Source organism: Coprococcus sp. AM97-35 (assembly GCF_027697525.1).
In the GTDB taxonomy this organism is placed as follows: Bacteria; Bacillota; Clostridia; order Lachnospirales; family Lachnospiraceae; genus Allocoprococcus; species Allocoprococcus comes.
The window spans coordinates 1-57,671 of sequence record NZ_JAQESL010000001.1 but is presented as its reverse complement, the minus strand read 5'-3'; the positions used below and the strand labels follow the sequence as shown (position 1 = coordinate 57,671).

Below are 57,671 nucleotides of genomic sequence, written 5' to 3'. Positions count from 1 at the left end.
GATTTCCGAAATGGAAGACTTGGAAGGATCACACTTGAATTTGTAAAGGAGTATACAAATGAGTAAGGAAGACAACAAGGAAGAAGCTCCGGAGCAGGAGCAGAGTATATGGAGATCACTGGGAGGAACTCTTCTGTATCTTCTGGTCATTGTTCTGCTGACATGGGTGATCGTCACCTTTGTCGGACAGCGCACAAAAGTAGACGGTCATTCAATGGAGCCGACACTTTCAGACGGAGATAACCTGATCGTGGATAAGCTCAGCTACCGCTTCCGCGATCCGGAAAGATATGATATTATTGTATTCCCTTACCAGCATGCAGAGAATACCTATTATATCAAACGTATCATTGGACTGCCCGGTGAGACTGTGCAGGTGATCGATGGATATATGTATATTAATGGCAAAAAGCTGGATGAACATTATGGTGCAGAGGTGATGGAAGATCCGGGAATTGCAGCAGAGCCGATTAAACTGGGAGATGATGAATATTTTGTCCTGGGAGATAACCGGAATCACAGCTCGGACAGTCGTGTGGCAAGTGTGGGTGTACTTACCCGTGATATGCTGATCGGGCGTGCCTGGGTAAGAATTTATCCGTTCAACAAAATCGGAGTGATAAAGCATGAGTAAAGAAAGTATCAAAGAGATCGACAGCCGTTTAAAAATGGCAGAGGATGCCGAAAGGGAGCAGCTGATGAAGGTCTATGCACCGGATGACAGAGCCGGTGTGCAAAAACTTCTGGAAAAGTACAGAAAGCAGAAGGAAAAGCTGCTTGCCGAAAAAGAGCGCCTTGCGAAAATGCGTCAGTACGAAGAAAAATATGCTGACCATGCGTTTATCTGTGGAATTGACGAGGTGGGAAGGGGACCACTTGCGGGTCCGGTGGTTGCAGGAGCCGTGATCCTGCCCAAAGAGTGCGAGATCCTTTATATAAATGATTCCAAGAAGCTTTCCGCAGCAAAAAGAGATGAGCTTTATGATGAAATCATGGACAAAGCAGTTGCGGTAGGTCTCGGGATGGCTTCCCCTGTAAGGATTGACGAGATCAATATTCTGCAGGCAACTTACGAAGCCATGCGTCAGGCGATTGGCAATTTGAAAGTCAAGCCGGATCTGCTTTTAAATGATGCAGTTACCATTCCGGAGGTTGTGATTCCACAGGTTCCAATCATCAAGGGAGATGCGAAAAGCGTATCCATCGCTGCAGCAAGTATTGTGGCAAAGGTAACAAGAGATCGTCTGATGGAAGAGTATGATAAGGTACTTCCGGGATATGGATTCGCGTCCAACAAAGGTTATGGATCAGCAGAACATATCAAAGCGCTTCAGACACTTGGACCGACACCGATCCACAGAAGAAGTTTTATCGGACACTTCGTATAAAAATCCGTCAGAACAGGTAGAAGATCAGATCCAAAAGGCGATTGGAGAATGAAAAAAACCGGCGAAGGACCGGTACAAAATATGAAAAAATAGCAGGTGAATTTCTGGAAAAGCAAGGATATCGGATACTGGAGTATAATTTCCGCTGCCGTTATGCGGAGATTGACATTGTTGCAAAAGACGGAGAATATCTGGTCTTTTGTGAGGTGAAATTTCGCAAAACAGGAGGGCTTTCGGCTGCTCTGGAGGCGGTATCTGTGCCCAAACAGATGCGCCTGTCCGGAGCGGCCGTTTATTATCTGATGAAGAACGGCTGCACAGAGATACCATGCCGCTTCGATGTAATAGGAATCGCGGGGAATAAGATTTCTTTGCGGAAAAATGCATTTGAGTACTGCGGAGATTTTGGAATTGTATGAGTTATGATACCGGGGAAAGGCAAATGGCTGCCTGCAGATATCACAATACGGGAGAGTACAGATGAAAATAGGATTAAAATATAAAAACGAGGAACATATCTTTGACGAATGCATAAGTGCTGGTGTACCATTTCTCAAATATCCGATCCTTGAAAAGGAAGGGCTTGTAGAACATGGAATTTCGACCAGACTTGGAGGAGTGAGTGAAGGTTTCCTGGGAAGCATGAACCTGAGCTATACCAGAGGGGATGATCCCGCGCATGTGGACGAGAATTACAGAAGAATAGCAGCTGCAATCGGCGTGAAGCCGGAGCATATGGTCTGCACGCATCAGACCCATACGACGAACGTACGGATCGTGACAAGAGAAGATGCCGGCAAAGGTGTTACAAGAGAAAAAGATTACACAGATGTAGATGGACTGATCACAAATGTACCGGGGATCTGTCTGGTGACATTTTACGCGGACTGTGTACCGCTTCTGTTTCTGGATCCGGTGAAAAAGGTGGTAGCATCCAGCCATTCCGGCTGGAGAGGCACTGTGAACCGGATGGGACAGGTGACGGTTGAAAAGATGCAGAAAGAATTCGGTTGTGATCCAAAGAATATCCTTGCCTGTGTGGGACCGTCCATCTGTCAGGAATGCTATGAAGTCAGTGAAGATGTGATCGATATGTTCCGCGCAAATTTCAGAGAGTCTGAATATGACCGTCTGTTCTATGCCAAGGAGAATGGAAAGTTCCAGCTGGATCTCTGGAAGGCAAATGAACTGGTTCTCACAGATGCAGGGATCAGACCGGAACATCTGGCGGTTACTAATGTGTGTACCTGTTGCAATCCGGAGCTTTTATTTTCCCATCGCGCATCCAAAGGAAAGAGGGGGAATCTTGCAGCATTTATTGCACTGAAGGAGGAATAAAACATGCTTTTGACACAGACAGCCGCAGGAAGTGAGGTAGAGGAGACCGTGCAGGATACGGTGGATACAATCACCGGATTTAACAAATTCATTCAGGAGAAAGGTCCGGACCTGATTGCGTTTGGAATCCGGATTCTGATGGCGCTGCTCATATTCATCATCTGCCATAAGGTGATCAACTGGATCCGCAAGATTACGCGGGCATCCATGGAACGCGCCAATTCGGATACCGGTGCAAGACAGTTTGTGGATTCTCTGTTGAAATACGGACTTCATATTCTGCTGTTTCTGGCAATTATCAATTCGCTCGGTGTAGAATCTGCATCGATTGCAGCAACGGTTGCATCGGCAGGCGTGGCAGTTGGTCTTGCCCTGCAGGGAAGCCTTTCCAACCTTGCCGGTGGGATGCTGATTTTATTTTTGAAGCCTTTTGTTGTCGGGGATTATATTATAGAAGACAGCCATGGCAATGAAGGAACGGTCAAAGAGATCCAGATCTTCTACACTAAGCTTGCCACCATTGACAACAAGACGATCATTGTGCCGAATGGAACACTTGCCAACACAAGCCTTACCAATGTGACGGACAAAGATTACCGTCAGCTGGATCTGAAGGTGGATATTGCATATGAAGCAGATCTGCGCCTTGCCAAGAAACTGCTGCAGGGACTTGTAAAAAATGATCCGTCCGTCATCCAGAGTATGGAACATAATGTCTTTGTAAATGAGCTTGGGAGCAGTTCGGTGGTGCTTGGTGTCCGTGCCTGGGTAAAAAGTGAAGAGTATTGGTCGACAAGATGGCGGATGCTGGAAAATATCAAGTTGACACTGGATGAAAATCATATTGATATTCCATATCAGCAGATCACTGTCCATCAGGCACATATGGAGTCGGAAAAGTAGAGCTTTGTATCTGAAAAAAGACAAATATAAAAAATGTATCTGGTAAAATACAAGCGGAGAAATTGACAAAATAATCACAAAAAAGTATAATATGTTGTCAGGGTTAAAAGACAAAACACCCTATGTTTTGGAATGATGGAGTAGTTTCTGACATCATAAATCAGGAGAACGATAAGATGAGAGTCATAGCAGGGAAAGCCAGAAGAATACCACTTGTGACGGTAAAAGGAATGGAGACACGTCCGACAACCGACAGAACCAAAGAAACCTTATTCAATATGATCGCACACGGACTCTGCGACTGTATATTTCTGGATCTTTTTTCTGGAAGCGGGGCAATCGGGATTGAGGCGATCAGCCGAGGTGTAAAAAAGGCGGTTTTTGTGGAAAACAATCCGAATGCAATCCAGTGCATTATGGAGAATCTGAAAAAGACACAGCTTGCAGACCAGGCGGAAGTAATCCGGGAGGATGTATTTTCGGCACTTCGCAGGCTGGATGGAAGAGAAAAATTCGATTATGTGTTTATGGATCCACCGTACAACCATATGCTGGAAAAAGAGGTGCTTACTTATCTTGCAAAATCAGACTTGCTGGAAAAGGATGCACTGATCATCGTGGAAGCATCTTTGGCGACTGATTTTTCTTATTTGGAGGAACTTGGTTTTTTAATGATCAAACAAAAGAAATACAAGACTAATATGCATGTATTTATATCTGTGGAGGAGTAGACTCATGATAAGAGCGATTTATCCGGGAAGCTTTGACCCGGTAACTTTCGGACATCTGGATATTATTACCCGGAGCAGTAAAATTGTAGACGAACTTATAATCGGAGTATTGATGAATAAAGCAAAAACCCCGTTGTTTTCTGTAGAAGAACGTGTTAAAATGTTAAAGGAAGTGACAAAAGATCTCGGTAATGTGAAAGTAGTGCCTTTCGACGGGCTGCTTGTAGAATTTGCAAGACAGCAAAAGGCACGTCTTGTGATTCGCGGATTGCGTGCGATCACAGATTTTGAATATGAGATCCAGATGTCACAGACGAATCATAAGCTTGAACCGGAAGTAGAAACCATGTTCCTTACAACCAATCTCAAGTATTCTTACCTTAGCTCTACAATCGTAAGAGAAGTCGCAGCTTTCGGAGGGGATATTTCCCAGTTCGTGCCGGAGACTGTCGCCAAAAGTATAAAAGAAAAGATGTCACAGTAGGTCTGTGACAAGAAGGAGAGTGCAAAATTATGAGCAGCCGTATTGAGCAGATTATTGAAGAAATTGAAGAGTACATTGACAGCTGTAAGTTTCAGCCATTATCAACTACAAAGATTATCGTGAATAAAGACCAGATCGATGAACTTCTCCGTGAACTTCGTATGAAGACACCTGATGAGATCAAGCGTTATCAGAAGATCATTGCGAACAAGGATGCGATCCTTGCGGATGCACAACAGAAAGCAGAAAGCATGATTGAAGAAGCACATGCACAGACAAGTGAACTGGTAAGTGAGCATGAGATCATGCAGCAGGCATACGCACAGGCAAACGAGATCGTTATGGCAGCAACAGACCAGGCACAGCAGATTCTGGATAATGCGACTAATGATGCCAACGATATCCGTATCGGGGCAGTGCAGTATACAGATGATCTTCTTGCCAATGCTGAAAGCATCATCGGTCATACACTGAACAGTTACACAAGCAAGTATGACAGTCTGGTAACATCCCTTCAGGAATGTTATGATGTTGTCCGTAACAACCGTGCAGAACTGGAAGTTCCGGATAAGTCCTCACGCGGACTGGAAGCAGAATTCGGCGGAGAAGCCGGACAGACGGACCAGGGACAGAGAGAATAAGTTCTTTATCCGAACAATTTCATATAGCAAAAAGCGAACAGGCTGGTTACCATTGCGGTAATCAGCTTTTCTGCTATATAGCGAGGAAAAGACCAGTTCTGGGATCGGATCATGCATTTTGTCTGGAAAAGCGCGCAGACTCCTCCAAAAGAACAGTGCGCCATAACGAGAAGAAACCGCTGTTCAGAAGTAAGGTCCAGCTGACAGAGCATGCGGATTCCCCCGGTCAGTTCCACTCCGGGAAGAAGCAACAATTTCCAGAAGAAATTCTGAAAGGAAAGTTTTGCCATAAAAGAAATGAGCACTGAAAAAACGATCATATATCCGCCGATTTTCGTGATGGAATCACATGCTGACAGAATACTTTCGTCAAGAGCCTCGGAAAAAGGAAGAAATTGTCTGGGATCAGCCTGTTCTCCTACGACCGCAAAAGGATTCCGCGGCAGATACCATCTGCGGAACAAAAAGGAGCAGCACAGTGCGGCAAGGATAGGACAAAGCAGACAGATCTGCGCCATTTCAGGCTGCTTGAGGCTCTGTACTGCCACATACCCGGTTAGAAATGCAGGACTGACATTGTTACAGAAGGAAAGCAGGTATTCTCCTTCAGCAGAAGAAATTTCCCCTTTATCAGTCAGGTCAGAGCAGGATTTCGCCCCTACTGGAAAGCCACAGAGAAATCCACAGACCACCGAAAAAGAAGCATTTTCAGAAATGCCAAGAAAAGGTTTCAGAATTGGAGAAAGGGTATGGTTGATCAGGGAAATGCTCTCTGTGCGGATCATAAGACCGGTTATAAGAAGAAAAGGAAAGAGCACCGGAAGCACCTGCCTATACCAGAGCAGCAGTCCGTTTGCGGCACCTGTGGCAACGGTTTCCGGGGAAAAAAGCATCAGAAGGAAAAGTCCGATCAGAAAAAACACAGACAGTTTTTTTGTTTTCATCGTGTATACCTGCCGTATTCTTTTGCAATAGTTTATGAAAAAACGCAGACAGATATACCGGGGCACATGTGCATAGAAGAGATTCAGTGTGAATAGAATAAAAGAAAAATGGAGAAATCTTGAAAAAAAGACTGGAACGCAGATCGCTTCTGCTCCTTTTTTTATTGCTGATTTTTTGCGTGGCAGCAAGCATACAGATCAACGAGAAAGCTAAAAAAAACCGATTGAACCTAAAAACAGGAAGCACAGAAGAATTCAGAAAGCTTGGGATGGAGGAGGCGTTTTTCCAGGTTCTTGCGAAGACAGATCATGAAAAAAGAGGAAGACTTTATGCCATTTATTTTCTGGAAAACAGCCTGTTTCCACAGGATAACGAAAAAGAGCTGTTTGAAAAATGGTCGGAAAAAGAAGAGTGGAAATCTTTTGAAAAGATCTGTACAGCTCTTTGGAATGATATCCGCTATTTTCCTGTTCCGGAATCACCGAAACATCCACAGTATCAGGTATCTTTTGTGGACAGCTGGATGGGAGAGCGCACCTACGGAGGAAAAAGGGGACATGAAGGCTGTGATCTGATGGCATCGAAAGATATCCCCGGTCTCTATCCGGTTGTGAGTATGACAGATGGGGTAGTATCGGCAAGAGGCTGGCTGGAAAAGGGAGGATACAGGATCGGGATTACCGCACCGTCCGGTGCATATTTCTATTATGCACATCTGGACTCTTATGGAAGTTATCAGGAGGGGAACGAGGTGAAGGCAGGGGATATCATTGGATTTATGGGAAATACCGGATATGGTCCGGAGGGGACGAAAGGGATGTTTGCCACGCATCTGCATCTGGGGATTTATCTCTATCCGGACGGCGAAGAAACCAGTTACAATCCCTATTGGATTTTAAGACTTGCCGGGGAGAAAAAACTTTCCTGTTCTTTCTAACTATGCTATACTTAAATGATATGGAGGACGAAAGAATGATAAATTTACCAAATGAATTTGAAGAGAAGATGAAGGCACTCCTCGGAGATGAATTTGAGGATTATATAAAATGTTATGACGAGCCGAGATATTACGGACTTCGTGTGAATACGGAGAAGATTTCTGTGGAGGATTTTGTGAAGATCTGTCCGTTTGAAATCACACCGATCCCGTGGATCGACAACGGTTTTTACTATGACGGAGAGAAGATATCTCCTGCGAAGCATCCGTACTATTTTGCAGGACTTTATTACCTGCAGGAGCCGAGTGCAATGACACCGGCGAACCGTCTTCCGGTAGAACCGGGGGACCGGGTATTGGATGTCTGTGCCGCACCTGGTGGAAAGGCAACCGAGCTTGGGGCGAAGCTTCAGAACGAAGGTGTTCTGGTCGCAAATGATATCAGCAGCTCCAGAGCAAGAGGACTCTTAAAGAATCTGGAAGTTTTCGGAATCGGCAATATGCTGGTCATGAGTGAAGAACCTGGGCGACTGGAACGCTATTTCAGCGGTTATTTTGACAAGATCCTGATCGATGCGCCGTGTTCCGGGGAAGGGATGTTCCGTAAGGATAAGAAGATGGTACGCGCCTGGGAAGAACATGGACCGGAATTTTTCTCGAAGCTGCAGAGAAGCATTATCACCCAGGCGGCAAGAATGTTAAAGCCGGGTGGCATGATGCTGTATTCAACCTGTACGTTTGATCCACTGGAGAATGAGGGGACGATCGAATATCTGCTCGGTGAATATCCGGAATTCGAGATTCAGGAAATCGCAGGATATGAAGGATTTGCACCGGGCAGGCCGGAAGTAACCAAGTCAAAGGATCCGGATTTTGCTAAGACTGTCCGTATTTTTCCACATCATATGAAAGGGGAGGGACATTACCTCGCACTGCTGAAAAAGAGTGAGGATGCAATCTGCCCGTCTTCCCCGGTCGCAGAACAGAAAGTGAAGAAGATCCCGGCAGAGCTGGAGGAATTCTTCCGTGATGTAAAGTGGGATCTGAAGCCGTGGAGACTGGATATCCATGGAGAGCGCGTGTACTATATGCCGGAGAATCTTCCGGAACTGAAAGGCGCAAGATTTTTAAGAAGCGGACTGCTCCTTGGCGAACTGAAAAAAAAGCGTTTTGAACCGAGCCAGGCACTGGCGATGAACCTGAAAATGGAAGAGTACGCGCATACTTTGAACCTGTCTTCTGATGATAACCGACTGATGCGTTATCTGAAAGGTGAGACAATCGATGTGGAGGATCTGATTCCGGCTAAGGCAAAAGGCTGGCATCTGGTCTGTACAGACGGTTTCCCACTTGGATGGGGAAAAGTCACGAACGGAACTTTGAAGAACAAATATCTGCCTGGATGGAGGAATCAGTCTGCATGATGCGCATAGACAAATATCTTGCCGAGATGGGGCAGGGAACCAGAAGTGAAATCAAAAAACTGATCCGCAGCGGACGTGTTATGGTTGATGGAGAGACGGTGAAAAAACCGGAACTTAAAATCGATGAGACCACACAGAAAGTAAGTCTTGAAGGAAAACAGATTGGATACACTAAAAAAGAGTATTATATGCTCTATAAACCGGCAGGTGTTATTTCCGCAACAAAAGATGACCGGGACAAGACAGTTCTGGATCTGATCACAGATAAAAAAAGAAATGATCTGTTCCCGGTAGGACGTCTGGATAAGGACACGGAAGGACTTCTTCTGATCACCAATGACGGAGAACTGGCACACCTCCTGCTTTCCCCCAAAAAGCATGTGGATAAGGTGTATTATGCGAAAGTACAGGGAAAGGTAGATGAATCTGATGTGAAAGCATTTGCAGATGGAGTGGATATCGGAGACGATACGCCGGCTAAAAGCGCAGATCTTCGAATCCTGAAAAGTGGGGAGGAGTCGGAAATCGAGCTTACGATCACTGAAGGACGTTTCCATCAGGTGAAGCGGATGTTTCATGCAGTCGGCAAAGAAGTAATCTATCTGAAGCGGCTTTCTATGGGAAGCCTTGCTCTGGATAAGACACTTACAAAGGGAGAATACCGGTCACTGACCGAAGAGGAGATAAAAAAATTATGTTAGAGCATACTAAAGCTGTCATTTTTGATCTGGATGGGACTCTGGTAGATTCCATGTGGGTGTGGACAGCGATAGATGAAGATTATATCAGAAAATATCATCTGAATCCGCCGGAAGATTTTCATGAGGCAATGGAAGGGATGAGCTATACCGAGACAGCGCAGTACTTTTTGAAGATTTTTCCGGAGCTTCCGCATACTGTGGAGGAGATCAAAAAAGAATGGTATGATATGTCTGTGGATAAATATACAAAAGAGGTCACACTAAAGCCAGGGGTAAAGGAATTTCTGGAGATGCTGAAAGAGAAAGGGATCCGGACAGGAATCGCAACCAGCAATGACCGGAAACTGGTGGAAGAATTTTTAAAGGCAAGGCAGATCACCCATCTTTTCGATACGATCTGTACAAGCTGCGAAGTGAATAAAGGGAAACCGGCACCGGATGTTTATCTGAAGGTGGCTGGGCAGCTGGGTGCAGAGCCTTCTGCCTGCCTGGTATTTGAAGATGTTCCGATGGGAATCCTCGCCGGGAAAAATGCAGGAATGCGTGTGTGCGCGGTGGACGACTGGTTTTCACGCCCACAGGATGCGAAAAAGCGGGAACTTGCCGACTATTTTATTCACAGCTATGAAGACATTACCAATCAGACATACGAGGTATTATAATGAATCATGGATTTTTACCAATCAGCAGGAAAGAGATGGAAGAACGGGGGTGGAATCAGGTAGACTTTGTCTATGTAAGCGGAGATGCCTATGTAGACCACCCGTCTTTTGGACATGCGATCATCACCCGCCTTTTAGAGGCACATGGCTTCCGCGTGGGGATCATTGCACAGCCTGACTGGAAGGATAAAGAAAGTATTACAGAATTTGGAGAGCCGCGGCTTGGATTTATGGTGTCAGCGGGAAATATGGATTCCATGGTCAACCATTATTCTGTATCAAAGAAAAGACGGCAGCAGGATTCTTATACACCGGGCGGAGTGATGGGAAAGAGACCGGATTATGCAGCGGTTGTGTACGGCAATCTGATCCGTCAGACATATAAGAAGACACCAATCATTCTGGGTGGTATCGAGGCGAGTCTTAGGAGACTTGCACATTATGATTACTGGTCCAACCAGCTTAAGCGTTCCATTCTTCTGGATTCGGGTGCAGACCTGGTTTCTTATGGAATGGGCGAACGCTCGATCATTGAGATTGCAGAGGCACTGGATGCCGGACTGGATATCAAGGACATTACTTATATCGATGGAACAGTCTGCAAGGTCAAGAATCTGGACAGTGTGTATGATGCAGAGATTCTGGAACCGTATGAAGAGATGAAAAAAGATAAGCTTCTGTACGCCAAAAGCTTTTACAAACAGTACTGCAACACAGATCCATTTTCCGGAAAGCGGCTGGTTGAGCCCTATTCGGATCATCTGTATGTGGTACAGAACCCTCCGGCAAAACCGCTGACCCAGCAGGAGATGGATGATGTCTACGCACTTCCTTACATGCGGACCTACCATCCATCTTATGAGACGGCAGGTGGAGTTCCGGCAATCCGGGAGATCAAATTCAGTCTGATCAGCAACAGGGGATGTTTTGGAGGCTGCAGTTTTTGTGCACTGACATTCCATCAGGGAAGGATCATTCAGACACGAAGTAAGGAATCACTGATCGCTGAAGCAAAGACATTTCCGGAGGATCCGGAATTCAAAGGATATATTCATGATGTAGGCGGACCGACCGCGAACTTCCGTGCGCCGGCATGTAAGAAACAGTTAAAATACGGGGCATGTACGAACAAACAGTGTCTTTTTCCAAAGCCGTGTAAAAATCTGATCGCAGATCATAAAGAATACTTAAGCATTCTCAGGGATCTCAGAAAGATACCTGGAGTCAAAAAAGTATTTATCCGTTCCGGTATCCGGTTTGACTATCTGCTGGCAGATCCGGATGACACGTTTTTCAAAGAACTGTGTCAGTATCATGTCAGCGGTCAGCTGAAAGTTGCACCGGAGCATGTAGCAGACCCGGTTCTTCAGATGATGGGCAAGCCGGAAAATGCGGTTTATGAACGTTTTACCCACAAATACGAAGAGATCAATAAAAGGCTAGGACTTAAACAGTATCTGGTTCCGTATCTGATGTCGTCCCATCCGGGTTCTACTATGAAAGAAGCGGTAAAGCTTGCCGAATACCTGCGGGATCTCGGTTATATGCCGGAGCAGGTACAGGATTTCTACCCGACACCGTCTACGATTTCCACTTGTATGTATTATACCGGTGTAGATCCGCGGACGATGAATCCGGTGTATGTGCCGAAGAATCCGCATGAAAAAGCGATGCAGAGAGCACTGATCCAGTACCGGAACCCGAAGAATTATGATCTGGTCATGGAGGCACTGCGAATTGCGGATCGTATGGATCTGGTAGGATTCGATGAGAAATGTCTGATCCGTCCGAGAAAGCTTCATTCGGAAAAAATGCAGGAGAAGAATGGATACAGCGGAAGAAACCATGGCGGAACTCATGGCGGTACGGACCGAAAGAGCAAAAACCCGAATGGAAATAACAAAAATCCAGGAAAGACAAACGGAAATTATAAAAATTCAAATGCAGGGCATAAGAATACAAAGCCTGCATCTACAGGAAACGGCAGAGGTGATTCCTCGTCAAGACCGCAAAAAAAGAAATCCATCCGTAATGTACACAAACGGAAGTAGTCACAGGAGAAAGGAGAACCGCTTATGAAGATTGCGATTGTTACCGGGGCATCCTCCGGCATGGGAAAAGAATTTGTCAGACAGATTGAACGTTTTTACAGGGAACTGGACGAAATCTGGGTGATTGCCCGCAGTGAAAAGAAGCTGGAAGAGATCAAGAAAAGCCACAAGACCTATATCCGGATCTTTGCAGGGGACATGGAAGAGGATCTGGTATACAAGCAGGTGAAAAACCGGCTGGAGAATCAGAATCCTGATATCCGTATGCTGGTCAATGCAGCAGGATTCGGAAAGACCGGGACGGTAGAGGAGATTGCAAAGGAAGACAAGAAACTTCAGCTCCGCATGATCGACCTGAATTGCCGGGGACTGACCGAGATGACCTGTACCTGTCTGCCCTGGATGCGTAAAGGAACCAGGATCATCAACCTGGCAAGCGCAGCAGCTTTTTGCCCGCAGGCAAAATTCGCAGTTTATGCAGCGACAAAGTCGTATGTACTGAGCTTTTCAAGGAGCCTTGCAGCTGAACTTAAGGAAAAAGGAATCTTCGTCACAGCGGTCTGCCCGGGACCTGTGGACACCCCGTTTTTTGAAGTGTCAGGGAAGTTGCCCGGTGGCATGAAAGAGGCTGTGATGGCAGATCCGGTACAGGTTGTAAAGCAGGCGCTCATTGATGCCAAATACAAAAAAGAGGTTTCTGTATATGGCACGGCAATGAAAGGGGCAGAAGCTGCAACCAAAGTGCTTCCGCATGGAATGATCTTAAAAGCCATGTCAATGATGGAGAAAATAACGAAGGAGTAAGCGAAAGACAAGATGAAGATACAAAAAGGAGATGCAGGTTATCTGCGCAGAAGAAAACGATTATTGATACTGGAAGCTGTTGTTTCTTTTGGACTGGTTGCCGCACTGATGATCGCCGGTTATGTAACAACAAAGACAAAGCTCAATCTGCTCACTGTAGTAGCGGTACTCGGATGTCTTCCGGCAAGCCGGATCCTGGTCAATCTGATCATGGTCATGCCGCATGATTCCATCGATGAGGCAACTGAGCTTGAAATCTCGGCTGTCACCGAAGAACTTACCGTTGCATACGATCTTGTGATCACCAGTGAGAAAAAGGCAATGCCGGTAGCAGCTGTTGCAATTTACAACAATACGATCTGTGGCTATGTACCGGTGAAAAAAGTGGATGTGGACTATGCCGCAAAGCATATCAAATCCATTATGAAGCAGAACCAGTTCGACAAGGTGGTGGTCAAGCTTTTCCATGATTACAAAGCATTTCTGACCCGCGCCGAGGGAATGAACAACATTGCTTCTGTAGAACAGCAGGATACAAGAAAACACGAAGAGATGATCAAAGGACTCCTTCTGGACATTTCACTGTAAAAGGCAGGAGGAATTAAAAGCATGCAGAAAATAACCGTTTCGTCAAATGAAGCAGGACAGCGTCTGGACAAGCTTCTTGGAAAATATTTAAGTAATGCGCCTATGAGCTTTGTTTACAAGATGCTGCGGAAAAAGAACATCAAGTTAAACGGGAAAAAAGCGCAGGGAAATGAAAAACTGACAAAAGGAGACCAGGTTGAAGTATTTCTCTCAGATGATACCTGGCAGAAATTCGCAGGGGCACCGGGAGCAGAAAAGCAGCTTCCGGCAGATCTTGCACGGGCAATGGAAAGCAGCATCCGGCTGTCGGTAATCTATGAGGATCCGGATATTCTGATCCTGAACAAACCATCAGGCATGCTTTCCCAGAAAGCAGCACCGTCTGACCTTTCCCTGAATGAATATATGATCGCGTATCTGCTGAAAAAAGGCGATCTGAAACTAGCTGAGCTTGCTACTTTCCGCCCATCTGTCTGTAACCGCCTGGATCGGAATACCAGTGGTCTTGTAACCGCAGGGAAAAGCCTTGCGGGATTGCAGCAGCTCAGCGAGATTTTAAGAGACAGGACCGTGAAAAAATATTATCTCACGATCGTGGATGGGGTGATAAAAGACCGTCAGAAGATCGAAGGATATCTTCTGAAAAATGAGATGACCAATCAGGTGAAAATTCTGAAAGAAGCAAAAGGCGAGGCAAAGCCGATAGCCACAGAGTATATTCCGCTTGCGGATAATGGTCAGCAGACGATTCTGAAGGTGCATCTGATCACGGGACGGACCCATCAGATCCGTGCACATCTGTCTTCGACCGGTCATCCGATCATCGGGGATAGCAAGTATGGTAATCCAAAGGTCAATTCTATTTTCAGGAAAAAATATGCGTTAAAATATCAACTTTTACATGCATGGAAAATGCAGTTCCCGAAAAGAGAGGATGCGCTTGCAAAGGTATCGGAAAAGGAGCTTACCGCGCCTCTTCCGGAAGGATTTACAACCATCATAAAAGGAGAAGGATTAGAATGGGAACCTGGAATTCAAGAGGGCTAAGAGGTTCAACCCTGGAGGATTTTATTAACCGGACGAATGAACGCTATCAGCAGCAGGGACTGGCGCTCATTCAGAAAATCCCGACACCGATCACTCCGGTACGAATGGACAAAGATCACCGCCAGATCACGCTGGCCTATTTTGACCAGCGCAGTACGGTCGATTATATTGGAGCAGTACAGGGAATTCCCGTATGTTTTGACGCAAAAGAGTGCAGTATGGATACCTTTCCACTACACAATATCCATGAACACCAGATGAATTTTATGCGGGATTTTGAAAAACAGGATGGAATTTCCTTTTTTCTTATCTATTACAGTACAAAAAACCTGCTTTATTACATGCGTTTTGAAGAAATAGAAGTGTTTTGGGAGCGGATGAAGCAGGGCGGACGGAAAAGTGTACGCTTTGAAGAACTGGATGAGGAATATTTTATGCAGCTAAGGCAGGGCGTATTCGTTCCGTATCTGGAGATGCTCCAGAAGGATCTGGATCACCGGGAAGAAAGATAAGAAGCATGGAAAAGAGATTAGCAGGATAGAACTTCTGAGTAAGCAGGCTTGACAAGCCGCGTCAAAGTTCGTATAATACAACAAGGTCACGTTTTAATATGGTAACATACTAAAGTGACAAATAAACAAAAAAGAGGAGTTACAATCTATGGAGCAGTTATTACATACACCCGAAGGGGTCCGAGACATTTATCACGAAGAATGCGCCAAAAAGCTGGCACTTCAGAACCGACTTCATAAGACTCTGCATTTGTACGGATATCATGATATCCAGACTCCTATGTATGAATATTTTGATGTATTCAGAAAAGAGATCGGAACCATTCCTTCAAGGGAATTATATAAATTTTTTGACAGAGACGGCAACACACTGGTGTTAAGACCGGATATCACTCCGCAGATCGCACGTGCGACGGCAACTTTATTTAAGGATGATGAGCTCCCGGCAAGGCTTTGCTATGTGGGGAATACATTTATCAATCATTCCAGTTATCAGGGACGATTAAAGGAAAGTACCCAGATGGGCGCGGAGATGATCGGACTGGATGCGGCGGATGCTGATGCGGAGATGCTGGCACTTGTCATTGACTGTCTGAAGAATGCCGGACTGGAAGAATTTCAGATCAGTATAGGAAATGTAGACTTTTTCCAGAGTCTGATCGAGGAATCCGAGATTGATGATGAGACAGAAGAACGTCTGCGTGAGCTGATTAACAACCGGAACTTTTTCGGTGCAGACGAACTTTTAGAAGAGGCTGATGCAAAACCGGTGTCAAGAAAAGCATTTTCTGCACTTTCAGAGATGGTCGGTGGTGTGGAGATCCTGGAGGAGGCGAAAAAGGTAGCGCCAAGCAAAAAAGCGATAAAAGCAATCCGGCGGCTCGAAAAAATCTACGCGATCTTATCTGTCTACAAAATGGAACAGTACATTACGTTTGATCTGAGCATGAGCGGAATTTACGGATATTATACCGGTATTATCTTCCGGGGATATACTTTTGGGACCGGGGATGCCATTGTAAAAGGCGGACGTTATGACCACCTGGTTGAAAAGTTTGGAAAAGAAGAGCCGGCGATCGGTTTTGCGATCGTAGTAGATGAACTGATGAGCGCACTTTCCCGCCAGAAGATCCAGATCTCAAGTGGCGAGAAGAGTTCCCTGATCTTATATGATAAAGAACGGTTGAAGGATGCAATCCAGCTTGCCATGGAATTTAGAGGAAAGAACAAGAATACCCAGATCCTTCAGAAAGCATCGGATAAGTCGCTGGAATTCTATGTGGATTATGGAAAACGCAGTCTTGCAGGAAGCATGCTGTATCTTCGCAGCAAAGGAGATGTGCAGATGGTGAACCTGATGACCGGCGAAGAGAAAATTGTAGGGTAGGGGTGAGACGATGAAAGACACAAGATATTTGACATTTGCGCTCTGTAAGGGGCGGCTCGCAAAACAGACACTGGAGCTTCTGGAAGAACTGGGGATCACCTGTGAGGAAATGAAAGATAAAGATTCCAGAAAGCTGATTTTTGTGAATGAAGAATTAAAACTCAAATTTTTCTTATCGAAGGGACCGGATGTACCGACCTATGTAGAATATGGTGCGGCGGACATCGGCGTGGTCGGAAAAGACACGATCCTGGAAGCGGGAAAGAAGGTCCATGAGGTACTGGATCTTGGTTTTGGTAAATGCAGGATGTGCGTATGCGGACCGGCAGATGCGAAAAAATATCTGGAGAATCACGAACTGATCCGCGTGGCAACAAAATATCCGAATATTGCAAAGGATTATTTTTATAATACCAGACACCAGACGGTAGAGATTATCAAATTGAACGGTTCGATTGAACTTGCACCGATCGTTGGCCTTTCAGAGGTGATCGTGGATATCGTGGAAACCGGATCCACCCTGAAGGAGAACGGACTTGTAGTTCTCGATGAGGTTTGCCCGTTATCAGCGCGTATGATCGTAAACCCGGTCAGCATGCGTCTGGAAAATGACAGGATCAAGGAACTTCTTTATAAACTCAGAAGTATATTAAAAAGGGAGGCTTAATGCACATGAGAATACAAAAGCTGAACAGCGATACAAAAAAAAATCTGCTGGAAGATCTGCTGAAAAGAAGTCCGAACAATTATGGACAGTATGAGGCAAGCGTAAAAGAAATTTTAGATAAAGTAAAAGAAGAAAAAGATGCGGCAGTTTTTGCATACACTGCCAAATTTGATGGGGCGGAGCTTACTGCAGATACGATTGAAGTCACAGATGCAGAAATTGAAGAAGCATATGCGCAGGTTGATGATACACTTCTTACAGTCATCCGCAAAGCAAAAGACAATATCGAAAGTTATCATGCAAAACAGCGTCAGAACAGCTGGTTTGACAGTAAACCGGACGGAACCATTCTTGGGCAGAAGATCACTCCGCTTCACAGAGTCGGCGTGTATGTACCGGGAGGAAAGGCAGTTTATCCGTCTTCGGTACTGATGAATGTGATGCCGGCAAAGGTTGCCGGTGTGGATGAGATCATCATGGTAACGCCTCCTGGAAAAAATGGAAAAGTAAGTCCGAATACACTGGTTGCAGCCAAAGAAGCCGGTGTGGATAAGATCTACAAGGTCGGCGGTGCACAGGCAATTGCAGCCCTTGCATACGGAACAGAGAGTATCCCGAAGGTTGACAAGATCGTAGGACCTGGAAATATCTATGTAGCACTTGCAAAGAAAGCAGTTTACGGTCATGTCAGCATTGATTCCATTGCAGGACCAAGTGAAATCCTGGTTGTGGCAGATGAGACAGCTAATCCGAGATATGTTGCGGCAGATCTGCTTTCCCAGGCAGAGCATGATGAGCTCGCTTCCGCAATTCTTGTTACGACAAGTGAAAAGCTGGCACATGAGGTATCCGATCAGGTAGATGGTTTCTTAAAAGAACTTTCAAGAGCAGAGATCATTTCCAAATCTCTGGATAATTACGGATATATTCTGCTTGCCGATACGATGGAAGATGTGATCGACGTGGCAAATGAGATCGCATCCGAGCATTTGGAAATCCAGACAAAAAATCCATTTGAAGTGATGACCAAGATCCGCAATGCAGGAGCTATCTTTATCGGAGAATATGCAAGCGAGCCACTGGGCGATTATTTCGCCGGACCAAACCATATCCTTCCGACCAACGGAACCGCTAAATTCTTTTCCCCGCTTTCTGTAGACGATTTCATTAAGAAATCCAGTATCATCTCTTATTCAAGAGAAGCACTGCAGAAGGTACATAAGGATATCGAAAGCTTTGCAAAAGCGGAACAGCTGACTGCGCATGCCAATTCGATCCATGTACGTTTTGAAGAGGAGGACTAAAAGATGGAGAGCAGAGTTGCATCCTGCAGTCGTGTGACAAAAGAGACACAGATCGAGATGACACTGAATCTGGACGGAACAGGAAAGACTGACATTTCTACTGGCATCGGTTTCTTTGACCATATGCTTTCCGGCTTTGCAAGACATGGACTTTTTGATCTGACTGTCAAAGTTACCGGAGATCTGGAGGTAGACAGCCACCACACGATCGAGGATACCGGAATCGTGCTGGGGCAGACCATTGCAAAAGCACTGGGAGATAAAAAAGGAATCAAGCGGTATGGACATTTTATGCTTCCGATGGATGAGGTGCTGGTGCTTTCGGCAATCGACCTTTCCGGAAGACCATATCTGAATTTTGACGCCACATTTACCTGTGACAAATTAGGAGAACTGGACACGGAGATGGTAAAAGAATTTTTCTATGCTGTTTCCTACAGCGGGGCAATGAACCTGCACCTGAAAGTCCTGGATGGCGGCAACAACCATCATATGGCAGAGGCGTTATTTAAAGCATTTGGAAAAGCGCTTGATATGGCTGTATCCGAAGAACCACGGATGAAAGAAGTGTGGTCTACAAAAGGCAGTCTGTAAAAAGATAAAAGGAGTTTCTCGTATGAGTTATAAAAGATTGATTCCCTGCATTTTTATCCTTGGAGGGAAGGCGGTAAAATGGTTTGATGACCCGACAGTTGTATCTGAAGATGTGATCGCGCTGGCAAAAGAGTACAGCGATAACGGGGCGGATGAACTTCTGGTATTTGACCTGTCAAATACGGACCAGGATCATGATGAGTCCATTGAACTGATGAAAAAGATCAACCGCGTGATCCGGATCCCGATGGTTGCCGGAGGAAATGTAAAGCGGCAGGAGGATGTGAAGAAAATCCTCTACACCGGTGCAAAGCGTGCCATGCTGAATTTTTCAAAGCCGGATTCACAGAAACTGATCGAATCGGTGGCAAAGCGGTTTGGGAAAGAGAAGATCGCGGTGTCTTTGAATGACTTTGATGCATTATTTAAGCAGCAGCATCTGATCCAGACTTACAGCAGTCAGATCGTATTTATGCACCGTCTGGATCTGAATTCCGTTGTTAATATTACGGATATTCCGTGTGTGGTTGTGACCGATACACTGGAAAAGGAAGAGCTTTTTAAGATCCTGGAATGTCCGGGCGTGAAAGGACTTTCCGGAATGTATGTGAGTCAGAGAGAAATCAATTGTGCTGATTTTAAAGAAGAGTGCAGCCAGAATGGAATCCGTATGACTTCCTTTGAGAGTCTGATGGATTTTTCCGAATTTAAATTAAATTCCGATGGATTACTTCCGGTTGTCACACAGCATTATAAGACGTCCGAAGTGCTGATGGTGGCATACATGAATCAGGAGGCATTTGAAAAAACAGTGAAAACCGGACGGATGACCTATTTCAGCCGGAGCAGACAGAGTCTCTGGACAAAAGGCGAGACATCCGGACATTTTCAGTATGTCAAATCCCTGACCATCGACTGTGACAAAGATACCCTGCTTGCAAAAGTCGATCAGGTAGGAGCGGCATGTCATACCGGCAATCCGACTTGCTTCTTCCAGCCAATCGTAGGGGATCAGTATGAAGAAATCAATACGCAGCAGGTATTCGAGAGCGTGTATCATACGATCATGGATCGCAAAGAGCATCCAAAGGAAGGATCTTACACGAACTATCTGTTTGAAAAAGGTATTGATAAAATTCTGAAGAAGGTTGGAGAAGAGGCTGCCGAGATCATCATTGCAGCGAAGAATCCGAACCCGGAAGAACTCAAATATGAGATGTGCGATTTCCTGTATCATATGATGGTGTTGATGGCAGAACGCGGGATCACCTGGGATGACATCATGGAAGAGATGGCAAAACGGTAAAAATAGCATATTTGAAAAAAAGAGGGACATATACTGAGGTAGAGGTATATGTCCTTTTTGTTTGTCTGAAATTGGGAAAGAACTTTCTGGTAAATGAAAAGAACTACCTGCCAAAGATGCGCACTCGCGCAAAGAAGAATGTTGCAAGTAACTGCGTTCGGTGTAGAATGCACCGAGGCACATTCATTTTAATTGGATGCTTTAGCAGAAGGGAGAGATTGGAATGAACGAATCACAGGAACGCCGCGAGGAGTTGCTTAGGATGTCACGTCAAAAATGGAGAAAAGGCAGTATCCCGGCGGTGCATCCAAGGTATCAGCATGTATACAGGGGATTATATGGAGAACATTCTTCAGAAGAAAATGGCGGAAGCAGTTTTTTTGCGCGGATGTTTATCAGTTTCCTTATCTTTGGGATGTTTGTGGCGGCAGATTATACAGGAGAGAAAATCTGGAAATATACGCCCTCACAGATCGTGTCACAGATTGAGTACCAACCGGATATTATGACTGGGGTCTGGTAAGAGAAGATAGGAAAGCAGTTCTATGGCGGAGACGGACTTGTAGAAAAAGGTGTAGAATTGTGTATTTTTACTAAAAAAACACCACATATGGTTGAATTTATGCTATAATTAAAAATAATCAAATAAAAGATGAATGGAACCCCTAAATTTAATGTTTCATACATTTTATTAATGCAATTGTTAATGCGAAGAAGAATTTTTCGAAAACTTCAAAAATTAACATACAACTTATAGTCTATTTACGATAGGAGGATCAATTATTGAAGTTTAGGAACAAATTTGTATCAAAAAGGATCGGGACAAAGACACTGGCAAGTCTTCTGGCATTTGGAATGGCTCTTGGTTCGCCAATGGCGGTATTTGCCGATGATGGAGAAACGGTCGTTGTGGCAGAGAATACAGTGCAGGCAAAAAAGACAGATGGATCAGAAGTATTTGTGGGTGTATCTGATTATGTACGGGGAATGATGGAAAGCGGAGCAGTCAGGCTGAATGATGAAACCGGCTATCTGGAAGATACCTCGACTGGTCAGAAAGTGGATCCGGAGACAGGAGAACGCCTGACAGAGACACCGGATGTTCCGGAGACACCAGCCATACCGGACACCCCTGGAAATCAAGAAAATCCAGAGTCACCGGGAACCCCGGAGAATCCAGAAAACCCAGAGGTTCCGGAAAAACCGGACACTCCGGGAACTCCAGAGACACCGGAAAAACCAGGCACTCCGGAAAATCCGGATAGCCCGGATTCCGGCAAATCCGATTCCAAAGATCCGATTCAGACACCGGATACTGATAAGGCAGATTCTTCCGAAGACCGGAAAGATACAAAGACTGAACCAATTCCGGGAAGTGAGATCGACCATACACAGGAGATCAGCAAAGCAGAAGAAGCAGCCGGTCAGAACGAATCAAAAACTGCAGTCAGTAATTCTGAACTGATCAACCGTCAGCAGATTGTGAAGCAGCCAGAGATGGTAGAGGATTTCCGTTTCTGGACTGTGGCAAGAAAATATGCATTTGCCAGAACAGCGATCAATGTACGGGAGGAAATTCCGGAAGCTGCAGATGGCAGGACAGATACTTCCGAGGAAGCCAAAGAAGCAGAGCTTGAAGCGGCAAAAAAAGATGCAAAAGAGCTGAAAGCCGGATTTGATATAGAGAATCAAAAATACAACACGAAAAAAGTGAAACGTACAAAAACGGCAAAAGGTGTAAAAAAATCTGCACAGATCAAACTGACCGGACTCAACATTTTTTCATCAGCGAAATTAAAGACAGAGGCGCCGAATCAGACCAATCTGAAAGCTGGAAAAAGAGCTGAAACAGCAAGACAGGCTGAGAAGGATCTGCAGAAGCAGAAAGAAGAAAAGGCGGCAAAAATGACTGCTGACCTGGCAGCACAGCAGATGGAAGAAAAGGTCCGCTCGGTCGGAACGATTTCGCAGGACGGGCTTCTTTATATTTTGAAAGAAGAAGACAATGGCTGGTTGTATGTGGAATCCGGTAATGTCAGGGGATTTGTAAAGGCGTCTGAAATTTATACGGAAGATGCGGCACAGGAACTTCTGGATGTCTATCAGACACAGGCCAGGTTTAAAGCTTCCAAAGAAAACAAAGACTATACCGGAATCGAGGGAACCGCAAAGACGGCACAGGCACTGGTAGAGGCTAAAGATAATCAGGCATATACCTATCTTCGTGCGACGGTGAACCAGACGGTTGCAGATAAAGAACCGGCACTGGTAAGCGACCAGGTAGATACTGATAAAAAAGGAATCCTAGATATTCAGGAGGAGAAGAATGCGGATTCCAGAGTTGTTGGAACAATGACAGCAGGAGAGCTCTGCTACATTCTCGCAGATGAAGATTCAGACTGGGTTTATGTAGAATCCGGAGATGTCAGAGGTTTTGCGGAAAAGAAGTATTTGAAATCAGACGCTGAAACCAAAGCACAGGTGACAGAAAGAGGAGCTGATGCCTATTCAATGGCAGAGGAAAACATGGATCCGGAAGATAATAAGGCTCTTTATTATACGCTGACTTCTACAAAAGAAGGAACGCCGAGTGGTGAGATCCGCCAGTCAATGATTGAATATGCATCCCAGTTTGTCGGTAATCCTTATGTGTGGGGCGGAACCAGTCTGACAAATGGGGCGGACTGTTCCGGATTTGTACAGCAGATCTACAAGGCTTACGGATATGATCTTCCGCGTGTTGCCGAGGATCAGAGCCAGTATGGAACCAAAATTCCAGTAGAAGACGCACAGCCGGGAGACCTGATCTTCTATGCAAAGAACGGTTATGTATATCATGTTGTGATGTATGCCGGAGATGGAAAGACCATCGAAGCTGCAAATGAAGATGTTGGAATTATTTACGGAACTGTTTACGACAAAGATGCAGTATGGGCGACCCGGATTCTGGACGATAATTATACCGTCGCAGGTGGAGGAATCGGCGAGGTCAATGCAACGCAGGAGATGTACGGAACGGATCTTGGCAATTTTACGATTACCTATTACTGTGCATGTGAAATCTGCTGTAACAAAGCAGACGGGATCACAGCAACCGGAACCCCAGTCATTGAGGGACAGACCATTGCGGTGGATCCGAGTGTAATCCCTTACGGAACAAAAGTCATCATCGGCGGACATGTATTTACTGCTGAAGACTGTGGTGGTGCGATCAAGAAAAACCACATTGATGTCTATGTGAACAGCCATGAAGAAGCACTTGCTCTCGGCGTGACGAATGCAGAAGTATATCTGGTTAAATAAAAATTAAGCGAAGGATAATTTGTTCTTTCGGAGTTTATCTAAAGCCATAAAAACAGGGAAATGTTCTGACGTAAAATATGTCAGGACATTTCCTTTTTTTCATTTTACCAAAATATTTTCCGAAAGAAATTACTCTCTGAGTTTGAAAAATTTTATCAGAAATATTTTTAATGAAATATGGACGGTTTTGTCAAAGAGTAGTAAAATAAAAATGTCGCGTTTCGACTAAAAGGACTGCGTTTTACAGAATTTGTAAGAAGGAGCAACAGATTTTGAAATATAGAAATATACAGGTAGCAAAAATGACAGGAACAAAAATTCTCGCAGGATTACTTGTTTTCGGACTTACTTTCAGCGCTCCGGCAACAGCTTGGGCGGCAGAGGGCGGTCTTACAGAGGTTACTTCTAATGGATCAGAAAATGGAGAAAAATTACAGGCAAAATCCATTGATGGGCGTGATACACTTACAGAAGTATCAGATCTTGTCCTGGAGATGATTCATAATGAAGAAATCAGATACAATGAAGAGACTCGATATCTGGAAGATACCGGTCTGCGTGATGCAGCGAAAACAGGATGGAAGGTTGATCCGATAACAGGAGATGAAGTAGAAGTAATCCCGGCTAATCCAGATGTGCCGGTTACGCCGGAGCAACCGACAGATCCGGTCAATCCGGATACACCACAGCAGCCTTCAGATGGCAATGTGAACAATGAACAGCAGCCTTCGGAAGACCAGACAGAAGACTCAGAAGAAAACAAAGCGCAGGAGCAGGAAAAAAATGCGCAGGATAGTGAACACAAGATGACCAATGAAGAACTGGTCAAGAGACAGCAGATCGTCAGTCTTCCGGAATACGAAGAAGATTTCCGTTTCTGGACAGTTGCGAGAAAATATGCATTTGCAAAGACAAAGATCAGCATACGTGAGGCAATTCCGGAGGATATCAATGGAGCCGTTGATACTGATCGGACAGAAAGTGATATTCAGGAAGCAACAGCTGATGCTAAAAAACTGTTTCATAAGGAAACTTCTGTAAAGGCGAAGAAATCAAAGACGAAATTTTCTGCGAAAAAGACGAAAACGGAAAAGAAAGTACAGCTTAATACATTTTCTGCCGGGACATTAAAAAACACAGCAGACACTTCGGAAAAGAAGTCATCCTTAAACTCGGATACTGCCGTAGCATTGCAGGATGATACTTTAAATGCGTCCCTTGCATCCCGGCAGTTGGCCGAAAAGGTGCGTTCTGTCGGAGAAATTTCACAGGATGGACTTCTCTACATTCTGAAAGAAGAAAAGAATGGATGGCTGTATGTAGAATCCGGAAAGGTCAGAGGATTTGTAAAAGAATCCGAGCTTTATACCGGAGATGCCGCACAGGTACTGCTGAGTGGATACCAGAAGCAGGCAAAAAAAACTGCAAAAAAAGCTAAGATTGCATACACTGGAATCGAAGGAACAGCATCCCTTGCAAAAGAAACGGTTCCGGCAAATGAAAATCAGGCATTTACCCATGTACGTGCAACCGTAAATCAGACACTGGCTACGAAAAAATATGCACTGGCAGATGCATCAAAGTCGGATGGAACTGTAGCAATCCAGGAAGAGGCAAATGGACAGTCACGTGTGCTCGGAACCATGTCCCAGGGTAATCTGTGTTATATCCTTGCGGATGCAGAGAAAGACTGGATTTATGTGGAGTCCGGGGATGTCCGTGGGTTTGTCTCTAAAGAGGCTGTTCAGACTGGGGATGAAGTAAAAGCGCAGGTAGAAGCAGCAGGCGAAGGTGCTTACCAGACAGCTACAGAACTGATCGCACCGGAAGATAACCAGGCACTTTATTATAGCTATGCTTCTGTAAAGCCGGGAACACCGGGGAATGCGATCCGCCAGGCAATGCTGGATTTTGCCGCACAGTTCATTGGCAATCCTTATGTATGGGGCGGTACAAGCCTGACAGAAGGGGCGGACTGCTCCGGATTTGTACAGCAGATCTATAAGAATTTTGGCTATAATCTGCCAAGAGTAGCCGAAGATCAGAGCCAGTATGGAACCAAGATTCCGGTTGAAGATGCACAGCCGGGGGATTTGATTTTCTATGCAAAAGACGGTTATGTCCATCATGTTGTGATGTATGCAGGAGACGGAAAGACCATCGAAGCTGCAAATGAAGACCAGGGAATCATTTCCGGAACGGTATATATTCCGGAAGCTGTCTGGGCAACCAGAATCCTGGAAGAAAATTATAATCTGGAAGGCAAGGATGTGAACGAACAGAACGCTACAGCCGAACAGTATGGAGACAGTATTGGAGAGTATACCATTGATTATTATTGTTCCTGCGAAACTTGCCGTGCGAAGGCAAGCAAAGTCAAAACAACCGGAACTCCGATTGTTGAAGGGCAGACCATTGCGGTTGACCCGGATGAGATTCCGTATGGAACAAAGGTGATCATTGACGGACATGTATTTACTGCTGAAGATTACGATACTTCCGGCAAAGAAAAACATATCAGTATCTATGTCAATGAGCATGAGACTGCACAGAAGCTGAATGAGAAGAAGGCAGAAGTACATCTGGTGAAATAAAGACAATCAAAAAAAGAAATATTAAACAAGAAAAACTTCGGATCACTGGCGAAAATCCAGAATATCCGAAGTTTTTTGCATGTCTACACTATTCAGACAAGTCATTCTCCCGGCTAATGTTTGATCTTTTTCAGTTTTTCATTGTCTGCCTGACATTCGGTCGGGGAAATATGATACATTTTCTTAAAAGCACGAAAAAATGAAGAATAGTCTCCAAAACCGGACTGGACAGCAACCGTTTTAAGCGGAACATCCTGCCGGATCAGCGAGACCGCAAGTGCCAGCCGTTTCTTTAAAATATACTGATGACAGGTCGTATTCAGTTGTTTCTGAAAAAATTTGTTCAAACTGCTCTTGCTCATGTGGAAAGTACGCGCCAGATCCTCCACGCCGATTTCTTTCAGAAAATGCTGATCCAGATAGCGGACGATCTGGTTGGTCTGATCGGATTCAATCTCAATAAATTCGGTGGAATATTTCAGGGCATAATTGATGATTTTTACCAGAAGACAGGTGGATGCACCACAGGCATAGGTTTCGGAAAGCTCCCCATAAGAAGCATATTCCCGGTAAAAGGTTTCAAATTCTTCCTCAAAATTGCACAGCTTATTGGTAGTATGAAGAAGATGAGGTGTGTCAATATTGAAAACAGATTCCTCAAGAGCCGGAAGCTGGCTTTTCAGATTGGAAATATATGATTTTTCCAGCCATACAGTGATAAAATCATAATAGTTTGCAACAAGATCACTGGAGGTAAAGTAGTGTGGAATATCCGGTGGAATAACCAGAATATCGCCATTTGTAATAAAATGCCGTTTCTGGCCGATGCGAAACAGAAAATCTCCGCTTTTACAAAAGCTGATCTCATAAAATCCGCTTTTGATCATAGAAAGATCTTCCATCAGATATCCTTTGTGGTGCGTGCATTTTACATGGCGCAGATGGCGTTTGCCGGACAGATGCATTTCAGGGCTTTGCTCATATAATTTTTTCATTTATAAACCTTTCATGATGAATAATAATTTAACAAATCTTTTGTAATCATTATACAATACACATTGCAAAAAAGGTAAAATAAATTGTAAAAAAATTATGTTTTTTGTTATAGATAAAAACAATAAATTGTTAAAAGTTACAAAAATAACGAGAAATCGCCGTTTTCTGGAATTATTGATAAATAATAGCAATAAGTACAAAAAGTGATAGAAAAAAGCTATTTGCAAAGAAAAAAACATTTTGGTAGTATTTTTGAAGAGTTGTTAACTAGGGGATATACCGACAGAACAACTTAAGGAAAATACCATGGAGGAAAAAGGAAAATGAAAAGAAGAGCACTCGCATTATTGTGTGCAGGAATTTTAGCAGTCGGTATGCTTGCCGGATGTGGTGGAAGTTCCGACAAGAAAGACAGCAGCGCAAAGACAGAAGACACGAAGAAAGAGGCAAAAAGTGATGGGACTTTTACATTTGCATTGAATTATATGCCAAATTCACTTCAGCCAAGTGCACAGAGCAGTGATGACTTGGTAAGTGCAATCCGCCCAATCTATGAACCGTTATTTGCTGAGACAAAAGACGGTCTGGAATATTATCTGGCTGATAAGCTTGATATTTCAGAAGATGGTCTTACCTACACACTTCATATTAATGACAAAGCAACATGGAGTGATGGAGAACCGGTTACAGTAAAAGATATCAAATTTACCATTGATTATGGTGTATTGGTTTATGGCGGACCTACATCATTCACCAAGGTAAATGGTGGAGAAGTGCAGATCAACGAGATTGATGATAAGACAATGGAATTTGTACTTCCATCAGTATATGATAACTATGTCAGAACGTTATCTCAGTTCTATCCAATGCCGGCACATGCATTTGATAATGATCCGTCAAAGATTGATGACAGTACATACTTCAAAACACCGGGTATGGCTACATCTGGAGCATATGTAGTAAGCGAAATTAACGAAGATAGTTTTGTTTATACAGCAAGAGATGACTACTACAGAGGAACTCCTTCTGTTAAGAAAGTCGTTATAAAAACAATCGGCAGCGGAAGCACAAAACAGATCGAATTTGAAAATGGCGGAATTGATTATATGCGTGTTACAAGCGCAGAAGACCTGAAGAAATACAAAGAGGAGTCTGATAAATACAATATGTACAGTATATCAGAAGCTCGTCTTAATTACCTTCAGTTAAACCCACACGGACCGGTAATGTCTACATTATCTCAGGATGCAAGAAAAGCAATCTTCCTTGCACTTGACAAAGATGCGATCGTTGATTTTGCATGGGGATCAGATGAACTTGCAGAGCCGGCGAACAGCCTCATCACACCGGACCAGTCTATTTATAATAAAAACTGTAAAGGATATAACTTCAATCTGGAAGAAGCAAAAAAACTTGCAAAATCATCCGGATTGGAAGGAAAAGAACTTACATATATTTACAATTCAGACCGTGCAAATATGGAATCTGTAGCAACTGTCGTACAGCAGCAGTTAGCTGAAATCGGCGTAACAGTAAATATTGAAAGCTGCGATACTTCTACATTCTTCCCACGTTTCTTTGCAAGCAAAGATAAAGAACTGGCTACAACATGGGATCTTGGTACAAACGGATGGGATTCACAGCGTGGTTCAAACTGTGGACAGGCAATCAGCTACTTTACAAATCGTCTCTGTGATTGTGGATACAGTGATGAAGTTTCAGGGCTTGCTCAGAAAGCCATAGGAACTGCAGATGCGAAAGAAAAACAGGAACTTTGGAATACAATTCAGGACAAAGCGTTGGAAGAATGTTGGGAATACCCACTTACATATACAAACTTTGTTATGGTTTCGCAGAAAAATGTTACTGGTTTAGATGGTTCGTCAGTTGTTCCTGAATTCATTGATTACTTATCTATTCATATGGATTAAAAATTCACACTAGCTGAAAAGCATACGGAATGTGGCATGCCTTTAAAGTAAAGACAAGCCACATTCTTTCATATATTCGATTTTACAGAGAGGAATACTTATGTGGAAATATTGTTTAAAAAAGACGGCTCAGGTAGTAATCGTAATGATATTGATTTCCTTTTTTTCATTTGCAATTGTCTATTTTGCACCAGGTGACATATCGGATATGTATGTGAATCCGGAAATGACGGAAGAACAGAAAGCTAATGTGATTGCACAATTGGGGTTGGATAAGAGCATGACAGAGCAGTATTTTGCCTGGGCTAAACGTGCGGTACACGGAGATTTAGGTGTATCCTTATCTAATAAGTCGGCTGTGTGGCCACAGTTTATGCAGCGTCTTCCGGCAACAATCATACTTATGGGAAGTTCTATGATCTTGTCACTTTTACTTGCAATCCCGCTTGGCTTATGGTCGGGATATAAGAAGAACTCATGGCTTGATAACTTGATAAGTTCGTTAGCGTATATGGGAATGTCCATTCCTTCTTTTTGGTTTGGTATGCTGCTTATTATTGTATTTGCTGCAGTATTAAAGGTATTACCTTCTTCCGGTATGCATACAGTTGGAAATGTATCTGCATTTGATACGTTCCAGCATATGATTCTTCCATGTATTACGCTTAGTATCGGTCATGTTGCGGTTTATATCCGTTATATCCGTGCAAATACCATCGGACAGTTAAGCGAAGAGTATGTACTTACCGCCGAAGCAAAGGGAGATTCTCAGACGAAAATTTTATTCCGACATGTGTTGAAAAACACGCTGTTGCCTATCATTACATTGATGGGAATGAATCTGGCATCTTTGGTATGTGGATCCTTTATTGTAGAAAGTGTCTTTGGATGGCCGGGAATTGGAACCTTTGCGATGTCTGCGATTGGTTCAAGGGATTATCCGGTAATCATGGCGTATGTTATGCTTTCTGGTTTTCTTTTGGTAGTCGGTAATTTTATTGCAGATTTATTGTATGCCTTTGTTGATCCAAGAATTAAACGGGGAGGTGCATCCGGTGGAAAATAATATAGTAATAACCAACGATTCGTTTGCAAAACTGGAAAAAAAGAAAACAGTAGAAATTTCTGTGGAGAGACAGAGTGTATGGAAAGATATCTGGAAAGAACTAAAGAAAAACAAAGTTGCTATGGTAAGTGTCGTACTTCTTGCCATTCTCATCATTGCTGTTCTTTTGGCACCTCTTAGTCCTTACGATCCTTATAAGTTAGACGCCTCTCAAAAGCTGCAGGGTATTTCATCCAGTCACTGGTTTGGCACAGATGAGTACGGAAGAGATTATTTTACCAGAACCTTATATGGTGGAAGAGTTTCTTTGCTGGTGGGATTCATGTCTATGATCATGACAGTTGTAATCGGAACATCATTAGGTGTATTCTCCGGTTATGTCGGAGGAAAAGTAGATATGTTTTTGATGAGTTTTACAGATATTTTCCTTGCTCTTCCGAGTATGCTGTTAATGGTTATTTTAAATACCTTTTTAAAGCCTGGTTTACCGACTCTGATTGTTGTGTTGAGTCTGTTTTCCTGGGCATCCGTCGCAAGAATTACGAGAGCGGAGACAATGTCATTAAAGGAACGAGATTTTGTGGTGGCTACACAGAATCTGGGGGCATCAAACTTCCGCGTGATCATTAAACATATTATCCCTAATATTTTAGGACCGGTTATTGTTGCAGCAAGCTTGAGTGTGGCAAATGCAATTCTGATGGAATCTTCTCTAAGCTTCCTGGGATTAGGCGTGCAGATTCCACGTGCATCCTGGGGAAGTATGCTTCAGGGAGCACAGGCGCATATTTTGGATTACCCTTTATTGGCGGTATATCCGGGCGTAATGATCCTAATTACAGTTTTGAGCTTTAATTTACTGGGAGATATTCTGAGAAACGCATTAGAACCTAAAATTGTAGAATAGCAAAATATGCAGTGACCACCTTAGTGAAAGGGATAGAAAAAATGAATAATTTATTAGAAATGAAACATGTGGCTGTGAATTTTGCTGCATATGGAGGCACTGTGCAGGCGGTGCGGGATATATCGTTTTCTATTGAAGAAGGACAGACGGTTGCACTGGTAGGTGAATCGGGCTGTGGAAAATCGATTACAGCGAAAACTATTATGGGGCTTGTAAAAAAGCCGGGGAAAGTAATGGAAGGAAGCCAGATCATATTTGAAGGTACAGATATCGCAAAATATTCTTCTAAGGAGTGGAAAAAATTCCGTGGCAAAGAATGTTCTATGATTTTTCAGGATGCACTTGTTTCTTTAAATCCGACCATGAAAATCGGAAAGCAGATCATGGAAAGTCTTGACAATCATGCCGTAACGACTTCTAAAGAAGAAAAAAAGAAAAAAGTAATCGATATGCTGAAGTTAACAGGCATTGCAGATGCTGAAAAATGTCTTGAAAAGTATCCGCATGAGTTATCTGGTGGAATGCGGCAGAGGATTATGATCGCAATTGCATTGATTTCTCATCCGAAATTGTTGATTGCTGATGAACCAACCACATCTTTGGATGTAACGATCCAGGCGCAGATTCTGGCTGAAATGAAAGCTCTGCAGAAAAAACTGAAGATGGCAATTCTGCTGATTACGCATGATTTGGGAATTGTGGCGGATGTGGCTGATAAAATTATAGTTATGTACGCCGGGAAAATTGTAGAAGAGGGTACGGTCAGAGAGATTTTCTATCATCCGGTTCATCCATATACAAAAGCCCTTTTAAATTCCGTTCCACGACTGGACAGAGACGGAAAAGAAATGCTTTGTACCATAGAAGGAAACATTCCGGATATGACAAATCCGCCGAAGGGATGTGCATTTTGTGAAAGATGTCCGCATGCCATGAATATTTGTGCACAGTATATGCCGGAGGAAAAAACGGTATCTTCCAGTCACAGGGCATCCTGCTGGATGATGGATGAACGTGCCGCAAAGGGAGGTGTTGCACATGCCTAGCCATAAGAAAATCTTAGAAGTTAAAAATTTGAAAAAATATTTTCCGACTACTCAAAAACAACAGTTAAAGGCTGTTGATAATGTGTCATTTGATATTTACGAAGGTGAGACGCTGGGAATTGTTGGTGAATCCGGATGTGGGAAAACAACCTGCGGAAAAACCTGTCTTGGAATGTATCCGGTAACAGATGGAGAGGTTCTGTTTCACGGGAAGAACATTCATACCATGTCAAAGAAAGAACGGTTTGCATTTACAAAACGTGTGCAAATGATTTTCCAAGATCCGTATGCGTCTCTTGACCCACACCAGAAGGTTTATGATATAATAGCAGAAGGAATCCAGATTCACGGGATGGCGAAGAACAAAACGGAAGAAAAGAAGATGGTAGCGGAACTACTTGAGATGGTTGGATTGAATGCAGAGCATGCAGCGAGAAATGTCCACGAGTTTTCAGGTGGGCAGCGTCAGAGGATTGGAATTGCCAGAGCACTTTCCGTTAATCCGGAATTCTTGTTTTGTGATGAGCCTATTTCAGCATTGGATGTTTCGATACAGGCACAGATTATAAATCTGCTTATGAAATTACAGAAAGAAAAAAATCTGACCATGTTGTTTATTGCACATGACCTGTCTATTGTAAAACATATATCAGATCGTATAGGGGTAATGTACTTGGGGAAAATGGTAGAACTTACAGAATCCTCTAAGTTATATGTTGAACCAAAACATCCCTATACGAGAGCCCTTTTATCAGCGGTTCCGATTGCGGATCCTGAGGCATCAGCACAAAAAGAGCGCATTATGTTAAAAGGCGATGTCCCAAGTCCGGTGAATCCACCAGTTGGATGCAGATTTGCAGGACGCTGTGAAAACTGTATGGAGATCTGTCGTAAGGAAGAACCTCAGATGATAGAGATTGTTCCGGGACATTATGTTGCATGTCACCTGTATGATGAGATACCAGGGTCAAAAGGTCAGAAAGCCGATGCAAGCTTGCTTGCAAGAGTGCAAAGCACGTAGCAATCTGGTATCAAAGGGGTCAAAATACCTTTTGACTACAATATCATGATGACTAAAAAAAAAAATGTATGTAACAGAGGAGAAAGAAAAATGAAGTACGATTTTACAAGTATTATTGACCGTAAAGGAAAAGATGCCCTTGCAGTGGATATCCTTCCAAATATGCTTGGGCCGGGGAAAAAAGTAGAAGTAAGAGAAGGGCTGGATTACATTCCGATGTGGGTTGCGGACATGAATTTTCCGGCACTCCCGAAGATCACCGAAGCGATCATTGAAAGAGCGAAACATCCGACCTATGGATATTTTATTACCAGAGATGAGTATTACAACAGCATCATCAAGTGGCATGAAGAACGGAATCATGTGACCGGACTGAAAAAAGAACATATCGGTTATGAGAATGGAGTTTTAGGCGGCGTGGCAAGTGCACTTCACGCGGTCTGCTCACAGGGTGATAATGTCCTTGTCCATGCACCGACTTACATAGGATTTACCGGCACACTGAATAATAATGGCTACCATATCATCCACAGTCCGCTGAAAAAGGACGAAGAAGGCATCTGGCGGATGGACTTTGAGGATATGGAAGAGAAGATCGTGAAAAACAAGATCCATGCAGCCGTTTTCTGTTCACCGCACAATCCGACCGGTCGTGTATGGGAGCGCTGGGAAATCGAGAAAGCAATGGAAATCTATAAAAAATACGATGTGACCGTCATTTCCGATGAAATCTGGTCCGATATTATTTTATATGGAAACGAGCATATTCCAACCCAGTCTGTATCTGAAGATGCAAGAAACAGAACGATTGCTTTATACGCACCGTCAAAGACCTTCAACCTTGCCGGACTGATCGGAAGCTATCATATTATATACAACAAACGCCTGAAAGACAGAGTTTTAAAAGAGTCCTCCCTCTGCCATTACAATTCGATGAATGTGCTGTCCATGCATGCACTGATGGGTGCGTATACATCGGAAGGACAGGAATGGGTAAGCGAGCTTCGAGAAGTGATCGGGGAAAATGTCGCTTATGCATGTGATTATATCGACAAACATTTTGAAGGTGTTTCCGTAACCAGACCGCAGGGAACCTATATGCTGTTTGTTAACTGTGAAGAATGGTGCAAGGCACATGATAAGAGCCTGGAAGACGTTCTGAAGATGGGATATGAAGCAGGTGTGTTCTGGCAGAACGGAAAGCCATTCCATGGTGAATGGTATATCCGTATGAACCTTGCACTGCCGACATCCAGAGTGAAAGAAGCATTTGACCGTCTGGATAAATATGTATTCAATGCTTAAAATGCATACAATAAAGGAGGAAAATAAAAATGGAATTAGTAAAAGAGCTGCCGGAGATTTTTGAAGAATTTGCAGAGCAGAGACAGAGATCTTTCCTGGTAATGAAAGAAGTAAAGGACAAAGGAATTCCGGTTGTAGGTGCGTACTGTACCTACTTCCCACAGGAAATCGCAATGGCTATGGGAGCAGTTACCGTAGGACTTTGCTCTACATCCGATGAAACGATCCCGATCGCAGAAAAGGATCTGCCGAAGAATCTGTGCCCGATGGTAAAGGCAAGTTACGGTTTTGCCGTATCTGACAAATGTCCATTCTTCTATTTCTCAGACGTGGTAGTCGGAGAGACAACCTGTGATGGAAAGAAAAAGATGTACGAACTGATGAAAGAATTCAAAAATGTCTATATCATGGAACTTCCAAACTCACAGAGAGAAGATTCCCTGGAACTGTGGACAAAAGAGATCATCCGTTTCAAAGAATATCTGGAAAAGACATTTAATGTAGAGATCACAGAAGAAAAAGTGCGCCATGCTGTTCATGTATCCAACCAGGGACGTATTGCACTGAAGAAATTCTACGAAGTTATGAAAAATGATCCGGCTCCGATGAACGGTTCCCAGCTGTTCGGTGTTCTCTATGGAAGCCAGTTCAAATTCGACAAAGAAAAAATGCCGGCAGAAATTGATGCCCTTCGTGAAAAGCTGATGAAAGAATACGAAGAAAAGGAAAAACCAGAGAGAAAGAAACGTATCCTTTTAACCGGATGTCCAAGCAGCGGTGCACCGATGAAGGTTGTAAAAGCCATCGAAGAACACGGTGGAAATGTTGTAGTCTATGAAAACTGTGGAGGTGCAAAATCTGTTGACCGTCTCATCGATGAAGATGCAGAGGACATCTACAAAGCAATTGCAGAGAGATATCTTGCAATCGGATGTTCCGTTATGACACCAGATAACAACCGTATTGAACTGATGGGAAGACTCCTTGAAGAGTATAATATCGAGGGTGTAGTAGAAATGACACTTCAGGCATGTCATACTTACAATATTGAGGCAAAGAGCATTGAGAAATTTGTAAAATCTAAAGGACTTCCGTATATCCATGTAGAGACCGATTATTCTCAGGCAGATATCGGACAGCTGGATACACGAATTGCTGCATTTTTAGAGATGATCTAGGATTCAGAATGTATCAAATTTAAAAGAATGTGTCCCGATATTCTGAAAAAGTGGATGGGATTCTAACAGATTTATGTTATAATAGGAATTAACAGGCAGGGAACAGGCATCAGTCTGTTCCCTGTGTATATTTACAGGTATATGGAGAATATACCGGAATTTTTTCAGAGAGCAGCTAAGACTGAGGCGAAGCCTTTGAAAAAATTTTACCAGATTGAATAAAATAAGAGAGGTACTGAATATGACAATCGAAGAACGCGCAGCAAAAGCTGCAGATTTAAAAGCTGCCGGAGCATGCAACTGTTCCCAGGCAGTGGTAAAAGTATTTGAAGATAAGCTTTCATTGGACGATGAGACACTGATGAAATTAACCGCAGGCTATGCAGCTGGAATGGGATGTCTGGAAGCAACCTGCGGGGCACTCATTGGAGCTGTGATGACCGCAGGAATCCTGACAGACGGAGCCGGAACGCCTCGTTATTCCAAAGAAATCCTTGCAAAGTTTCAGCAAAAATGCGGAGCAACGATCTGCAGGGAGTTGAAGGGCGTCGGCACAGAAAAGGTACTCTGTGAATGTCCGGAATGCGTAAGAAATGCGGTGCTTGCACTAGGAGAAGTAATGGGGATTGAATAAATAAAAGGATACGAATAAGGGACACCCTTTAACACAAAAGCTGTTGTAGAAAAGATTGAAAAGGCAGAAGGGAATCCGGAGTATGGTACGATCTCACAGGAAGAAGGATTTTCCTTTACTTATAGAATGAATGAAGACGATATTATCTACGGAGTTGGTGAATCAAACCGCGGAATCAACAAGAATATCGGAATGCACCGCTATGGTGGAATCTGGACCGGAGATAACAAGTCCTGGTGGTCTCATATTCTGCTGAATCTGAAAATGATGCCGTCACTCAATATGTGTGGGTTCCTTTATACGGGTGCTGATCTGGGCGGATTCGGCGCGGATACGGCAAGAGAATTTCTGCTGCGCCACCTGGCGCTTGGTGTATTTATCCCGCTGATGCTCGGAAATGAAATCATGATCGCACTGAACGAAGTACCGCTGTTCATCCGGGAAGGAAAATGCATCCCGGTCGCAGAAGTGGCTGAATCGGTGGATCAGATTGATCTGTCGACACTTACCATGCTCGGATTTGATGAGGCAGAGTATCTGCTGTATGACAATGATGGGCTTCACAAGGATTATGAGAATGAAGGAACGTGTCGGAAGATAGGGAAATAAAAGGGCAGATATCATTTCAAAGATGGAGAATAATTGAAATAGTGGTACAGATAAAAGCCATGGTTTACATGTTGGATGTAGAGCATGGCTTTTTTGCGTGGAGATTTTGAATATTGACATGTTCCATCAACGCTAAAAAAGAAGAAAAACGATATATTTCGAATTTGTACATCCTATGCTTATATGTTAGGCTGTTGAATATAAAGCTGTTCTGGTGATTTCATTTAGTATTTCTGAAAATTCAATATCTTGATTAAAAATTATTGATGTTTTCTATATCAAACAAATTCATTTGATAATTATAAAATCAAACAAATTCATTTGATTTTTGCAAATATCAAAGTATAATAATAGTGACAAGGAGGTTTGAGTATGTATTTTGCAATTATAGGAGACATCATTGCGTCAAAAACTATTTCAAATAGATCGGAAGTTCAGAATCATTTAAAAAGGATCCTGGATCAGGTAAACGAAGAATATAAAAGCAATATTGCTTCCCGATTTTCAATCACATTAGGGGATGAATTTCAAGGATTGCTTCATAGTGCGGCGCATTTATTTGAGTTACTTGATACGATCCAATTTCAACTGTATCCTACAAAAATACGGTTTGGTATAGGTGTTGGTGATATGAACACAGAAATAATCCAGGAAACCAGTATGGGAAGTGATGGACCGGCATATTGGTCAGCACGGAATGCTATTGAAAAAATCCATGAAAAAAACGATTATGGAAACGCTAAAGTGTGTCTGCAAAAATATAGTGCTTCGATAGAAGAGGAAGTTCTTTTAGACGCTGCGAATAAAACATTGAAATTATGCGACAGATATGCGAATTCATGGACGAAATCACAATATGAATTTGTACGAAGAATTATATTAACATATCGGTACGGTGACAATGGCGAATATAACCAAAGAGAATTGGCACAGGAATTAGATATTTCACCTCAGCTTGTAAACAGTAAAGTAAAAAATACAGGTATTTCGGTTTATGTAAATACCAAATGTGGCTTAGAAAATGTACTTAAGGAGAAATGGGGATGATAACAGGTGCAAAAAAGTTCGGTTTTTATGGTATTGTGTATAGGACATATAATTGGAGAGTATTTTTTAACCAATAAATATATTGTTAAAAAGAAAGATAAAAAGAAAATATTCTGTTATTGTTTAGCATATATAATTCCATTTATAATCATAGGAATGTTGTTTTATATATATGGATATAATATTGGGAAAATTTGTCTGGAATGTATTTGCATACACTTTATAATTGAAGTAATAAAAAGATGGATTGAGAATTATGATATTCGGACAAATAAGTTGCCGATAAACGTAACAAATGTTATATATGTATGTTCTTTAATCTTTCATATTTTAAGCTTCCTCTTAATTATCTGGAAATCTTCTATATTGGTTTATTATTTTCCAGAATATATAATAAAACCGATTCCTTATCTGCTGTATTTTTTATGTATAGCAAAACCAGCCAATATTACATTCAAGATTCTTTTTTCAGCTTATCAGGTAAAACCTGAATCTGAGCAAGAGGATGATAATAGCACGAAAACAAAGAATGGAGCAGGAGCGTTAGTAGGGATTCTTGAGCGGTTCCTGTGTGCAGTTTTTATTGTTCTTGGACAATATTCTGCGGTTGGATTGACAATGACTGCAAAATCAATTGCACGTTATGATCAGATAACAAAAAATCCAGCTTTTGCAGAATATTATTTAATTGGTACGTTGTATAGCATTTTATATACAGTTGTTTTATATGGGATTATTTTCAAATACATTTTATATTAGAAATTTTCTAAAACCATGGTTTACAAAAAACGTAAATCATGGTTTTTCTGTTTTGAAATTCGAGAAATGTATAAAAACACGTTGAAATATATAGATAAAATTAGTTGTTAGAAACACGTTAGTGACAAATGAGATGAAGATAGACCGAAAATGCATTAATACAAAAAATGACGCTTAACTGACACTTAAGCGACACCGAAAAACATACACAAATATCCTTTTTCTGATTCATGTTATCACTTTTGTAATGCTTCGTCAAGGCACATACGCCAAAATGTACAATGGTTCATGTAGTATTTTCTCTGTTTTAGTCAGTTAAATTAGTGATTTCTAACAATTCATTACTATAAACAGTCAGATAAGAAGTCAAAAAAGAATCTTTTAACATATCTATTCAAGCCTTATTTTTACAGCATTGTTCTGAAAATAAGTAGTCAAAAAAAGAGTCAATATAATTTTCGTTTTAATAAATCGGTACAACAATTCCCCATTTTTCAAGCATATTACATATCTTATCTGCTTTCTGGATAAATCCTGTCGCTTAAGTGTCAGTTAAGCGACAAAAACTATCAGGAGGATTGCGCGAAAATGAGCGGTAAAAAAGGGTATATCATAACAACTCGCATTTTACGACTCCGCTGTAAACACCCGGAATGGTTGATGACAACACAGGAATTCTACAATCAAATTTTAATGTTTTATTACAACTTATTTTTGCGGTATCCAGAGCTTGGAGAGGAAGGATCTCAGGCGGCATTACGTCAGTTGGAACGCCTCAGTATACCAGGCAGAGACAGGGCAGAAGTGGAACATCCTCTTCCGTGGGAGAAGGTTCCGCTGTATTTCCGCAGGGCAGCAGCCAATGCGGCAATCGCTGCGGCGAAGAGTTATCTCGCAAAAAGTGAGAATGGATACCACAGAGCAGCTGGAGAATTTCATGCAGCAGTCACTTATTACAAAGGAATGTATCGTGATTTTCAGTCAAAGGAAATTACGCTTCGCCTATGGAATGGAGAAAAATGGGAATGGACAAGATGCAGACTTTATGGAAAAGAAATACCCGAAGATGCGGTTATGATGTCGCCGTCTGTTGTGCTGGACGGATCCTATTTTATGCTTCATGTACCAATTAGACAAGTTATAAATTGTGTATCAACTGCGAAAGAAATTATATTAGAAAAAAGAAATATCTGCGGACTTCATTTCGCAAATGGTGATGCATTTGCGGTGGCATCTATTATGAATGCCGAAAAGCAGGAACAGGCAGTTCGATATTTTAAAGGTGGGAACAGATACCGGAGTCAGTGCGAAGAAATCCAGCGAAAGATTGGAAAATCCGTTAAGTCACAAGGTGGAAACGCACAGGGACAGGTCAATAAGAAATACTGGATGAAGCTGAAGCATTTAAACGATTACTATGCACATACTGTGAGCCGGCAGATTGTGGATTTCTGCAAGGAGCAAGAAGCCGGAATGATCGTATTGCCTAAATATGAGGCGCGTTATCATAAAGGCGTTATGAAAGGTTCGGGGAATTTCAGTCCGATCCATCTGAGCAGCAGGATTCGGGAATATCTGACTTACAAGGCGTGGAAAGAAGGAATTCTGGTTCTGGATGTTAATGCGAAGGATACAAGCTCAGTATGTGCTGTGTGCGAGCAGCCCATTGTAAAGATTGATAAGCAGAAAAAAGAATGCATTTGTCAGAAAGGGCATCACAGTAACCGGTATCTGAATACGGCGAGAAATACGGCAAAGAAATGTCTGGATCAATTTCAGAGAACTGCGGGCAGAGGGAAGAAAAGTTGTAAAGAAAATGAATAGGGAAACAAATGGCATTGCCATTGTTTTATAGACGCGAAAGCGGAAGGGCGGCGTTGGTGTATGGGCTGATGCTGTCGGGGTGAGCACCACCCGGTTACTTCGGATGGAGAAGTGATGAAGACCGTTCTGACCTGCGCAAGGTGCGGGGAGGGAGAGAGTGCTTGAAGTTATTTTTTTAGAAAATAATTTTTTAGAAAAGGATTATGAGGGTGAAACGAGAAAATATGAAAGTATGCTTAGTTGGATCATCAGGTGGACATTTGACACATCTCTATATGCTGAAATCTTTTTGGAAAGATAAGGATAGATTTTGGGTTACATTTGACAAAGAAGATGCCAGAAGTCTTTTAGAAGGAGAAAAAATGTATCCATGCTATTATCCTACCAATCGAAGTTTAAAAGCTCTTTTGAAAAACACAAAAATTGCATGGCGTATATTACGAAAAGAAAAGCCTGATCTGATTATTTCAAGCGGCGCAGCGGTTGCGGTTCCTTTTTTTTACTTAGGGAAAATAATGGGAGCAAAACTCATTTATATTGAGGTCTTTGACCGAATCGATAAACCTACGATGACTGGCAAGATGGTTTATCCGATTGTAGATAAATTTATTGTACAGTGGGAAGAACAGAAGAAGGTTTATCCGAAAGCAATTAATCTGGGGAGTATATTTTAGCAGGTGATAAAAAATGATTTTTGTAACAGTAGGAACGCACGAACAACCGTTTAACCGGTTAGTAGAAAAAATAGATGAATTAAAAAGAGATGGAATCATTCAGGAGGATGTAATCATCCAGACTGGATTTAGTACATATGAGCCTAAATATTGTGGATGGAGCAAACTAATTCCATATCAACAGATGGTTAAGAATGTTGAGGATGCAAGAATTGTAATTACTCACGGTGGACCGGCAAGTTTTATTATGCCGTTACAGATTGGAAAAACACCTATTGTAGTACCGAGACAACATCAGTTTGATGAACATGTAAATGACCATCAGGTAGAATTTGCCCGTAATGTAGCACAGAGAATGGGAACGATTATTCCAGTAGAAGATACCGAGACATTGGGTGAAGTCATAACAAATTATGATCAAATTGTTGCCGGAATGGGGCATGGAATGGTTAGCAATAATGAGCAGTTTAATGAGGAATTAGAAAAATTAGTAAATGGATTACTTTGAGAGGAAATAAATGAAAAAAGTTGGAATTATGTCAATGCAGCGCATTGCAAATTATGGATCATTTTTACAGGCATATGCATTGAAACAACTAATTGAAGAACTCAACTGTAAAGTAGAATTTGTGGATTATCATATTGGAGCACCAGTAATCACAGAAAATGCTGACAGTAAAAATAAATTTATCCGTAAGCTTAAGAAAGGACTGGATACTTTTCAGTATCAGGCTCCGATGGCACATAAGCTGGCTTTTATTCGATATAAACAGTCTTTTGCCAAAAAATATATGCCATTTTTAGGGATAAAAGATGAAATGAATTTTAATCCTGTTTTGGATTGCCTTGTAATTGGAAGCGATGAAGTTTTTAACTGTATTCAGAAAAATTCTAACGTAGGATATTCGACGGAATTGTTTGGCAAGGATAATCACGCAGAAAGATTGATTACTTATGCAGCTTCTTTTGGAAACACAACATTGGAAAAACTGGATAAATATAAAAAAGCGGATGAAGTTGGAACATTACTAAAACAGTTTGATGAAATTTCTGTAAGAGATGCAAATTCGGGAGCGATTGTAGAGAAACTTACCGGAAAAGCACCTGTATATAATCTGGATCCGGTTTTGACTTATGATTATATGAACTGTTGCGATAAAGTTCCGCAAATTCAGTCGAATGAAAGATATTTGATCTTATATGCATATGCAGGACGCATTTCAAATCAGGAAGCGGACTGGATTGCTACATATGCGAAAAAAAAGAATTTAAAGGTTTATGCGATTGGTGGAATCCAGAAGTGTGCAGATCGTTTTATAGACTGTTCGCCGTTTGAGGTGCTTGCTTACTTTAAGAACGCAGAAGAAGTGATTACAGATACTTTCCATGGAAGTATTTTTTCAATAATTACACATCGTCCGTTTACAACACTTGTTCGTGAGAGCAAAGGGGATAGTTATGGAAATGAAGAAAAACTGAGCGATTTATTGAATCGCTTACAACTTAGTTCCCAAATGACAATGCAAATTGAAGATGTGGAAAATATCAATGCTCAAAATATTGATTATATAAAAGTTGATGAATTGTTGAAGGCACATAGGGAAGTGGCGAGGGAATATCTGCGAACAAATTTAGAGGGGTAAAATGGAGAATATATCGAGGATAAAAGAAAAATGTGTAGGATGCAAAAGCTGTGAGCAAAGTTGTCCGAAGAGTTGTATTTCGATGAAAGAAAATGAAGAAGGATTTTGGTATCCAGTTATTGATGAAAAAAACTGTGTTGAATGTAAGCTGTGCCTGAAAAAATGTCCAGTAGAAAATATAGAATTTCATCGGAACAAACCGAAGGAAGTTTGGGCATGGCGGAATAAAAACGATGAAGATATTATGCGTTCTGCATCTGGCGGAGCAGCGGATAGTGCAGCAAAAGCAGTTCTGCAGATGGGTGGAGTTGTGTACGGAGCTGCTTATGACGAGCATCTGATGGTAAGTCATATAGAAGTATTAGATGATGTAGAACGAAAAAGGATTCAATCATCAAAATATGTTCAATCAGATTTAAAAGATAGTTATATGAAAGCGAAACAGCGACTTTTGGAAGGAAAGATAGTACTTTTTACTGGAACGCCATGCCAGATTGCTGGATTATATGCTTTTTTAGGTGGAGATCAGAAAAATTTATATACGGTTGACCTGATTTGTCATGGTGTCCCTTCTCCGAAGTTTTTCAAAAAGTATTTGGAATACCAGAGCAAGCAAATGGCAGATAGAGTGATCTATTTCAATTTCCGCTCTAAAGATAAACGGGGATGGGGAACACAATATCTGCTAAAGACTAAGACTAAGACTAAGACTAAGACTCTCTCCCTTGATCGCTATGGAACACATTTTATGGATGGCGATTGTTATAGAGAGAGTTGTTATCAGTGTGGCTATGCAAACATGAGTCGAGTAGGAGACTTAACTGTGGGCGATTTCTGGGGGATTGCAAAGAGCCATCCAGAAATTAATTCCCCAAAGGGAGTGTCCAGTGTATTTGTCAATACTGAAAAGGGGAAACATTTCTTTGAAATGATTCAATCTTTTGCAGAAGTAAAGGAGACAACGCTGGAAGAGGGGATGGTGAAACAACATAATTTGATATCACCAACAATACGACCTTGCCAAAGAGATTCTTTTTACAAGACAATAGATGAGCCTGATTTTATTGAAAGGTTGCGAGTTGGATTGCGGTTAAAAGAAAGAATTAAAGGACTGATACCGACAAAGATTATTCAAAAATTGAAGTCTTTATGATAAATCAGAAATGAGGAATAACATGACAAAGCGAAAAGTATTGATTGTTATAACAACAGATTTTGTTCCATACGGTGGATTGACTACAGTTATGATGAACTATTATCGTGTGATAAATAAAAAAAATTTGCAGATAGATTTTGCTTCAACCAATGAACCGTGTGAGAAATTGAAGAGAGAACTTACACAAAACAGCTCAAAATATTTTAACCTCGGAAGCCGTAAACATTCACCAATACGCTATTTGAAAAATCTTTCTAATATTCTTAAAACAGAAAAATATGATGTAATCCATGTGAATGGAAATAGTTCAACAATGGCGCTGGAGTTGGTGACTGCTAAATTGGTTGGCGTACCATCAAGAATTGCACATGTTCACACAACACGAAGCAAATATCCTTATGCTAATGTTGTACTTCATCCGATTTTTTCAGAGTCGTATACTATGGCATTGGCGGTGTCCAAGCAAGCGGGGGATTGGTTGTATGGAAAAGAGTATACCATTTTAAATAATGCAATTGATACAAACAAATATAAATACAATTCAAAAATAAGAAAAGAAGTTCGCGAAAAATATAATTTAACGGGTAAATTTATAATAGGAAACGTTGGAAAATTGAATGGTCCTAAAAATCATATTCATTTACTATATACATTGGTTGAATATATTAAATTAGATGCAACGGGAATGCTTGTAATTGCTGGTGGTGGAACATTAGAAGAAGAGTTAAAAAAAGAAGCTGAAAAATTAAATATTGCTGATAAAGTTCTTTTTTTAGGAATGCAAAGTAATATTGAAAAGATTATTCAATCATTTGATATTTTTGCATTTCCATCACTTTTTGAAGGGCTTGGTATGGCCGTTATTGAAGCACAAGCATCAGGATTATCATGTATTGCATCAACTGCTGTTCCAAAAGAAACAGAACTTACACCTTATATAGAATATTTAGACCTGAATTTAGGATATGATGCTTGGGCTAAAACAATTTATGAAATGAAATTAAATAGTACAGATAGAAAAATAATGTCAAATGTAGCAAGAAAATGTATTTACGAACATGGCTATGAGATAAGTTGTGAAGCTGAAAAATTAAAGAAATTATATATGGAGTAAAGAGGAGGATAATCAGGTGACATTTTTTGGGGCAATATGGATACTTTTGATAGTGTATTGTATGTGTTCAAAAATCGAAAATATGATCGTATTAACAATTATATCAAGTACAATACAGTGTTCAAATGTTATTGTGCTGAATGGTGTTGGAATTGGTCCGCAAGTTATCACATCTATAGCGTGTATTGCCAGGATATGGTTAGCATGGCGTAACCTAAAAGTGACAATTTATTTACAAAAATTATTGTTATTTTTAGGAACGATAGGAATATTTTTATGTGTACTATTGTCGTCGATAATAAATGGTGTTATATCACAAAATTATATGCGCATAATGCAATTAGTGATATATATTTTTTGCTTTTTTTCAATGTTTTATGCTGGTAAATTTTTGTCAAATGATTTTGTTTATGTGTTGATTAGAAAACTGACTATTGCACTTATGATTATTGGTGCAATACAAATAGGTATAACATCTGGAATTTTACCACGGTTATCTATAATTAGAGAATTATTATATAACGATACTACATCTGATGTGATTTATTATACAAGAGATAATTATCATCGTATTTTATCAACCTATATGGAACCGTCGTATTTCGCTGGATTTGCAGTAGGAAGTTTTTATTATTTTCTGTTTTATAAAGAAAAAAGAAGCGAAAATATCGTTCTTTTAGGAATAATAATGGCTGAAATATTATTAACATTTTCGTCTTCGGCATATGGAGCATTTGCATTTGCCGGGATTATTTTTTTGGCGTCTTCAAAAGAAAAAAATTTGAAAATTTTAATTATAGTAGGTGCGACATTAGGATTTGTAGTTATGTATACATTCTTTTTCGATGTTTTGGATACAGTTATATTTTCTAAAGCTACTTCAGGTTCAGCTGTGGCAAGACATTATTGGAACTTAGCTGCAATAAGAAATTTTAATAATTCACCTGTTTGGGGCGTTGGATACAAGATGTCAAGAGCAAGTAGTATCATATACACAATATTGTCTGAAATCGGAATAATAGGAATGATTGTATATATACAATTGAATTTAACAATTTTATTTCCAATTTTAAGTATAAGATACAAAAGAACAGATAATGAGACTAAAGGCTTGCGGCTTGCGATTATTTCTGTAGTTTTAACACAGTTGATTGCTGTTCCGGATTTGGATATTTGTACATATTGGATGTGGATGAATTTATTGGCATTACGCATAGCAATTAATCAACAAAACAGTAAAAGGAAAGTTATTAAATGAAAAAAAATAAGTTTATAAAAAATTTGTCATTTGCAATATTCGCACAAATCATATCTTTATTGTCGAGTTTTTGTGTACAGTTTTTTGCTCCCAAAGTTTTATCAGTAGAAGAATATGCGTACTGGCAATTATTTTTATTTTATGTTTCGTATATCAATATTAGTCGTATTGGAATAATTGATGGAATATATTTAAAGCTTGGAGGAAAAAGTCGAGAAGAATTAGATTGTTCATTATTAAAAACAAAATGGATGATATTTTCTATTTTACAAATAATTATTGCTTTAATAATGAGTGTGATAGCGAATAATGTGATTATTGATCCAAATCGAAAGATTGTTTTATTAGCTTGTGGTATATGCATGGTATTAATCAATGTAAATAATTTTTTTGGTTTTTTATTTCAGGCTATAAATGAAACAAATATTTATTCGATATCTGAAATTATTTATAATTTGTTGTGGTTTATTGCAGTTGGAATAATCTGCTTTTTACGTGTGGGAAGTTATAAACTTATTATTTGTATGTATGTTTTAGGACAAGTTTGTGCTTTTTTCTATTTGGCATATAAAGCTAGGTTTATATTTTCAAGTCGAATTACTGGTTTTAAACAAACGATAATTGATATGTTAGATGATGCAAAATGTGGATTACCATTATTGGTTTCAATGTATGCAAGTATGCTTGTAACTGGATCTGCAAGGTTAGTTGTTGACAAGCGATGGGGCATAGAGGCATTTGGTTATTTTTCATTTTCTATGTCATTAACTACATTTTTATTAAAATTTATTAGTCAAGTCAGCATGGTATTATTTCCTGCAATTCGTAGAGTTGAGAAAAATACACAAAAAGTTATTTTTGAAAATTTTAATATAGTTCTTGCTATATTATTACCTGCTGCATTGATATTCTTTTCTCCAATGAAATTTATTGTAACGAAATGGTTGCCACAATATGAAACCAGTATGCGCTATTTGGGAATACTAATACCGATATGTGTATTTGATGGGAAAATGCAACTTTTGTACTCAACCTATTTAAAGGTATTACGAAAAGAAAAAAAATTATTATATATAAATGGTCTATCTGTATTGATTAGTTTTGGTTTATCTGTAATTGGCGCATATATCTTCCAAAATTTAGAGTTTATCGCATGGGGGTTATTGTTGGCAATTATGGTGAGAAGCTTTGTTGCTGAGATTTCATTGCTATCTTTATTGAAAATAAAAACGAATATATTAGTAACTTTTTCAGAAATTTTTATAATGATTGTATTTGCTTATTTGTCAACAGTGCTTATTAGTAAAGATATATTGTTAATATATTCTGTCATGTATATTGGATATTTATTTTTAAATCATAAAAGCATTGCACTATTAGTAAAAAAAATGAAACATACGAAGGGAAAATAATATGTTAAATAATGTTCGTTTAAAAAAAGTAATGAAGCAAACAATTTTTAGAGGAATATCTCTTATAAACAATGTGATACCGAAAAATGATAATAAGATATTGCTCTACAGTGGAAACCTTGGAATTCGGCATAATTTGCTTTCACTAAAAGAAGCATTGCTAGCTGAAAATTATGATAAAAAGTATCAAATTATATGTGGTGTAGAAAGTAAACGATATTTTGGAAATGAAAAAGCGTTGACATATGTTGGGAAAATTAGCGCTGTTTATCATTTCCTTACGACTAAACATGTCTTTTACACAACAGGGCAAATACCAATTAAGCCTTCAAAGAAGCAGGTTGTTATTCATATGAATCATGGAACATCAGATCTGAAAACGATGGGGAAGCTCTCAAAAATTGATAATGGTGATGAATTTTATTTTACATATATGCTTGCTCCCTCTGACTTATATGTTCCAATTGTGGCAAAAGAATATGATTGTCCAATTGAAAATGTTAAAGTCTGTGGTGAGCCAATGACCGATGATCTTTTTAAACCGCATGAAAAATATGAATTTGGAAATTATGACAAGGTTATCTTATGGATGCCAACATTTAGGCAGTCCGATTATCTGAATTACGATGATTCTCATGAGAATTTGCTTCCAATGTTTGAAGAAAAAGATTACAACTCATTAAATAATGTTTTATCTGAGTTGAATTTTAAGCTAATCGTGAAATTACATACGGCGCAGAATACAGCGGGATTAGAGAAAAGGCATTATAGCAACCTTGATATCTTAACGAATGCTGATTTTATATCGAAGGGTTATGAGATATATAAATTGATGCCTCAAGTAGATGCATTTATCGGAGATTATTCATCTGCGTCATTACAATTTCTTTTGGTAAACAAACCCAATTTTTTTGTGGTTCCTGATATGGAGGAATATGGAAAGAATAGAGGGTTCTGTTTTGATAATCCAGAAGAATATATGGCTGGACCGATAATTAAGACGCAAGAAGAATTGTATAAAGAATTAGAAAAATTAAAACTAGGCATAGACGACTATAAAGATAAACGTGCCAAAGTTATAAATAAAATTTTTAAATATCAAGATGGAGAAAATACAAGGCGTGTACTTGAATTAAGTAATATTAAGTTAGGAAATATAAAATAGGTGAAATAGTATGTATCATTTAACAAGAAAACATAGATAATTTTGTACAGATGCAAATAACCTATAAACAATTATTGAACGCAAAAGTGGCAAAATGAACACTCGCAAGACAGGAGGGATAAATTATGTTGAATTTTACAGTTGGTCCGGTTATGTCGGATGAAAGCGTAAGAGCTATTGGAGCTGAACAGGTTCCTTATTTTAGAACACCTGAGTTTTCGGAAATTATGTTAGAAAATGAAGCTCTGATAAAGAAGTTTGCGAAAGCAGCAGATGATGCAAGGGTAGTTTTTATCACTGGTTCTGGAACGGCTTCAATGGAAGCTGCTGTTATAAATGTATTTGATGAAAATGACAAAGTTCTGATTGTGAACGGAGGCAGCTTTGGACAGCGCTTTGTTGACCTGTGTGAAATCCATGATATTCCATATGAAGAAATCAAACTGGAAGCAGGTAAAGCACTGAAGAAAGAACAGTTAAATGTCTATAATGATAAAGGCTTTACAGGATTCCTTGTTAATGTTCATGAAACTTCAACAGGTGTGCATTACAACATAGATATGATTAGTGATTTCTGTAAAAAGAATGGAATATTCTTAATTGTCGATGCTATCAGCTCTTTTCTTGCAGATGATTTTCATATGAAAGAGCTTGGTGTACAGGTGATGATTACAGGCTCTCAGAAAGCACTTGCATGTCCTCCAGGGATATCAATTATTATCCTTTCACATGAAGCAGTTGAATGCATTAAAAGTCATAACGTTAAGTGTATGTATTTTGATTTAAAATCTGCGCTTAAAAATGGAGAAAGAGGTCAGACACCCTTTACACCGGCAGTTGGTATTTTGCGACAAATTAATGCTCGCCTGAAAGAAATTGATATGGCTGGTGGAGTAGAAGCAGAAACACGGAAGATCGCTGAATTAGCACAGGATTTCAGAAAGAAAATCAAAGGACTTCCGTTTGAGATTGTTTCTGAATCCATGTCTAATGCGGTAACTCCGCTGCATCCATTGAATGTATCTGCTTATGATGTGTTTTCGAAATTGAAAGATGAATATGATATCTGGATTTGCCCAAATGGTGGCGAGTTAAAGGATAGAGTGTTTAGGGTTGGACATATTGGAGCACTTACGAAAGAGGATAATACGACACTTGTAAACGCTTTCAAGGATCTGCAAAACAGGAAATTGTTATGAATTAGGAGGAAAAGGAGATGATAAAAGTAATTACATACGGAACATATGACTTGCTTCACTATGGACATATTAGGCTATTAGAGAGAGCAAAAGCACTTGGCGATTATCTGATTGTTGGTGTGACAGCAGATGATTTTGATAAGACAAGAGGAAAAATCAATGTGCAACAGTCTCTAATGGAACGAATCGAAGCAGTGCGTGCCACTGGCTTAGCAGATAAGATTATAGTTGAAGAATATGAAGGTCAAAAGATTGATGATATTCGTCGATACGATGCAGATGTTTTTACAGTTGGTTCTGATTGGAAAGGTAAATTTGATTATTTGAATGAGTACTGCAAAGTAGTATATTTGGATCGTACAGAAGGAGTTTCGAGTTCCGAAATTCGGTCAGAAGAGCGGAAAATAAGACTTGGAATTATAGGTGATTCACCAATTGCGAAAAAGTACATCAGGGAAGCACAGTATGTTAATGGTTTGAAGATTGTCGGAGTCTGTACCCAAAATCAAAAGTATTTTGAAGATATTTCATTTATAACAGATGACTATGATAAATTATTGGAATCAGTAGATGCTGTTTATATTGTATCTACTCCAAAGAATCATTATAATCAAATAAAGAAAGCACTAAAAAAGGGCAAGCATGTGTTGTGTGAGCCACCGGTTGCATTGGATAGTCAGCAAAGTAAAGAACTTTTTGAGTTAGCAGGCCAAAAAGAATGTATTTTAATGGATGCATTAAAAACGGCGTATTCAACAGCTTATTCCAGACTTCTTTTACTGGCGAAAGAAGGAAGAATTGGAGAGATTTATTCTGTAGATGCAACGTGTACGAGCCTACGATCTATTGCGGAAGACGAGTGGGATAGTATATGTGATTGGGGACCTACAGCCATGTTGCCAGTTTTAAATATACTCGGAGGGGACTATAAGGAAAAACATATCATTTCCCACATTGATAAAGACGGGCATGATCAGTTCACAAAAATTGACTTTTTATATGACCATGCAGTAGCTTCTGCAAAAGTCGCAAAAGGCGTGAAATCAGAAGGTGAATTGGTTATCTCTGGCACAAAGGGCTATATTTATGTTCCGGCGCCTTGGTGGAAAACAGACTATTTTGAAATTCGTTATGAGGACACATCTCAAAATAAACGATATTTCTATCAGTTGGATGGCGAGGGAATTCGGTATGAATTGGTTGCTTTTACAAGGACTATTGGAACTGGTCGGAACTTATCGTATGTTGACGAAGAGGTATCAAATGGTATTTGTAAAGTAATTGGTGATTTCTATAACAAAAAAAATTGCAACTCGATATAAAGATAATAGTTGGTATTTAGAAAGACTTATCGGTAAGTGTCTTAAAATATGATGAAATTGACAGTTTTGAATGACCATATAAAAATAGTTATTGTGACTTAGTGAAAAATAATATATCCTATAAATAAACTTGAATTATTCATGGAACAATATCTGAATTGATAACTGTACTATGAAAATTAAAAAATGAACCATGCAGTCATAACATCGCTCAATTTCTCCGTCAAAAGGGAGCAAAGTCCCTATCGCAGAGTTTAGAGCAATTGTTAAACTGTCAAGGTTCGTTAATAGTTGCTATTCCAGCTGTACATTTAGCTTTCGGAACATTTTCATCCAATGAAAGAAGCAAATGAGTAGAAGAAAAGAATTTTCAAAACTTAACCTGTTGGACAGATTTTTATTTAATGAAGCAATGGAAGATCCAGAGAATATGAAGACAGTACTGGATATCATTTTCGGACAGGACATTCTGCTCAGATTAGCACCGCATTCAGAAAAAGAGGTACGGACGCCAACAACTGGAAATTTTGCAAAAAATAAATAGTATTCAATCGGATGAAAATAACGGTGCGGATTAAACAATTAAATTCTATTGAATACAAAATTTCCAGATATAATACAGGAGATTTAAAAGGAAAAGTTCCAATTAATAAGTGTTTAAATGATTTGTTTGGGGTTAGAATTATTATTGATAGCTCTTTTACGCATGATGATTTAGCAGATCATTTAAAAGCAAAATATTCTATGCTAAAGTTAACAAATGCGTCTAAAAATGGATATATTGCATCCCATTTGTATTTTATGATGGATAATCAGTTGTTTCCATGGAAATTACAAATTTGGCAAAAACAAGATGAGATGAATAATTTGGCATCGCATAAACTTTACAAACAAGACTATACTTCATGGGAAAATAATTACAAAAATAGTTAAAGAGAGGAGGCGTATGGCATGTTTGATCATTTTATTATAATGGCAAGTTCTTATCGTAAGGGAACAAGAATTGCACTTCAGTATGTTTACGACGGGGGTGTTGATACGAATGAAATTCAAAAAGTAATAGAATTAATTGAACAGGCAGGAGACAAAACCTTTTCGTATTCTACACATTTTGTGTGTACTATGTCAGAAAGCTGGGAATCGGTTGTGTCATACGATCCGTTCTTTGAAGATGTATATTTAGTTGAATCTTTAGAAGAAATGTTATTCATTTTAGAAAAAGATATAAAACTTTCTGGGTTGGATATCGCAAAATATATTTTAACAAAACGTAACTGTACGCATTTGGAATTGGAAAAGTTATTGTATTTATGTTATGCAGATTATTTGTGTATGTATAAAAAACGTTTGTGCGAAGATACAATCTATGCATTTAGATATGGACCGGTAATGGACAGTGTTTACGAAAAGTATTCACATCATAACGGGTTACTTGGTAGTGAATTGACTACTTTGGTTGCACAAAGTAGAATTCTTTTGTTGCCAGACGGTAAAGAAAAGCTTGAATCTATAGAACGGACTTTAGAAAAATACAACAAGTGTTCAGCTTATGATATGGTTAATATTACTCATGCAAAAGGTTCTCCATGGGCTAGCAAGGATTCTTCAAAGTGGTATCAGATTATTGAAGATTCATTAATTCAGGAAAAACATTCTGTTGAAGAGGAGTATTTTGAAAAACAAATAAATAATATTTAATATGGTAAGTGCCTCAAAAGATGGAGCAGTTTATCTGCTACAATGTCTCCATCATGTTTTGGGGCACTTGCTAAAAGAAGTGAAAGAAACACATCACGTTTTATGCTATACTTAAGCGAACAAAGTGTTTAGGACATGATTTCAAAAAGAGGAGGAATACTATGGTAAATTTCTATGTGTATTCTTTTAGTATAGCAGCAATTCCACTACTTTTGGGTGTTTTACTGATCTGGTTTGGGAAAAAGCTGTGGAAGAAAGCAAATGCTGAAAATGCCAAATATCAGCAGCGCTATACAGGACGCACCACACTGCGTGTGATCGGTGTGGAGAAGCATGAACGGGAGGAAAGGGATTCTAATGAATCAGGTGAAATCATATATGTTACCAGCTATACCCCGATTTATGAGTATATGGTAAATGGTCAGAGATATGAATATCACACACGCCTGGGAAGCTCGATCGATCAGTATCCTGTCGGAAAGGAATATCCGGGATATTATGATCCGGAGAATCCGAAGGATGTGACGGAAACTTTAAAAGACATAACAGGTGGAGGAAGTCATTTCCTGAGTCTGATTTGTTTTGTAATTGGGGGAGTGGCGATTTTGCTTGGACTGGTGAGAGTATGGTCGGTTATAGCATTACTGTGAAAAAGTTCTGGATGTGAAGCCAATAAAGATAAATTCACAGGAAAAAGAAATTGAAAAAATGAATCTGATTTAGGTGTAAGATAAACAATATTTTGATATTAGGTGCTAATTTGGTTTTTTGCTGGATTAGCACCTTTTAATATTTTAAAATTACAGAACGAAAAATCAAATTAAACATTGACAAACCTGACCTTCATCTCTATAATGCCTACATCAAAAAGGAAAAAGGATTTGATTAACTGATCGGTTGATTGAAAAAGGTGTAACAATATGATTTTAGATATGTTTAGTGAAGAAGATATAAAAGTTGTTGTGTCTTATCTGCCTGTATGGGAATTTTTCTTTTCGATGCACGTACTTTCTAATCCGGAGCATCATGTATCCAGACAAAAATGGGTGCAGTCAAAAGAAAAGTGTTTACCAGAACTAGTAAAAGAAATCCGTAATCTCAAAACTTTGACAAATGAATGGATTTTAATTATCGATTCGGAAAAATGGAGTGAGATCCGACAAATGGAAATTATCGAAATGATTCGTTATTTTCGAAAAAAGAATATATACCAGTGGAATCATTGGGTAAAGGAAACAACTGGTAATGAAATGACCAGGAAAGAGCGTGACAGAATATTAAATGTTATGGAAGCGTATTATGAAACCGTATTTCGCAAAGAAGAAATGATTTTACGACCTTATCTCATAAGAGTAATTCAGAATGAAAAACGAAAATGTCAGGCAGAAGGATTGTGGAATTGGATCGGAAAAATCCATACACGTCTGCAGGTTGAAGAAACCGAAGTCATTTATCTGAAAAACCATGAATTTAAGTATAAGAAAAAAGAGCTGAATACGGTATTTCTTACAGTCAGTACTTTTGTGTATCCTCATTTATGGCTTTTTAAGCACAGGCAGGAACTGGAAGTGGTAAAAGGAGTTATTGTTGAATCGATCGAGAGTGATATTCCGGAAGACTTGGTGCAAATATTTAAAGTACTCGGAGACAAAACGCGATTACGGATTATCAAGCTTTTGATGCAGAATGTCTGTACCACACAAGAACTGGCGCAGAAATTGGAAATCAGCGAAGCGGCAGTGTCGAAGCATCTACAAATCATGTGGAAAGCAGATCTTGTTCATAAAAATAAAAAAGGATTCTTCGTAGAATATGAATTTAAAGAAGATATGATTAACTACATTCCTTACAAATTTTACGAAATGATAACTATCTAGAAGGGGGCAAATAGATGTGGCAGGTAATATTTTCAACATATCATAAAAACAGGATTGGGATTCTGAGGGCAGTTCCATGGTCATTTATGGTATCACGCGTGATAACGGGAGTTACTCAGATTATCTTTCCATATTTTGTATATCGCTATTTTATGCATGGAAATTTAAACAATGAATTCAGCAAATATGTAAATGGTGCAGATTATATCACTTATATTGTACTGGGATCTGCGTTAAATGTTCTGGCAGTTGCAACGCTCATGAATATCGGAAGGGCGTTGATTACAGAATTAAGAGAAGGCACACTGGAAATGCTGTTGTTATCGCCCGCACCAAGGAGTGAATACTTTCTTGGATGTCTGCTGGAACAGACGACACGGGCATTTCTGGAGTTTGGAACTGTGCTCATTGTCGGGGTACTGTTCGGAGCAAAATTAAGTAATTTTCTTTCCACCCGGGCACTGATTACGATTTTACTGGCAATACTAAGTTTTTTTTGTATGGGAATTTTATTATCTTCCGTTATGCTATATACAAGAGACACTTATCTGACACAGAATACATTATTTGTTACAATGAGCCTGGTATGCGGGATTACCTATCCGATTCAATATCTGCCGGATTGGGTTCAGAATGTAGCACAGATTTTTCCATTGACTCCAGCGGTTACTTTATTTCGAAATGTGGTGATCGGACATGAAAATCTGATCAGCAATCATCTACTGATTGTACAGATTCTTGTTCTGTCCGGCATTTATCTGGTTCTCGGTATGATCTGGTATCAGTCAATGGAGAGGAAACTGATAGAAAGTATATTTGGATAGATAGGAGAAAAGACATGGACGAACAGAAAATTATAGCTACAAATCTTGCAAAAAATTACGTGATAAAAGAAAGTGCATTGTTCGGTCGAAAAAAGAAAATCGTTTCCGCGGTAAAGGATATCACTTTGGAAATTCCAAAAGGGCAAATCATAGGCGTTCTCGGAATTAACGGCGCAGGGAAAACAACAACAATCCGTATGCTAGCATCGATTATCGCGCCATCCTCAGGAACGCTCACGATGAATGGTGCCGATGCAGTTAAAAATCATCGTTGGGTAAAAGAACGGATCAATGTAATTTCCGGTGGAGAAAGGAATCTGTACTGGCGACTTACTGCTATAGAAAATTTAAAATACTTTGGCAGTTTATATGGCTTGAGTGGTGTTAAATTAAAAGAAAAAATTGCAGAATTATTGAAAATAGTAGGGCTGGAAGAAGCCGAAGATATACCGGTTGAAAGATATTCAAAAGGAATGAAACAACGGCTACAGATTGCAAGAGGACTGATTAACGATCCTGAATATATTTTTCTGGATGAACCAACCCTTGGACTGGATATTGTGATTGCAAAGGAAATACGGACTATGATAAAAGAGTTGGCTCAGGAGGGGAAAAAAGGGGTTCTCCTGACAACACACTATATAAGTGAGGCTGAAGAACTTTGTGATTATATTTATGTTCTGGATAAGGGGCGAATGATTGCACAGGGTACTAAAGAAGAACTAAAAGATTTGTTTGCAAGTGAACCGAAGATGGTTTTGCAGGAACCTGGACTGGAAGAAATATTGATGAAAATTATTTACAGATCAAGAGGAGAAGACAGTGAAGAAAATATTTTTGGTAATAAAAGCAGAAATTGAAAAACAACAGAAACATGATTATCATTCAGCTTTTGTATATTTGTCGCTGCTGATCTGGCCGATTCTTGGATTTTTAGAAGTTTATTATTTCACAAACCATTTTCCTTAACCGGTTATATGGGGATTTCTGACAGCAAAGAATTACTGGCTTTCTTAGGAACCGGATTTATGTCCTATACATGCTTCTGGTCGATGGTACAAAATGCATGGTCGATGGCGAATCAGGAAAGAAAAGGCGGCACTTTGGAAATTACTTTTCTTTCCCCTGCAAACCGTCTGGCTATGATGTATGGGAGAGCACTTGGCGCATTGATTCAGGAAGTATGGATGTTCTGTTGTTTTTGCGTATTCATTTTGGTTTATACAAAAGCAATCCAATTCCACAACATACTGATTTTGCCATTTATTTTTCTTTTGTTGCTACTGTCTTCCACAATCTGGGGTGGAATGTTGAATTCCATTTTTATGTTTTCCAGAGATGCTTCGATCATTATGGATATTTTTGATACACCGATGACATTGTTTTCCGGTTCAAGAATTCCACGGAACTGCTTTCCTTTCTGGCAAAAATGATTTCACTTGTATTTCCGCTCACATATTGTATTAATATTATTCGATTTGTATTGAATATTGGTGGGAAAGGAAAACAATGGATCTTGAATATCGCCGGACTGCTGGTTTGTATGTGCATTATGGTAGCTGTTACAGTAGTTTTGACATATCAGGTTGAAAGACATAACAGAGAAACAGGGGAGTTACAGCTTTATTAAAAATCCTCTATTGAGTCGTCAATTAATGTATATTATAATAAGAAAAACACAATAAAAATCTGATT

Annotated in this window: 57 protein-coding genes and 1 pseudogene (1 of these 58 running past the window's edge); 56 read left to right on the top strand and 2 right to left on the bottom strand. The window is 40.5% G+C overall.

Annotation, left to right across the window (positions count from 1 at the left end; all coding sequences use genetic code 11):
- The 9 genes from ylqF to PG840_RS00250 all read left to right on the top strand — a co-directional run.
- On the top strand, positions 1 to 66 hold the final stretch of the coding sequence (ylqF, locus tag PG840_RS00290) for a ribosome biogenesis GTPase YlqF (RefSeq protein WP_270205057.1). The gene continues 792 nt to the left of window position 1, outside the view; only the last 66 of its 858 coding nucleotides appear in the window; its start codon lies beyond the left edge, outside the window; it ends in the stop codon at positions 64 to 66.
- Positions 59 to 634 carry a signal peptidase I gene (gene lepB / locus PG840_RS00285; protein ID WP_008370589.1) on the top strand — a complete coding sequence of 192 codons (576 nt, stop codon included), beginning with the start codon at positions 59 to 61 and terminating at the stop codon, positions 632 to 634. Before ylqF ends, lepB begins: the two co-directional genes overlap by 8 nt.
- Positions 627 to 1,388: a ribonuclease HII gene (locus PG840_RS00280; protein ID WP_118199172.1), complete on the top strand. Its 762-nt coding sequence runs from the start codon at positions 627 to 629 to the stop codon at positions 1,386 to 1,388. The genes lepB and PG840_RS00280 overlap by 8 nt, the downstream gene beginning before the upstream one ends.
- Positions 1,389 to 1,429: 41 nt before the next feature.
- Positions 1,430 to 1,807, top strand: coding sequence for a YraN family protein (locus PG840_RS00275; RefSeq protein WP_022220621.1), 378 nt, complete (start codon positions 1,430 to 1,432; stop codon positions 1,805 to 1,807).
- A 61-nt stretch (positions 1,808 to 1,868) separates the two neighbouring features.
- Positions 1,869 to 2,726, top strand: a complete 858-nt coding sequence (gene pgeF, locus PG840_RS00270; protein WP_270205056.1) for a peptidoglycan editing factor PgeF — start codon at positions 1,869 to 1,871, stop codon at positions 2,724 to 2,726.
- Between the two features lie 3 nt (positions 2,727 to 2,729).
- On the top strand, positions 2,730 to 3,629 hold the full coding sequence (locus PG840_RS00265; RefSeq protein ID WP_215634461.1) for a mechanosensitive ion channel family protein: 900 nt from the start codon (positions 2,730 to 2,732) through the stop codon (positions 3,627 to 3,629).
- A gap of 122 nt (positions 3,630 to 3,751) precedes the next feature.
- Entirely contained in the window at positions 3,752 to 4,360 is a 609-nt protein-coding gene (gene rsmD, locus PG840_RS00260) for a 16S rRNA (guanine(966)-N(2))-methyltransferase RsmD (RefSeq protein ID WP_270205055.1), read from the top strand.
- Between the two features lie 4 nt (positions 4,361 to 4,364).
- The gene (coaD, locus tag PG840_RS00255; protein ID WP_008370580.1) at positions 4,365 to 4,844 is read left to right on the top strand and encodes a pantetheine-phosphate adenylyltransferase; all 480 of its coding nucleotides are present in this window, start codon (positions 4,365 to 4,367) and stop codon (positions 4,842 to 4,844) included.
- Positions 4,845 to 4,873: 29 nt separating this feature from the next.
- Positions 4,874 to 5,485 (top strand): hypothetical protein, encoded by a 612-nt coding sequence (locus PG840_RS00250; protein ID WP_008370579.1) that lies wholly within the window; start codon positions 4,874 to 4,876, stop codon positions 5,483 to 5,485.
- A gap of 5 nt (positions 5,486 to 5,490) precedes the next feature.
- Here PG840_RS00250 and PG840_RS00245 read toward each other — a convergent pair whose 3' ends face one another.
- A complete protein-coding gene (locus PG840_RS00245) occupies positions 5,491 to 6,429 on the bottom strand; it encodes a nucleoside recognition domain-containing protein (protein WP_270613244.1) in 939 nt (312 codons plus the stop codon).
- A gap of 119 nt (positions 6,430 to 6,548) precedes the next feature.
- On the opposite strand from PG840_RS00245, the gene PG840_RS00240 reads away from it, so the two are divergent.
- From PG840_RS00240 to PG840_RS00160, 17 genes are all read left to right on the top strand, one after another.
- The gene (locus PG840_RS00240) at positions 6,549 to 7,367 is read left to right on the top strand and encodes a M23 family metallopeptidase (protein ID WP_270613243.1); all 819 of its coding nucleotides are present in this window, start codon (positions 6,549 to 6,551) and stop codon (positions 7,365 to 7,367) included.
- A gap of 38 nt (positions 7,368 to 7,405) precedes the next feature.
- The gene (locus tag PG840_RS00235) at positions 7,406 to 8,791 is read left to right on the top strand and encodes an RsmF rRNA methyltransferase first C-terminal domain-containing protein (protein ID WP_270223226.1); all 1,386 of its coding nucleotides are present in this window, start codon (positions 7,406 to 7,408) and stop codon (positions 8,789 to 8,791) included.
- On the top strand, positions 8,788 to 9,492 hold the full coding sequence (locus PG840_RS00230; RefSeq protein WP_270541518.1) for a pseudouridine synthase: 705 nt from the start codon (positions 8,788 to 8,790) through the stop codon (positions 9,490 to 9,492). The genes PG840_RS00235 and PG840_RS00230 overlap by 4 nt, the downstream gene beginning before the upstream one ends.
- The gene (locus PG840_RS00225) at positions 9,486 to 10,154 is read left to right on the top strand and encodes an HAD family hydrolase (protein ID WP_270613242.1); all 669 of its coding nucleotides are present in this window, start codon (positions 9,486 to 9,488) and stop codon (positions 10,152 to 10,154) included. Before PG840_RS00230 ends, PG840_RS00225 begins: the two co-directional genes overlap by 7 nt.
- Positions 10,154 to 12,205, top strand: coding sequence for a YgiQ family radical SAM protein (locus PG840_RS00220; protein ID WP_270613241.1), 2,052 nt, complete (start codon positions 10,154 to 10,156; stop codon positions 12,203 to 12,205). Before PG840_RS00225 ends, PG840_RS00220 begins: the two co-directional genes overlap by 1 nt.
- A 24-nt stretch (positions 12,206 to 12,229) precedes the next feature.
- A complete protein-coding gene (locus PG840_RS00215; protein ID WP_270613240.1) occupies positions 12,230 to 13,009 on the top strand; it encodes an SDR family NAD(P)-dependent oxidoreductase in 780 nt (259 codons plus the stop codon).
- A gap of 12 nt (positions 13,010 to 13,021) precedes the next feature.
- Positions 13,022 to 13,597 (top strand): hypothetical protein, encoded by a 576-nt coding sequence (locus PG840_RS00210; RefSeq protein ID WP_117558631.1) that lies wholly within the window; start codon positions 13,022 to 13,024, stop codon positions 13,595 to 13,597.
- Between the two features lie 21 nt (positions 13,598 to 13,618).
- Complete coding sequence (locus PG840_RS00205; protein ID WP_055248820.1) at positions 13,619 to 14,644, top strand: RluA family pseudouridine synthase; 1,026 nt, start codon at positions 13,619 to 13,621, stop codon at positions 14,642 to 14,644.
- On the top strand, positions 14,617 to 15,156 hold the full coding sequence (locus tag PG840_RS00200) for a Holliday junction resolvase RecU (RefSeq protein WP_008370565.1): 540 nt from the start codon (positions 14,617 to 14,619) through the stop codon (positions 15,154 to 15,156). Before PG840_RS00205 ends, PG840_RS00200 begins: the two co-directional genes overlap by 28 nt.
- Positions 15,157 to 15,304: 148 nt before the next feature.
- Positions 15,305 to 16,543: an ATP phosphoribosyltransferase regulatory subunit gene (gene hisZ, locus PG840_RS00195; protein ID WP_270613239.1), complete on the top strand. Its 1,239-nt coding sequence runs from the start codon at positions 15,305 to 15,307 to the stop codon at positions 16,541 to 16,543.
- 10 nt (positions 16,544 to 16,553) lie between these two features.
- Positions 16,554 to 17,210 (top strand): ATP phosphoribosyltransferase, encoded by a 657-nt coding sequence (gene hisG / locus PG840_RS00190; RefSeq protein WP_022220614.1) that lies wholly within the window; start codon positions 16,554 to 16,556, stop codon positions 17,208 to 17,210.
- Positions 17,211 to 17,215: 5 nt separating this feature from the next.
- Positions 17,216 to 18,514, top strand: coding sequence for a histidinol dehydrogenase (gene hisD / locus PG840_RS00185; RefSeq protein WP_022220613.1), 1,299 nt, complete (start codon positions 17,216 to 17,218; stop codon positions 18,512 to 18,514).
- Between the two features lie 3 nt (positions 18,515 to 18,517).
- Positions 18,518 to 19,108, top strand: a complete 591-nt coding sequence (hisB, locus tag PG840_RS00180; RefSeq protein WP_022220612.1) for an imidazoleglycerol-phosphate dehydratase HisB — start codon at positions 18,518 to 18,520, stop codon at positions 19,106 to 19,108.
- Positions 19,109 to 19,130: 22 nt separating this feature from the next.
- A complete protein-coding gene (gene hisIE, locus PG840_RS00175; protein WP_270613238.1) occupies positions 19,131 to 20,414 on the top strand; it encodes a bifunctional phosphoribosyl-AMP cyclohydrolase/phosphoribosyl-ATP diphosphatase HisIE in 1,284 nt (427 codons plus the stop codon).
- A gap of 223 nt (positions 20,415 to 20,637) precedes the next feature.
- Positions 20,638 to 20,937, top strand: a complete 300-nt coding sequence (locus PG840_RS00170) for a hypothetical protein (RefSeq protein ID WP_147357714.1) — start codon at positions 20,638 to 20,640, stop codon at positions 20,935 to 20,937.
- A gap of 260 nt (positions 20,938 to 21,197) precedes the next feature.
- Entirely contained in the window at positions 21,198 to 23,717 is a 2,520-nt protein-coding gene (locus PG840_RS00165; RefSeq protein WP_270613236.1) for an NlpC/P60 family protein, read from the top strand.
- Between the two features lie 272 nt (positions 23,718 to 23,989).
- On the top strand, positions 23,990 to 26,311 hold the full coding sequence (locus tag PG840_RS00160; protein WP_270613235.1) for a C40 family peptidase: 2,322 nt from the start codon (positions 23,990 to 23,992) through the stop codon (positions 26,309 to 26,311).
- A gap of 113 nt (positions 26,312 to 26,424) precedes the next feature.
- On the opposite strand, the gene PG840_RS00155 is transcribed toward PG840_RS00160, so the two are convergent.
- On the bottom strand, positions 26,425 to 27,306 hold the full coding sequence (locus PG840_RS00155) for an AraC family transcriptional regulator (RefSeq protein WP_117834743.1): 882 nt from the start codon (positions 27,304 to 27,306) through the stop codon (positions 26,425 to 26,427).
- A 324-nt stretch (positions 27,307 to 27,630) separates the two neighbouring features.
- Here PG840_RS00155 and PG840_RS00150 point away from each other — a divergent pair, with 324 nt between their 5' ends.
- The 30 genes and pseudogenes from PG840_RS00150 (at position 27,631) to PG840_RS00005 (ending at position 57,409) form a co-directional block, all read left to right on the top strand.
- Positions 27,631 to 29,238: an ABC transporter substrate-binding protein gene (locus tag PG840_RS00150; RefSeq protein WP_117558611.1), complete on the top strand. Its 1,608-nt coding sequence runs from the start codon at positions 27,631 to 27,633 to the stop codon at positions 29,236 to 29,238.
- Between the two features lie 100 nt (positions 29,239 to 29,338).
- A complete protein-coding gene (locus PG840_RS00145; protein ID WP_022220605.1) occupies positions 29,339 to 30,304 on the top strand; it encodes an ABC transporter permease in 966 nt (321 codons plus the stop codon).
- A gap of 31 nt (positions 30,305 to 30,335) precedes the next feature.
- A complete protein-coding gene (locus tag PG840_RS00140) occupies positions 30,336 to 31,211 on the top strand; it encodes an ABC transporter permease (protein WP_276571676.1) in 876 nt (291 codons plus the stop codon).
- Between the two features lie 41 nt (positions 31,212 to 31,252).
- Positions 31,253 to 32,257 carry an ABC transporter ATP-binding protein gene (locus tag PG840_RS00135; RefSeq protein ID WP_022220603.1) on the top strand — a complete coding sequence of 335 codons (1,005 nt, stop codon included), beginning with the start codon at positions 31,253 to 31,255 and terminating at the stop codon, positions 32,255 to 32,257.
- Positions 32,250 to 33,278 carry an ABC transporter ATP-binding protein gene (locus tag PG840_RS00130; RefSeq protein ID WP_270613234.1) on the top strand — a complete coding sequence of 343 codons (1,029 nt, stop codon included), beginning with the start codon at positions 32,250 to 32,252 and terminating at the stop codon, positions 33,276 to 33,278. The genes PG840_RS00135 and PG840_RS00130 overlap by 8 nt, the downstream gene beginning before the upstream one ends.
- 90 nt (positions 33,279 to 33,368) lie before the next feature.
- Positions 33,369 to 34,583, top strand: coding sequence for a MalY/PatB family protein (locus PG840_RS00125; protein ID WP_270613233.1), 1,215 nt, complete (start codon positions 33,369 to 33,371; stop codon positions 34,581 to 34,583).
- Positions 34,584 to 34,612: 29 nt separating this feature from the next.
- Positions 34,613 to 35,761 (top strand): double-cubane-cluster-containing anaerobic reductase, encoded by a 1,149-nt coding sequence (locus tag PG840_RS00120; protein ID WP_008370525.1) that lies wholly within the window; start codon positions 34,613 to 34,615, stop codon positions 35,759 to 35,761.
- 241 nt (positions 35,762 to 36,002) lie between these two features.
- Positions 36,003 to 36,395 carry a C-GCAxxG-C-C family protein gene (locus PG840_RS00115; protein ID WP_055260544.1) on the top strand — a complete coding sequence of 131 codons (393 nt, stop codon included), beginning with the start codon at positions 36,003 to 36,005 and terminating at the stop codon, positions 36,393 to 36,395.
- A gap of 186 nt (positions 36,396 to 36,581) precedes the next feature.
- A pseudogene (locus tag PG840_RS00110) lies at positions 36,582 to 37,004 on the top strand (TIM-barrel domain-containing protein); the annotation flags it as partial.
- Between the two features lie 372 nt (positions 37,005 to 37,376).
- Positions 37,377 to 38,051 carry a SatD family protein gene (locus PG840_RS00105; protein WP_117824348.1) on the top strand — a complete coding sequence of 225 codons (675 nt, stop codon included), beginning with the start codon at positions 37,377 to 37,379 and terminating at the stop codon, positions 38,049 to 38,051.
- A 6-nt stretch (positions 38,052 to 38,057) separates the two neighbouring features.
- Positions 38,058 to 38,810: a DUF3307 domain-containing protein gene (locus PG840_RS00100; RefSeq protein WP_195508921.1), complete on the top strand. Its 753-nt coding sequence runs from the start codon at positions 38,058 to 38,060 to the stop codon at positions 38,808 to 38,810.
- 588 nt (positions 38,811 to 39,398) lie between these two features.
- Complete coding sequence (locus tag PG840_RS00095) at positions 39,399 to 40,634, top strand: transposase (RefSeq protein ID WP_270613232.1); 1,236 nt, start codon at positions 39,399 to 39,401, stop codon at positions 40,632 to 40,634.
- 224 nt (positions 40,635 to 40,858) lie between these two features.
- Entirely contained in the window at positions 40,859 to 41,308 is a 450-nt protein-coding gene (gene pssD, locus PG840_RS00090; protein ID WP_270613315.1) for a PssD/Cps14F family polysaccharide biosynthesis glycosyltransferase, read from the top strand.
- Between the two features lie 13 nt (positions 41,309 to 41,321).
- A complete protein-coding gene (locus PG840_RS00085; RefSeq protein ID WP_270613231.1) occupies positions 41,322 to 41,816 on the top strand; it encodes a glycosyltransferase in 495 nt (164 codons plus the stop codon).
- Positions 41,817 to 41,826: 10 nt separating this feature from the next.
- Positions 41,827 to 42,951, top strand: coding sequence for a polysaccharide pyruvyl transferase family protein (locus PG840_RS00080; protein ID WP_270613230.1), 1,125 nt, complete (start codon positions 41,827 to 41,829; stop codon positions 42,949 to 42,951).
- A gap of 1 nt (position 42,952) precedes the next feature.
- Positions 42,953 to 44,104, top strand: a complete 1,152-nt coding sequence (locus PG840_RS00075) for a Coenzyme F420 hydrogenase/dehydrogenase, beta subunit C-terminal domain (protein WP_270613229.1) — start codon at positions 42,953 to 42,955, stop codon at positions 44,102 to 44,104.
- A 22-nt stretch (positions 44,105 to 44,126) separates the two neighbouring features.
- Complete coding sequence (locus PG840_RS00070) at positions 44,127 to 45,221, top strand: glycosyltransferase (RefSeq protein ID WP_270613228.1); 1,095 nt, start codon at positions 44,127 to 44,129, stop codon at positions 45,219 to 45,221.
- 16 nt (positions 45,222 to 45,237) lie between these two features.
- Positions 45,238 to 46,479: a hypothetical protein gene (locus PG840_RS00065; RefSeq protein ID WP_270613227.1), complete on the top strand. Its 1,242-nt coding sequence runs from the start codon at positions 45,238 to 45,240 to the stop codon at positions 46,477 to 46,479.
- Complete coding sequence (locus tag PG840_RS00060; RefSeq protein WP_270613226.1) at positions 46,476 to 47,891, top strand: lipopolysaccharide biosynthesis protein; 1,416 nt, start codon at positions 46,476 to 46,478, stop codon at positions 47,889 to 47,891. The genes PG840_RS00065 and PG840_RS00060 overlap by 4 nt, the downstream gene beginning before the upstream one ends.
- Position 47,892: 1 nt before the next feature.
- Positions 47,893 to 49,056: a CDP-glycerol glycerophosphotransferase family protein gene (locus tag PG840_RS00055; RefSeq protein ID WP_270613225.1), complete on the top strand. Its 1,164-nt coding sequence runs from the start codon at positions 47,893 to 47,895 to the stop codon at positions 49,054 to 49,056.
- Positions 49,057 to 49,181: 125 nt separating this feature from the next.
- A complete protein-coding gene (locus PG840_RS00050; protein ID WP_270613224.1) occupies positions 49,182 to 50,255 on the top strand; it encodes a pyridoxal-phosphate-dependent aminotransferase family protein in 1,074 nt (357 codons plus the stop codon).
- Between the two features lie 17 nt (positions 50,256 to 50,272).
- Complete coding sequence (locus tag PG840_RS00045) at positions 50,273 to 51,577, top strand: Gfo/Idh/MocA family oxidoreductase (RefSeq protein WP_270613223.1); 1,305 nt, start codon at positions 50,273 to 50,275, stop codon at positions 51,575 to 51,577.
- 349 nt (positions 51,578 to 51,926) lie between these two features.
- Positions 51,927 to 52,121: a hypothetical protein gene (locus tag PG840_RS00040; protein WP_270613222.1), complete on the top strand. Its 195-nt coding sequence runs from the start codon at positions 51,927 to 51,929 to the stop codon at positions 52,119 to 52,121.
- Between the two features lie 23 nt (positions 52,122 to 52,144).
- Positions 52,145 to 52,510: a hypothetical protein gene (locus PG840_RS00035; RefSeq protein ID WP_270613221.1), complete on the top strand. Its 366-nt coding sequence runs from the start codon at positions 52,145 to 52,147 to the stop codon at positions 52,508 to 52,510.
- An 18-nt stretch (positions 52,511 to 52,528) separates the two neighbouring features.
- Positions 52,529 to 53,275, top strand: coding sequence for a Panacea domain-containing protein (locus tag PG840_RS00030; RefSeq protein WP_270613220.1), 747 nt, complete (start codon positions 52,529 to 52,531; stop codon positions 53,273 to 53,275).
- 161 nt (positions 53,276 to 53,436) lie between these two features.
- Positions 53,437 to 53,925, top strand: coding sequence for a DUF3592 domain-containing protein (locus PG840_RS00025; protein WP_270613219.1), 489 nt, complete (start codon positions 53,437 to 53,439; stop codon positions 53,923 to 53,925).
- A gap of 270 nt (positions 53,926 to 54,195) precedes the next feature.
- Positions 54,196 to 55,152 (top strand): ArsR/SmtB family transcription factor, encoded by a 957-nt coding sequence (locus PG840_RS00020; protein ID WP_022220591.1) that lies wholly within the window; start codon positions 54,196 to 54,198, stop codon positions 55,150 to 55,152.
- 14 nt (positions 55,153 to 55,166) lie between these two features.
- Positions 55,167 to 55,976, top strand: a complete 810-nt coding sequence (locus tag PG840_RS00015; protein WP_270613218.1) for an ABC transporter permease — start codon at positions 55,167 to 55,169, stop codon at positions 55,974 to 55,976.
- A gap of 14 nt (positions 55,977 to 55,990) precedes the next feature.
- Positions 55,991 to 56,836 (top strand): ABC transporter ATP-binding protein, encoded by an 846-nt coding sequence (locus PG840_RS00010; RefSeq protein ID WP_270613217.1) that lies wholly within the window; start codon positions 55,991 to 55,993, stop codon positions 56,834 to 56,836.
- Positions 56,837 to 56,872: 36 nt separating this feature from the next.
- Entirely contained in the window at positions 56,873 to 57,409 is a 537-nt protein-coding gene (locus PG840_RS00005; protein WP_330674080.1) for an ABC transporter permease, read from the top strand.
- The last annotated feature ends 262 nt before the right edge of the window (positions 57,410 to 57,671 follow it).

What these genes read in the sequence shown, in the direction of transcription:
- lepB (WP_008370589.1), top strand. Translation starts at nt 59, where the DNA reads ATGAGTAAGGAAGACAACAAGGAAGAAGCTCCGGAGCAGGAGCAGAGT.
- PG840_RS00280 (WP_118199172.1), top strand. Translation starts at nt 627, where the DNA reads ATGAGTAAAGAAAGTATCAAAGAGATCGACAGCCGTTTAAAAATGGCA.
- pgeF (WP_270205056.1), top strand. Translation starts at nt 1,869, where the DNA reads ATGAAAATAGGATTAAAATATAAAAACGAGGAACATATCTTTGACGAA.
- PG840_RS00265 (WP_215634461.1), top strand. Translation starts at nt 2,730, where the DNA reads ATGCTTTTGACACAGACAGCCGCAGGAAGTGAGGTAGAGGAGACCGTG.
- rsmD (WP_270205055.1), top strand. Translation starts at nt 3,752, where the DNA reads ATGTTTTGGAATGATGGAGTAGTTTCTGACATCATAAATCAGGAGAAC.
- coaD (WP_008370580.1), top strand. Translation starts at nt 4,365, where the DNA reads ATGATAAGAGCGATTTATCCGGGAAGCTTTGACCCGGTAACTTTCGGA.
- PG840_RS00250 (WP_008370579.1), top strand. Translation starts at nt 4,874, where the DNA reads ATGAGCAGCCGTATTGAGCAGATTATTGAAGAAATTGAAGAGTACATT.
- PG840_RS00245 (WP_270613244.1), bottom strand. Translation starts at nt 6,429, where the DNA reads ATGAAAACAAAAAAACTGTCTGTGTTTTTTCTGATCGGACTTTTCCTT.
- PG840_RS00230 (WP_270541518.1), top strand. Translation starts at nt 8,788, where the DNA reads ATGATGCGCATAGACAAATATCTTGCCGAGATGGGGCAGGGAACCAGA.
- PG840_RS00225 (WP_270613242.1), top strand. Translation starts at nt 9,486, where the DNA reads ATGTTAGAGCATACTAAAGCTGTCATTTTTGATCTGGATGGGACTCTG.
- PG840_RS00220 (WP_270613241.1), top strand. Translation starts at nt 10,154, where the DNA reads ATGAATCATGGATTTTTACCAATCAGCAGGAAAGAGATGGAAGAACGG.
- PG840_RS00215 (WP_270613240.1), top strand. Translation starts at nt 12,230, where the DNA reads ATGAAGATTGCGATTGTTACCGGGGCATCCTCCGGCATGGGAAAAGAA.
- PG840_RS00210 (WP_117558631.1), top strand. Translation starts at nt 13,022, where the DNA reads ATGAAGATACAAAAAGGAGATGCAGGTTATCTGCGCAGAAGAAAACGA.
- PG840_RS00205 (WP_055248820.1), top strand. Translation starts at nt 13,619, where the DNA reads ATGCAGAAAATAACCGTTTCGTCAAATGAAGCAGGACAGCGTCTGGAC.
- PG840_RS00200 (WP_008370565.1), top strand. Translation starts at nt 14,617, where the DNA reads ATGGGAACCTGGAATTCAAGAGGGCTAAGAGGTTCAACCCTGGAGGAT.
- hisZ (WP_270613239.1), top strand. Translation starts at nt 15,305, where the DNA reads ATGGAGCAGTTATTACATACACCCGAAGGGGTCCGAGACATTTATCAC.
- hisG (WP_022220614.1), top strand. Translation starts at nt 16,554, where the DNA reads ATGAAAGACACAAGATATTTGACATTTGCGCTCTGTAAGGGGCGGCTC.
- hisD (WP_022220613.1), top strand. Translation starts at nt 17,216, where the DNA reads ATGAGAATACAAAAGCTGAACAGCGATACAAAAAAAAATCTGCTGGAA.
- hisB (WP_022220612.1), top strand. Translation starts at nt 18,518, where the DNA reads ATGGAGAGCAGAGTTGCATCCTGCAGTCGTGTGACAAAAGAGACACAG.
- hisIE (WP_270613238.1), top strand. Translation starts at nt 19,131, where the DNA reads ATGAGTTATAAAAGATTGATTCCCTGCATTTTTATCCTTGGAGGGAAG.
- PG840_RS00170 (WP_147357714.1), top strand. Translation starts at nt 20,638, where the DNA reads ATGAACGAATCACAGGAACGCCGCGAGGAGTTGCTTAGGATGTCACGT.
- PG840_RS00155 (WP_117834743.1), bottom strand. Translation starts at nt 27,306, where the DNA reads ATGAAAAAATTATATGAGCAAAGCCCTGAAATGCATCTGTCCGGCAAA.
- PG840_RS00150 (WP_117558611.1), top strand. Translation starts at nt 27,631, where the DNA reads ATGAAAAGAAGAGCACTCGCATTATTGTGTGCAGGAATTTTAGCAGTC.
- PG840_RS00145 (WP_022220605.1), top strand. Translation starts at nt 29,339, where the DNA reads ATGTGGAAATATTGTTTAAAAAAGACGGCTCAGGTAGTAATCGTAATG.
- PG840_RS00135 (WP_022220603.1), top strand. Translation starts at nt 31,253, where the DNA reads ATGAATAATTTATTAGAAATGAAACATGTGGCTGTGAATTTTGCTGCA.
- PG840_RS00130 (WP_270613234.1), top strand. Translation starts at nt 32,250, where the DNA reads ATGCCTAGCCATAAGAAAATCTTAGAAGTTAAAAATTTGAAAAAATAT.
- PG840_RS00125 (WP_270613233.1), top strand. Translation starts at nt 33,369, where the DNA reads ATGAAGTACGATTTTACAAGTATTATTGACCGTAAAGGAAAAGATGCC.
- PG840_RS00120 (WP_008370525.1), top strand. Translation starts at nt 34,613, where the DNA reads ATGGAATTAGTAAAAGAGCTGCCGGAGATTTTTGAAGAATTTGCAGAG.
- PG840_RS00115 (WP_055260544.1), top strand. Translation starts at nt 36,003, where the DNA reads ATGACAATCGAAGAACGCGCAGCAAAAGCTGCAGATTTAAAAGCTGCC.
- PG840_RS00105 (WP_117824348.1), top strand. Translation starts at nt 37,377, where the DNA reads ATGTATTTTGCAATTATAGGAGACATCATTGCGTCAAAAACTATTTCA.
- PG840_RS00095 (WP_270613232.1), top strand. Translation starts at nt 39,399, where the DNA reads ATGAGCGGTAAAAAAGGGTATATCATAACAACTCGCATTTTACGACTC.
- pssD (WP_270613315.1), top strand. Translation starts at nt 40,859, where the DNA reads ATGAAAGTATGCTTAGTTGGATCATCAGGTGGACATTTGACACATCTC.
- PG840_RS00085 (WP_270613231.1), top strand. Translation starts at nt 41,322, where the DNA reads ATGATTTTTGTAACAGTAGGAACGCACGAACAACCGTTTAACCGGTTA.
- PG840_RS00080 (WP_270613230.1), top strand. Translation starts at nt 41,827, where the DNA reads ATGAAAAAAGTTGGAATTATGTCAATGCAGCGCATTGCAAATTATGGA.
- PG840_RS00075 (WP_270613229.1), top strand. Translation starts at nt 42,953, where the DNA reads ATGGAGAATATATCGAGGATAAAAGAAAAATGTGTAGGATGCAAAAGC.
- PG840_RS00070 (WP_270613228.1), top strand. Translation starts at nt 44,127, where the DNA reads ATGACAAAGCGAAAAGTATTGATTGTTATAACAACAGATTTTGTTCCA.
- PG840_RS00060 (WP_270613226.1), top strand. Translation starts at nt 46,476, where the DNA reads ATGAAAAAAAATAAGTTTATAAAAAATTTGTCATTTGCAATATTCGCA.
- PG840_RS00055 (WP_270613225.1), top strand. Translation starts at nt 47,893, where the DNA reads ATGTTAAATAATGTTCGTTTAAAAAAAGTAATGAAGCAAACAATTTTT.
- PG840_RS00050 (WP_270613224.1), top strand. Translation starts at nt 49,182, where the DNA reads ATGTTGAATTTTACAGTTGGTCCGGTTATGTCGGATGAAAGCGTAAGA.
- PG840_RS00045 (WP_270613223.1), top strand. Translation starts at nt 50,273, where the DNA reads ATGATAAAAGTAATTACATACGGAACATATGACTTGCTTCACTATGGA.
- PG840_RS00040 (WP_270613222.1), top strand. Translation starts at nt 51,927, where the DNA reads ATGAGTAGAAGAAAAGAATTTTCAAAACTTAACCTGTTGGACAGATTT.
- PG840_RS00030 (WP_270613220.1), top strand. Translation starts at nt 52,529, where the DNA reads ATGTTTGATCATTTTATTATAATGGCAAGTTCTTATCGTAAGGGAACA.
- PG840_RS00025 (WP_270613219.1), top strand. Translation starts at nt 53,437, where the DNA reads ATGGTAAATTTCTATGTGTATTCTTTTAGTATAGCAGCAATTCCACTA.
- PG840_RS00020 (WP_022220591.1), top strand. Translation starts at nt 54,196, where the DNA reads ATGATTTTAGATATGTTTAGTGAAGAAGATATAAAAGTTGTTGTGTCT.
- PG840_RS00015 (WP_270613218.1), top strand. Translation starts at nt 55,167, where the DNA reads ATGTGGCAGGTAATATTTTCAACATATCATAAAAACAGGATTGGGATT.
- PG840_RS00010 (WP_270613217.1), top strand. Translation starts at nt 55,991, where the DNA reads ATGGACGAACAGAAAATTATAGCTACAAATCTTGCAAAAAATTACGTG.